This window comes from Bacillus sp. Root920 (assembly GCF_001429445.1).
GTDB classification, from domain to species: Bacteria; Bacillota; Bacilli; order Bacillales; family Bacillaceae; genus Bacillus; species Bacillus safensis.
The window spans coordinates 2,000,007-2,057,677 of sequence record NZ_LMJV01000001.1; the positions used below are offsets into that span (position 1 = coordinate 2,000,007).

The window sequence follows — 57,671 nt, forward strand, 5'->3', positions numbered from 1 at the left end:
CGCTTGTTGCCTTGAACCTAAAAGGTGACGATGAACTCGTCGATGTTCATGTCACAACAGGACAGCAGGAATTGTTTATTGCAACGAAAAATGGTTACGGTTTGTGGTTTGATGAAGAAGAAGTAAGTGTTGTTGGACCGAGAGCGGCCGGCGTCAAAGGAATCAACTTGAAGGAAGGGGACGAGGTAGTCTCTGGCCAGATCATTGATCCGAAAAACGATGTCCTTGTGCTCACGACACAAAGAGGGGCTGTAAAGCGAATGAACCTCTCTGAATTTGATAAAACATCAAGAGCAAAACGCGGAGTTCTTATGCTGAGAGAATTAAAGAAAAACCCGCACCGTATTGTGGCTGTGATCGCTGCAGCGCTGCACGATACACTTGAGATAGATACCGAAAAAGGTACAACGATTCCACTTGATATTTCTACTTTAAGAGCAAATGACCGCTATAGCAATGGATCATTTATTATAGATGAGGAAGAGCAGGGAGAAGTGACTCATGTCCTTCTGACACCTGAACCCGGACCAGATGACAATAAATAAGCAAACGAAAACCCCCTGCGACTGGCAGGGGGTTTCTTTTATATACGGGTCATTTAGCTCTCGTGGTTGCCAAACATGCTTGTAATGGCGTGCACTACTTCAATTCCTTGGTAGACGAAAAGAGAAAGTGAAGTGACAGAGAAAAGACCTAGAATGAAAATTCTTAAGAAAAATAACATCGTGTAAAACCTCCCAATTTTTGTTTTGATTTAGATGGTTGGGTTAAACACGAGCTTGTCGGAAATAAGAAGATTGATAGAACACTGCAAGTAAATGCTTCTTTTTCCGGTCAAATCGATCAGTATGAGTGATGCGTGCAAATCCAGCTGTCATACTGCCAATAATCAGCAGTGCTGTAAATGCGGCAAATACTGCGTTCACATGTTTTTGTTTCTTTTCATCGCCCATTGTCTGGACGATTTTCATTTCATGTGATTCTTGATCGGCAACCACCTTAGCATGATGGTATACCTGAACGGAATGAGGCATTGAGAACAAATGAAAACTTGCAAGTGCTATGCATAAAACACCTAATTTTAATAGCATATTTTTTTTCATTTTTCTCACCCCTTCCTGGTTATTTTCATGATCTTACCACGTTTTCAGTTATTTGAAAAGTCTTATTTTTTTACTTTCCCTCTTTAAAAAAGCGATAAACATTACGACATCTATAGGACTGTTTCACTTCATGAAAGGTTTCAATTTTATTTTTTAAATTTAAAAAAAGTGCCATGATCAAGGATCAGACACTTTTAGTCGCTTGTAATGAATGTGGTTTTGCTACAGCTTTAGTAAAGATTCCTGCAATACATATGGCAAATAGAACAAAAATAAAGGCATGAAGCAGTCCAACCTGATTGGCAAGCAGACCTAAAATAGGAGGACCGGAAAGGGAGGCTGTGTAACCAGATAAGGTCACAATACTAACGCGTTTGACAGCGTACCGGCTATCATCGCCAGCTGCAGAAATGGTCAGCGGAAAGCCTAAAGATGCGCCAAGTCCCCATAAAAAGATTGATATCATACATACAACAAGTGAAATCTTCAAAATGACTAAGAATAGGCCGGCAGCTGCTGATAAAATCGCAACTCTTAGCAATAATACTCTGCCAAAGCGATCGATCAAACGTCCGCTGATCAGTCTGCCGCTAATCATGCCGCACAAAAACAAAGCATAGATGACTGTACTCATGGAATGTGAAACTTGGTAGCCATCCACCATTGCAAGTGGAATCCAATCATTGGCGGAGCCTTCGACAAACGCAAGACATAAGGCGATCATCGCAAGAGATATTGTTCGTTTGTTCAGCCATGCCGTTTGAGTAGGCTCAACTGTATCGGACTGTTTCTCATGCTGATCCTTTCCTGTCCCGTGCGGAATAAACCGAGTACAAATCAATATGCTGAGGAACAGCAGAAGGGCAATAGCGAGAAGGTGTATCAATACAGAAACCCCTAAATGGATAAAAAGAATACCAGCACCTGCTCCAATTAAAGTCCCAATGCTAAAGGAAGCATGCAATATAGGCAGAATGGTTTTCTTGATGCTGTACTCAATCTCTGTTCCTTCTAAGTTCATCGCTACATTGCACATGCCAGAGCCTGCGCCAAAAAGAAAAAGACCAGAAGTGACGACAAAGATAGAAGAGAGTGTTGAACCAATGGCAAGAGTAGTGAATCCAAGGAACATCAAAAAAGCACTGATCACAATCGCCACTCGTCCGCCTTTTTTGCGGACGAATACATTTGAAAGAACAAGCCCAACAATTGAACCAACGGATAAACCGAGTAAAATAAGTCCCATTGTTCCTGTGTTTGCATGTAATAGATCTCTCACTTCCGGTGTCCGTGAAAACCATGTAGAAATGGAGATCCCAGACATCGTAAAGATCACAATAATTGCTTTATACCACTTTAATTCCATCTAATCCCTCACATTTAAAGATATATATGTTATTGAACAAATCTACTCGATTATAAATGAGACTTGCTGATTCGTAAATAACTTGCTGGAGGAACAAGGTCAATTCTAGTCAAAAGAAATCATTCCTTTCCAATTCTTATGATGAGAAGGTAAAATAAACATAAAGGGGACGGTAGGATGTAATCATATCGCATCGGTATAAATAGAAGGGAGGAGGAGATCAACATGAAAAGTGAAAAGGAAAAAATGATCCAAGGAGAACATTATGTATCTAGTGACCAAACACTGATCGCAGATCGTGAAAGAGCTAGACAATTGACATACGCATATCAGCAAACCAATCAGCAAGAAAAAAGAACATCCATTTTAAAGGAATTATTAGGCGCTTGCGGAAATGATGTCGTTTTTGAAGGAAGACTGCAGTGCGATTACGGATACAATATCGAGATTGGTGAGCATTTTTTTGCAAATTTTGATGCAGTGTTATTAGACGTGTGCAAAATTACCATTGGACATCACTGTTTATTAGGTCCGAATGTACATATTTATACGGCTGGACACCCGCTTGACCCGATAGAACGTGCAAAAGGCATTGAATTCGGCAAACCAGTCACCATTGGAAACCATGTATGGATTGGCGGCGGTATCTCGCGAATAACGTTGGATTTTGATTTTTTCTATTTTGTCTCAATAAGATGAGTATACTTAATTTTGAGACAAGAGAAATTCATTGGTTGTTTAACTTCCTAGAATATATATTATGTAAACTAAGAAATGAGAATACATATTTGAGTGTCGATATTTAATTTCACAACCTCTACCACCTTCTCAATAAATTAGATCAGTCGTAAAGGTTGTGCCTTTCCTTATTGGCTGCTACAGTAAATTAAATACGTTGGGATATTTCGTTTAAAAATACTTTCCTCTTTTCATCTGTTGTTAAGTTAACTCTCGAAAAATGAATCCATTTGGTGTCTTCGTTTTTAATTCCCAAGTCAGCAAGAGTTCTGTTAATAAAAACGCTTTGAATCGCATTCCCACCTTCAGATTCTATATAATCCTTATCTGTTGTAGATGTTGAGATCACGGTTGTTTTTTTAATATTTGTCAATAAACCTTTTAAAGCCCCAGTGTTTTTATCTTCCAAGAATGCGAAACCTCTTAACATGACTTTATCAATAAATCCTTTTAAAATTGCAGGTAAATCCCACCACCAGACAGGAAATATAAATATTAATTCAGTTGACTGACTTAATTTCTTTTGATAATCCTTAACTAATTGATCAGGCGTTTCTCCTTTATGAAAATACTTCAATTCCTCAGCTGAAAAAACGGGATTAAACCCATCTTTATATAAATCGATCACTTGAAATGGTTCTCTCTTTGTTTCTAGATTTTCTGTAATGGAAGTCAAAATGGCATGATTATAGCTTCCATCCCAAGGATGTGCATAGACAATTGTTTTCATGATTCATTCACCCTTTTTTGTTATTTTCATCATATTTTGATGTACATTCATTTTATTGTATGCTATAACGTACTACAAGTACGGTAATTAAAGTGCGATACTAACCTAAAGGAGAGTGTAAAATGACCAAAGAATCCTTTACAGCTCATGTTGATCTAAAAGAAACTGGATTTGGGTACACTTTATCATTAATTGGTGGGAAATATAAGATGACGGTACTGTATGCTTTATATGCAAACAATGCGCCTATTCGCTATAATCAGTTGAAACGAATGCTTGGGGCAATCTCTTTTAAAACATTAACCAATACACTAAAAGAGCTTGAAGCAGATCAGTTAATTAATCGTAAAGAATATCCTCAAGTGCCTCCAAAAGTAGAATATAGTTTATCGGAAAAGGGATTATCATTGATCCCTGTATTAGATGCGATTTGCTATTGGGGAGAAGAACAAATGAAAAAATAGTTAGACGTTGAGTGAAATTGTACTTTTAGGCAAAAGGGATTGTACATTCAGTCAAGAAAAAGAGCATCTCTCTTGAGATACTCTTAGAACATTGATAAATCTCATGGAATATTAAGTTGTCTTTCTCTTATTTTTTGTTTGAGTTATGCTGCAAATAAACAACATGAGTTTGTAAAAATTCTTCTAAACCATGTTTACCATCTGCTCCGCCAATTCCAGATTTCTTACGACCTGCGTGGAATCCCTGAATGGCTTCAAAGTTTTCACGGTTAATGTACGTTTCTCCAAATAGTAACTCATTTGCAGCACGCATCGCTGTATCTAAATTCTGTGTAAAGATAGATGATGTTAATCCATATTGGCAATCATTCGCAAGCTCAATTGCTTCATCTAAATCTTTAAACGTCATAATTGGGAGAACCGGTCCAAATACTTCTTCCTGTACAATTTCTGAATCTTGTTTTACATTCACGAGGACCGTTGGTTCATAGTAATATCCAGGTGTCACATCTGCACGTTTTCCACCAGTTAACACTTGGGCCCCTTCTTCAATAGCTCGGTTTACCATCGCTTCAATTGATTCTATTGCTTGCTTATTTGTAAGTGGTCCCATATCTAAACCTTCATCTTCGAGAGGATTGCCATATTTCACATTTTTCATTGATGTGACAATTTTTTTGATAAATGGATCGGCGATACTTTCATGAACATACACGCGTTCAGCACAGTTACATACTTGTCCCGTATTAATGATACGTGAGTCGACAATTGCTTTCACGGCTAAATCTATGTCTGCATCTTCTGCTACAATAGCTGGTGCTTTACCGCCAAGCTCTAGACTGACTTTTGTTACATTTTGAGCTGCAGCTTTCATGACACTTACACCTGCATCCACGCTCCCTGTTAAACTGACTAAACCAATCTTTTCATTTGAAGCAAGTTCGTCTCCCACTGTACCCCCGCGCCCTGTTACAAGATTGAATACCCCTTTTGGAATACCCACTTTATCTACTAATTTTGCAAATTCTATTGCATTATTTGGCGTATCACTACTAGGTTTAATGACAATGGTATTCCCTGTTACCAATGCAGGCGCAGCCTTTCTCGCTACAAGGAAGAATGGGAAATTCCATGGTAAAAAGCCAGCGACAACCCCGATTGGCTCTTTAAAGATCATTATATTTTCATTTGGTCTGTCACTTTGAAGAATTTCCCCTTCGTACGTCCTTGCTGAACCTGCCATATAATCAATGTAGTCAGCAGTAAAATCAACTTCTGTAGTAGAGAGAGCAAGTACTTTTCCTTGTTCTTCTGAGATGACGCGTGCAAGAAAATCTCTATTTTTTCGAATTTCTTCAGCTAAACGTGTTAAATACTTTGCACGCTCAGCAGCCGGTTTCTTTTTCCATTCTTTTTGTGCAGCTTCTGCACACTCAATCGCTTCTTGAACCTCTTCTTTAGAACAACTTGGCACTTCTGAAATCACTTTTTCAGTTGCCGGATTTAACACCTGTATCACTTCGCCCGAGCTAGCATTTACAAATTCTCCATTAATGTACATTTGAAATTGTTTAACATTGGTTTGTGAGTTCATTACTGAAACCTCCTAATATTGGATTGTAGGAAAGACTATTTTTATAGATTTAAAACTCCTTGTCTTGGCACAACACCAAATGCATCTGCCAAGTCTTGAAGCTGTTGATCTGTAATGGTTTGTTTCACGCTTCCTTGTGCACATACAACTGTGTATACTTCCGCAGCTTTTTCAGCTGTTTCAATTAACCCAAATGTCTCATCCATTGTAGTTCCAGCACCAAAAATTCCGTGGTGTGGCCAAATAACTGAACGAACATCTTTCATTTTTGCAGCTGTAGCTTCTCCAATTGAATCAGTTCCTGGAACCATCCATGGAATAATACCAATTCCTTCTGGGAATACAACAATGCATTCGGTACACATCTGCCATAAAGTTTTTGTAAATGCTACTTCATCCAAGCTGTGTGTGAATGTCATACCTATAAGGTTTGTTGCATGACAGTGCATGATCACACGATGGTTTGGATCTGCTTTTAATCTTTCAATATGGCTCATTAAATGTGATGGAAGCTCACTTGTTGGAACGCCTCCCTCTTCTAACCCCCATAAAATATCAAGCGATTTGCCATCTTCAGTTATACGAATAATACCAAGGTTAGCGGCTGGATCATCTATTACATTTTTAAAATATTTCCCCGAACCCGTCACAATAAAATATTTCCCTGCTAACTCAGTGCCATCAAAAATCATCGGCACCGTTCGTTTTACATCATGAACGTCAAGGTACTCTGCTACTTCGTCCTCTTTTAATAAATAACTAATATTCCCGCCATTTCGTTCATCCCAACCTAAGCGATATAGGTTTGCTGTCGTTTTGGTCATTTCTTGAAGGAAAGGTGCTTTTAGTATATTTTTCTTTGTCAAAAGGTCTTTCATCTCCATCTTCTCCCTTGTTTTCATTGATATATATCTTTCTAAATAAAAATTATTCTTTTGATAAACTCATGCAAAAGCGTTTACATCCTCATATTACTTTGAGAAACACATTAAGTCAACACAAACAAACATTTTATCTTTGTTTATGTTTGTTTTGATTGTGATATAAGTGGTTATTTTATGATTGATACAATGCTATTTCATTCGCGTTAAATACTAAACCTTGCTGCTGTTTAAGATCATTTTTTTGAAGTTATAAGTATGTTATGATGAAAACAAACAAAAATAAAAACAAAACAACAACCTTATAGGCAATTTTATGCTGTTTTTCTTTTATTCATTAAAAGCGAAAGGAAGTTACACATGTTATTAGCTGAAAGACATCAAAAAATAGTAGATTTAGTTAATTTACGATCCAGCATTCGTGTTTCAGAATTAAGCGAAATTTTTTCTGTGACAGATGAAACGATTCGCCGTGATCTTGAAAAATTAGAGAAAGAAAATAAGTTGCGGCGAAGCCACGGCGGAGCAGTTAGTATTGAGGAAAAAGAATCAGAAGTTGATTTTTCAGAGCGAGAAATTACGAATGTATTAGAAAAGAAAGTGATTGCACGTGAAGCTGTGAAGCAAGTTGAAGAAGGCGACCGTATTATCCTTGACGCAAGTACCACTGCATGGTACATGTCAAAAATCCTTCCGAATATTCCTTTGACTGTTATCACCAACTCCATTAAGGTGGCCATAGAATTAAGTAAGAAAGAAAAAATTCAGGTGATCTCAACAGGAGGTCTCCTCCTTCCTAAATCGTTATCCTACGTAGGACCTCTAGCAGAGCGCTCACTGGAAAATTATCATGTGAATAAAGTGTTCTTATCTTGTAAGGGTATCGACTTAAATAGCGGTTTAAGTGATTCAAATGAGTGGCAGGCTCTCTTAAAAAGAAAAATGATTGAACGGTCACATGAAACCATTTTAATGGTCGACTCTAGTAAGTTTGGATACCGTGAATTTTCTCATATCTCTTCATTAAGTGATATTAGCCGCATTATTGTTGACGATAAACTAAGCAATGATGCACATGCCATTTTACGTGATAAAAATATTAATGTTACTTCTGTAGCCTTGATGAGTGAATCTGCTTCATAGTCAATCCAAATAGAAGATTAAGGTCTCTCCTTTTCTGTGTATATACGTGTTCAAGACAAACCTATCTAGGTTTGTCTTTTTCTATATCCACAATTTTACCTTGCCTTATTTATGATGAACCCCTCTCGTAATCAACATTAACAAAAACCAATAATAAAAAAATGTTGTTTTATTTTTGTTTTTATAATAATATGACCATATAAACAAAGAAAAATAAAGATTTTGCAGAAATCAGGGGAAAAAATCAATTTATTGTGAAGATTAAATTGCTTTTTGCAAACGCTTTCTTTATTTTTTTCATTTATTCTACAGTACAAGGAGCGAGAGAGATGATAAGAAAAGCCAGTATTATGTTTGTACACAAGGATCAATTTGATGAATACAAACGTCGACATGATGAAATATGGCCGGAAATGGTTGAGGCATTAAAACAGCATGGTGCTCATAACTATTCTATTTTCTTAGAAAAAGAAAGTGGTCAATTGTTTGCTTATTTGGAAATCGAAAATGAAGATAGATGGAACCAGATGGCTAAAAGTGATATTTGTAAAAAATGGTGGGATTACATGGCGCCTATCATGGAGACAAATTCAGATAACAGTCCACGCTCTGTAGATTTAAATGAATTGTTTTACTTAGCATAATTTTTTAGGAAAACAAAGACAGCGAAAATACAGGCATTCAAACGGATGTATCATCGTTTGAAGGTACTTGAGAGGAGATTTAAATATGGCTGGTAATGCAAAAGGCGGATTAAAGTCTACTATTACTGTAGCAATGTCAAATTATTTGGAGGCAGCATCCATCGTAGCTGCTGCTGGCGGCCTGACACTCTGGATGGAATATTTAAACTTAAATGATTTTAAACTGGGATTATTAGGAGCGCTGAGTGCTAATGGATTTGCTTCAGCTGCAGGAGCCCTCATAGGAGGCGTTCTGGTTGATAAATATGGCCGAAAGTTAATTTATAAATACGATTTATTGGTCTATATGTTTGGTGTCTTATTAACGATGTTGTCTTTTAACTTCCCCATGTTGTTAGCTGGATACATTATTACTGGAGTAGCCGTAGGAGCTGCCATTCCAGCTGCTTGGACGTATATAGCAGAAGAAGCGCCTGAAAATGAACGTGCATCTCGTGTAGGATGGGGACAGTTAGCGTGGTCGGTTGGTCCAGCTATTTCGTTACTCCTCTCTGTCGCCTTGGCCCCATTAGGTCTTTTAGGAAGCCGAATTATTTTTGGTCAATTATTTGTAATCGCTTTAATTACTTGGATTATGCAACAACAAATTAGTGAATCAAAAATATGGGAAGAAGAAAAACAAAAAGAAGTGAATCAAAAAGCAAATGGTGAAAAATTAAAAAGTCCAGTCAAAGAATTATTCACAATCAAAGCAAACCGTCATGCCATTATTTTATTACTAGGGATCTATTGCTTCTGGAACTTAGTAGCTGGTGTAATGGGATACTTCATGCCGTATATTTATCAGACCGTTGGAGGGCTTTCATCATCACAAGCAAATTTATTACAAGCGTTTTTATGGATTTTGACCGTTTTAGGAACGTACTTTGTCTTTATTAAACTAGGTGATAAAGTGAACAGACGTGTATTGTATGGCATAGGAGCGGCAATGGGGATTGCTGCTTGGGCTACTCTTACGTACGGCGGAATGGGCATGACTGAACTGCTTATATTTGTAATATTATGGGGAACTGCAGCTGGTTTTGGTGCTCAAGCTTTTTATGGTCTTTGGTCAAGTGAGTTATTTCATACAAAATACCGTGCAAAGGCACAAGGATTCCTTTTTTGTACAGCGCGTGTAGCCGTTGGCCTTATATCACTTGTGATTCCAACGATGATTTCTACATTAGGATTTAAAATATCAGGTTCTATTATGATTGGGTTTCTTGTAATTGCTGCAATTATTGGATTAGTCATGGCGCCAGAAACAAGAGGAAAATCATTAAAAGAAATTGAAAAGGAACGATACAGCGCTTAAAAAAATAGCCAAGCTTTCTTTGAGAAGCTTGGCTATTTTTCTGCCTCCCCCCTGCTCTCCTTACTACAATAAAAAATAGAGATTCCAAATGGAAGCTCTATTTTTTATATCAACCAACCTTACACAATAAAATAAAAAGCTTTTAAAGGTCCATGCACACCCACGACCAAATTCATTTCGATATCTGCAGAATTACTTGGTCCCGAAATAAAGTGAATACAAGAAGCAACAGCCTCTCCCTTTTCCACACGTTGGTTTAGGTCAGAAACAGCCTGTGTAATACGTGCCACAATCGTTTCACGCGGGATAATCGTGACATAGACAGTCGGCAAAAAGTGAAGTGCCCGCCCTTGTCCCTCATGAGTTTTTACAACAATTGTTCCTGACTCAGCAAGTGCATAGTCACTGAATGTAATACCAAAATTGGCTTTTTCGGCGAGGGAATGATTCGCTTCACGTCCTTTTTTTGAATCCCATACATGTACCTCTATATTTTCTTCCGGCCATTCTTTTTCAAGTAAATCTGTTAAGCCATATTCTTTGAAACGTGAATCTTGGGCTGTCATTACAGGGCCCCCGCCATGTTCAGCAACAATTTTCTTTAAAGCTTCAGCTAAGTGATCTTTTGTTGTTTCAAAAACAGTAGTATGAATTTTGCTGCAGTGCTCTGTGAACGTAGCGATTAACTCCTTTTCTGTATAACCTTTCATTACATCCCAATTTACGTTATTCTTCCACTCTGGACGTACAACACCACTTATTCGTCTTTCCCGTCCCAGCTGTTTAGCCACATGATTTAAAAAAACTTCCTGATTTTGAGCTGTTCCTCTCATTACTTTTCACCACCTTTTTTATGATTGTCAAACCAGTCTCGAAAACGTTCTTTACTTGGAGCTGGGAATTCTCGAATTTCAGTCCAATTTTTTAATGGGCCAATTCCTTTGGAGACGCGATTTCCTGATACAATGGGCTTCATAGCTGTAGGTGCCATTTTTGTACCTAGTTTGTATAGAGCAGCAGATGATGCTCCCATTCCAAACATTTTCATCGCAAGTTTCTCACCGAGTGGAGCACGTCCTTCTTTTTCAACAATTACTTGACGATGTTTTAAAAGTAGTTCGTGTAGCGGAATTTTAACTGGACAAGCATCAGTACATGCTGCACAAAGAGTTGATGCATATGGCAGTTCTTTATAATCGTCATATCCACCTAATAGTGGACTTAATACTGCACCAATTGGCCCCGGATAGATAGAGCCATAAGAATGTCCTCCGACATGACGATATACTGGACATACATTAATACATGCTGCACAACGGATGCATTGTAATACTTGTTGGAACTCAGACCCTAAGATTTCAGAACGGCCGTTATCAACGACAACAAGGTGAAATTCTTCTGGACCATCTGCCTCTTCTTCATATTTAGGCCCTACTGTCGTAATGTAACTCGTTAGCTTTTGCCCTACTGCACATCTGCAAAGCAATCCAACGAGTACATCCAGCTCCTCCATTGTTGGTACAAGACGTTCCATTCCCATTACAGCGATTTGCGTTTTTGGAATAGCAGTGACAAGGTCTGCATTTCCTTCATTGGTCACTAAACAGATTGATCCTGTATTTGCAACGGCAAAGTTGCAACCGGTGACACCGATTTCTGCTTCAAGAAATTTTTCGCGCAGGATTTTACGAACAAATTTTGTCATCTCGTAAGGATCTTCCGACTTTCCATAACCTAGTTTTTCTTGAAATACATCACGAATTTGTTCTTTTTTCATATGAAGAGCCGGCGCTACGATGTGGGAAGGTGGTTCATGATCATCAACTTGCAAAATGTATTCGCCAAGGTCACTTTCTACCACTTCACAACCTATGTCTTCTAATGTTTTATTCATTTCTATTTCTTCGGTTACCATTGATTTGGATTTAACAACTTTTTTGGCTTGTTTTTTTTCTGCAACTTCCTTAATGTACTGAGCGGCGTCTTCTTTTGTTTTCGCAAAAAAGACATGTCCCCCGCGTTTTGTAACATTTTCACTTAATTGCATTAAGTAATAATCTAAATTCTCCAGCGTGTGTTGACGGATTTGCTCCCCTAAATCGCGCCATTCTTCCCAGTTCCCAAGCTCTTCACTAGCTGCCAAACGACGTGTATACAGGCGTTCTTGAGCTGTAGACACAGCTTCACGCATCGTAGAATCTTGGATTCCTTTATCAATACGTTCATTAAATTTTTTATCACTAATTTTCATGCTCATGTCGTGTTCCCTCCCTTGAATTAACGGCTATTTAATACCTCTGCAATATGCAGTACCCGCGCTGATTTTCCTAAACGTTCTATTCGTCCTCCAATATTCATTAAACATCCACAATCTGCACTAATTAAATAGTCCGCACCTGTCTGTTCAACACTTTCTACTTTTTCGTCTACCATTTGTTCAGATATTGGCATCATTTTCACAGAAAAAGTTCCACCAAATCCACAGCAATTTTGGGCGTTGGGAAGGTGCTCAACTTCTAATTCTTTTACATTAGAAAGCAGCGTAAAAGGTGCTTCCTTCACACCTAGCAAACGTGTCATATGACAAGATGTATGATAGGTCGCTTTCCCTTTTAAACGTGCCCCTACATCTGTAACCTTTAAAACCTCTACGATAAATTGAGTTAGTTCATACGTTTTCTCAGCAAGACGCCTTGCTCGCTCCTCCCATTGAACATCTCCTTTGAATATATGTGGATATTCGTGGAACATCGCTGCACAAGAACCAGAGGGAGTTACTATATACTCTGCATCTTCAAAGGTTTGAATCATATTTTTCGCTGCTTGCTTGGCTTCGGCAGCATAGCCACTATTATAGGCGGGCTGGCCACAACATACTTGTGATGTAGGAAATGATACTTCACAACCAAGGCGTTCAAGTATCTCAACTGTTGCCTTACCGACATTCGGCTGGAAAGTATCAATTAAACATGTAATAAATAAGCTCACTTTCAATTTTAAAACCTCCTCTTAACGAATTATTTAGATTTACCTGGTCGGCTGATGACTGAAAAGTAAAAGCAGGCCCCTTCTCTCATAAATGTTTTATTGCGTGTTCTCCATATGAGATGAATATGATTCCCTTCAATTAACCCTATAGCACGTATAGAGTAGAAAAAACATTGAGTTGTAACCTATTTATCTAAAAAGGAATCCTTGTAATATAAACAGGGGAATTGATCTATTAGACCCTCCCCCTGACTGTATCTCTTTGTAAATTTACTAGTTAGCTCTTTTCATGATTTTTTTAGGCTAAAACAGAGTTTCTTTTTGTTAATACATCTTGCTCATATTGTTTCACTTCTTCCAGCCATGTTTCTTTTACAGGCACGCCCATTTTTTCACAATAGTAATCCCAGATTGCACCGAAAGGATACGTTTTGAATTCCTCTATTAATGCTAATCTTTCTGTAAAGTTTCCATCTTCCTGTAACTTTTTTAAATGTTCATTTGGTACTAACATTGCATATAGTAACGATTTAATCATGTTTCTTGTTCCAATTGTCCATGCTGCAACACGGTTAATACTTGCATCAAAGAAATCAAGGCCAATCATCACTTTATCCAATGCTTGATTTCGAACAATTTCGAGACCAATTTCACGTAACTCATCATCCAGCGTCACAACATGATCACTGTCCCAGCGAACAGGACGAGAAACATGAAGGGCAAGCTTGTCACTGTAAAGCAGCATAGATGAAATTTTGTTTGATACCATTTCAGTCGGATGGAAATGTCCTGTATCTAATAAACATAGTTTATTATTCTTTAATGCGTATCCAAGATAAAATTCATGCGATCCAACCACATAAGATTCAGAACCAATACCGAATAACTTACTTTCAATGGCATCAAGATTATAGTTTTCATTGATCTCTTCTTCAAAAATCTTATCTAACGAATCTTTTAACCGTTGACGAGGCGTTAGTCGATCACTTGGAATATCTTTATAACCATCTGGAATCCAAATATTTGTTAAGGATGCTGTTCCTAATTCTTTACCAAAATACTCACCAATTTTGCGGCTGGCGATACAATGATTGATCCAAAAATTTCTGATATGTTCATCAGGATGAGACAACGTTAGCCCATCTGCTGCTTTTTCATGTGAGAATAATGTTGGATTGAAATCTAAGCCTACACCTTGATCTTTAGCCCATTTCACCCAGTTTTCAAAGTGTCTTGGCTCTAATTGATCCCTTTCAACGACTTCTCCATTTGTTTCCGCATAAATGGCATGTAAGTTCACACGATGTTTTCCAGGAATTAAAGACAACGCTTTCTCTAAATCTGCTCTTAGTTGTTGAGGTGTGGTTGCTTTACCAGGATAATTTCCCGTTACATCAATTCCACCTGACAATTCTCCTTTATTTACTTCAAATCCAGCAATGTCATCTCCCTGCCAGCAATGAATGGAAATCGGTACATTTTTTAATTGTTCCAATACTTCATCAACATTGATTCCCCATTTTTCATATTCTTTTTTCGCAATCTCATAATTTTCTCTTATTGTCATGTGATATTCTTCCTTTCTTTTTTACGGTGCCGTTACTGTTAAAGGTGTGTATTTTTTAACCTTAAAAGAGTTCTTAATGATTGTTCTTGCTTCTTTTATATCTTCAATTTCGCCAACTGCCATTAACTGCGTTACAATATTTCCAATGGCGGTTGCTTCAACTGGACCAGCGTATACTTCTTTTTTTGTTGCGTCAGCAATTAGTTGATTTAACATTTCATTTTGGCAACCCCCTCCGATCACATTAATTTGATTGAATGTTCTTTCAAAAATTTCTTCAATTTGATTAATGGCTTGCTGGTAGCTGCATACTAAACTGTCAAACACACATTTTGCTACTTCTCCAGGTCTAGATGGAATTGGCTGGTTTGTTTCTTGACAATAACTTTGAATCTCTTGAATCATATTTTCTGGCTTTAAAAACCGTGGATCATCTACATTAACGATGGATTTAAATGTTTGAGCCTGATTAGCTAAGACGACCAACTCTGCAAAAGAAAATTGATTTTTATAATTTCTTTTCACTTCTTGTATCATCCAAAGCCCCATAATATTCTTTAAAAATCTATAGCGATAATCAATGCCGCCCTCATTGGTGAAATTGTAATCTAAAGCTTTTGTAATACATATTGGAAAATGATTTTCTACACCAACTAAAGACCACGTTCCTGAACTAATATAGATTGTTTCTTCCTGCTCAGGAACCGAAATGACAGCTGAACCAGTATCGTGAGTGGCTGGGAGAATAACCTTCATATTAAAGCCGAATTCCTCTATTAAATCTTCAGTCAATGTACCCAACACTGTTTTGGGGGGATGAATATCTTGGAACATTTCTTTGTTCATGCCTAGTTGATCTAATATTTCATGATCCCATTTCTTTGTGAAAGCATTAACCAGCTGAGTTGAAGTGGCATTTGTGTATTCGTTTGCCTTTTTTCCTGTTAATAAATAATGAAAATAGTCAGGAACCATTAGAAAAGATTTTGCATTTTCTAAAATCTCCGGATGATTTTGTTTGATTGAATAAAGTTGATAAATCGTATTAAATTTTTGAAATTGAATTCCTGTCTCTAGATACAGACGTTCCTTCATGAATGTTTTAAAAACCTCATCCATCATCCCGTCTGTTCTCGAATCGCGATAGGCAACAAAATCTGTTAAAGGTTTGTTCCATTCATCTAGTAAAACAAAGTCTACAGCCCATGTATCAACACCGATACTTTCTGGAGATAATCCCATTTCACTACATTGATGAATTCCCTTTTTTATTTCTTCAAATAATCGATCAAGCTCCCAGCAAAACTGGCCATTTTTTTGGACCATTTTATTCTCGAAACGGTGGATTTCTTTTAGATTTAAACGTTCATCTTCAAGATGACCCGCTATTAATCTTCCACTAGAAGCACCAATATCAACTGCTAAACAACATTTCTTCATTTTAATCACCCTTTGCATGAAAGCGTTTGCTTATGTCTTTATATTAAGCCAGCTAAAAGGAGAAAATAATGTCTAAAATGATTTATTTATTGTCCTTATTTGCAATTGTTTAAAATAAAAAAGAACATTTAGCAGCATCTTATTTTTTTGCTAAGTGTTCTCTGAATTGCTTTGGTGTCTGATGATATTTGTTTTTAAAAATCCGATAGAAATAACTTACATTATCATATCCAACTTGATCTATAACAGAGGCAATTGGCATATCTGTACTTTCCAGTAACTCTTTCGCTTTATTTAAACGTTTTTCTTGAAGTAATTCTTTAAATGTAAAGCTGGTAGCTTTTTTAATCTCTTTACTTAAAGCATAAGCGGGCTGGCTTAATTTTGTGGCTAATTCATTCAGTGATGCACGCTGGAAATGTTCATCAATATACTTTAATGATTCAACAATTAAATAATGTTGTACAGGATTGTCTTCTGTATGTTCGGCCTTATCAGCGTGTTTAATTAACTCCACCATTAAAAGACCCATATACAATTTAATGGTGGATTCAGACATAAAAGCAGGAGACATAATTTCAATCATAATTTTTTTTATTAATTCTTGAATGCTTTCTACTTCTGAAACTTTAAAGTAAAGGAATTGTCCATTTTGAGTACTGTTATATAAACTGTTAATTAAGAAATTACTAATTCTATTTTCAGTCGTTAAAAACGAAAAGATAAAATCAAAAAAATGAGGTAAAATGATAAAATTAATAATAATGTCTTCTTCTGCACAAGCTTGAGTTTCATGCTCAATATGCTGGTTTAAAAATAACAGCTCCCCTTGTTGCAAATTTATTCTTTGATTCCCTACTTTTTGGTTATACTCTCCATTGTAAACATAATTAATCTCAATGTAGTCGTGTTTATGTTTAGGAAAATCCACAAAGCGTGTATGTTTTCGAACCGTAATCATACTCTCTTGATTGAGAAATTTTTGACTTTCTATAATAAAATTAGACTGATTGGTATAAATGTCTTTATTTATCTCTCTTCTGTTTTGTAGAATCAGTTCCTCTTCATCTGTTATCTTTAATAATTGATTCAGAAGATCATGTTGCATAGGTTTCTCCTTTGTTTATAATCTTACTTTATTGTTTATTAGACTTCTTCAACCAAAGCCCACATACCTTCTTTCTTTTATAGAGTCTAACTCCATGCTTTTAAAAAAAAGACTATCTAAAGTAGTCTCTTTATTATTTCCCAAGCTCATAGGTTTGTACAAAAGTGCTTTCTGCAAGAATGGCTTTCACTCCTGTTTGTTCAATTATCTAAAAATGAATAATTCCTAATTCTATTGATGTTTTAATGGCTTCAGCTCTTGATGTCACATTTAGTTTTTGATAAATGTTTGTTAAATGTGCTTTTACAGTTCTCTCGGAAATTCCCATATCAAATGCAATTTCCTTACTCCGAAACCCTCTAGCTACTGCTTGCAAAACGAGCATTTCTTTTTCGGTAAGCAAGTGGTTGTCTGTTTTCCATTTTTCTTGAGGTTCTTTGTGTACGGTTGATTCAAATACCTTTGAGGCCACATTTGATTGAAGTAAAATGTCTCCTCTGATGGCCGCTTCAATTGTATTAAATAAGTTTTCTCTGCTGGCATCCTTTAAGAGGTAGCCTTTTGCACCAAGCTGTAACCCTTGGATCATTAATTTTTCTTCATTATAAGTAGTCAAAATGAGTACGGGAACTTTTATTTGAAGAGTCTGCATTTCTCTAAGCATATCAAGCCCGCTCATCATTGGCATGTTGAGGTCAAGTAATACAAGGTCTGGGGATTTTTCTTTTATGACATCTATCCCCTTTCCTCCATCTTCTGCTTCTCCAACAACTTCAAATCTTTCGTCTGTTTCAAGAATTAATTTTAATCCTTCTCTCACAACATAATGATCATCAACAATCACAATTCGATAAGACACTGTATTTACTCCTTTTTCAAAGGTATGTTCACTATTACTTGTGTACCTTCATTTTTTTTACTTTTCAAATGGATCTCTCCACCAAGCAGCCGAACACGTTCTGACATACCAATGATGCCGTAATGTCCAAAAGTGGATTCTCGTTTTTTCTCATCAAATCCCACTCCATTGTCTGCTATTTTCAAATGGATGTGATCACCTTGTTGTACCATCACTAACTCGACATGGCTTGCTTTGGCATGTTTTGAAACATTCGTTAAGCATTCTTTTATCATGTAAACAGTATGTTCAATAAAAAAAGGTGACATATTCTGAGGTACAGATATCTTTGTACGAATTGGGATATTCGTTGCTGTCGTAAATCGATTTACTTCATTTTTCACTGTTTCAGTTAAATCGTATTGATCATGACGATCCTTCCGAAGATCATCAATCACCATTCGTGCCTCACCTAATGTTTTTCGCGCTTGGCTCATTGAGCCCTTGATAATGCTTTGAGCACGCTCGGTATTTTGATTCTCTAAATGTGCTTGAACAGCTTCCAATTGCATAATAATGCCTGCAAGCCCTTGTGCAAGGGTATCATGTAAATCTCTCGCCATTCTTTGACGTTCATTAGCAAGGGTTAACTCCTCCACCTGCTGATGTGCGAGTTCGAGTTCCTTTAGAAACGTTTGAGTTCGAATTCTAGCCTTTACTTGTCTAAAAAATAAGATAGAGTATGCAACGACCACAATAAGGATAAGAAATAAAATCGGAATGTAGACAGTCAGATCATCTGTATCATTAACCAAAATAAGAGCTAGAAAAAAAAGCACATAAAAACAAAGTCCTGTCAAAATAATCTTTAATGTATGATAGTATACACCGATGCTTTGAGCAATTAATAACGGTAAAAGACCAATTAAAATAACAGGAGAGGCAGCTTGCATAGCTAAAACACAAAGTAGAATAACGATTCCTTGTATGAAGAAATAAATCCAAGGCTTCTTCTTGAACCAATAAAATGACCACCAGTGCAAAATGAGATGGATCGCGATAAGGCCAGAAAAAAACAAACTTGAAAGCGATAAAGATGCTGTTAAAAACTGAAAAATCATCGCTGCAACATACACAAGAACGCCCCATAATAACGTGGGAATTCGGGAATAGATCATTTCATTAAATGGGTCTATCCGTTTCTTAAGCATAAACTCTCACCTTCCAAACCCCATCATAACACGAAAAATACCGCCCGCCTTTTAAAGAGGCAATGGCGGTATTAGGATTTTAACATTTTAAAAAGAAAACATTATATAATCTTCTTTTCTTTTTGGGCAATTGACTCTCCTTCAATATCAATAACCGGAAGCAATCGTGCCAGCCATTTTGGTAAGTACCAATTTGCCCGCCCTAATAGCATCATACAAGCAGGGATAAAGGTCATTCTAATGACAAATGCATCGAATAAAACCCCAAATGCCAATGTTAATCCCATTGTTTTAATAATCAAGTCTTGAGCAAAAATAAAGCTTGCGAAAACGAAAATCATAATTAAGCCTGCTGCAGTTACAACCCTGCCACTATGCTGTAATCCAGAAATAACAGATTTCTTTGCATCCTGAGATAGAAGAAATTCTTCCCTCATTCTACTAACTAAAAATACTTCATAATCCATTGCAAGACCAAATAATATTCCTGTCACTAGTACAGGCATAAAGTTTAACAACGGTCCTGCTGCAGGTATTCCAAACAATGGGGCAAGGTGTCCATCCTGTAAAACAAAGACAGCAAAACCTAATGTAGCAGTTAATGTCATTAAAAACCCTAGTACAGCCTTTAATGGAACAAGGAATGATCTAAATACAAGAATCATTAACACAAAAGCAAATCCAATAATGACTCCTGCAAATTTTGGCAATGCTTCACTGAGTCTATCTGAAATATCTATATTCACGGCAGTAGAACCAGTCACAAGAAACTTTGTGTCAGTCACACTCGATTCATTTCGAATGTCTTTCACTAATTGCTTCGTTTCTTTATCCTCCGGACCACTTCTAGGTAAGATTGTTAACATTGCGTACTCACCCGATGGATCAGGGATCGCCGGCGTGATTTGTTTGATACCATCCATTTTTTCTAACAATTTTGATGATTCCTCGATGGACTTGGACTTCATCGTTTTATCTGCTTGAGAGGCATCTATGATGATGGCAAGTGGTCCATTAAACCCCTTGCCAAATCCTTCTGCTAAAAGATCGTACCCTTTACGTTCAGTTGTTTCTTTGCCTTTCATACCGTTATCCGGAAGACCAAGCTCCATATGAAGTGCTGGCCAGCTTACCAATCCTGTCAATAAAATGACACCTATCATTATTTTACCCGGATGCTTTTGAATAAATCTTGCCCAGCCCATTGTTTTTTTCTCTTTTTTTGGCTGTAATTTAGAAAATAACTTATTTTGCCTGGAAGGACTCACCTTATCTCCAAGAAGCCCTAGTATAGCTGGAACAATCGTGAGAGAAACAAGCATAACAGATAGTACCATAAAGGCTCCCACAAGACCCATGATACCTAGAAACGGTATGTCAACTAATACAAGTCCACATAATGCAACAATAACAGTGACGCCCGCAAATAATACAGCACTTCCTGCGGTACCCACAGCTCTAGCAGCAGCCTCATTTAAATTGTAGCCCTCTGCTAACAGCTGTCGATATCTTGAAATGATAAACAGTGCATAATCAATTCCTACTGCAAGACCAATCATCACCGCTAATGTGAGACTAAATGCAGACATTTCAACAAAGTTTGAGGTGATTAAAATGACCATCACACCTATTACTAACCCAATCACAGCCGTCAATATTGGTAATCCTGCGACCAAAAGTGAAGCAAATGTAAAGGCTAAAATCAAGAAGGCGAAGATAATCCCTATGATTTCAGAAATCCCACCTACTTCAATTTCAGAGAATGTCACGGAGCCGCTTAATTCCGTTTGGATGCCCGCATCTTTTGAAATCTTTATGCTATTTAATACTTTCTCTTTTGAGGATTCCTTTACCTTATCCGCTTTCATTCGATACGTAATATCCGCATATCCTATTTTCTTATTTTTACTTATCGTAAAGGTCTGATATAAATCGGTCACCTGCTTAACTGCTTTATCCTTTTTAATTTCTTTTATCGTTTCATTAATTTTATGTTTCACTTTCTTTGCTTCTAAAGTTTTATCTTTAGGTGCTTTAAATATTAGACGAATCGTTCCCCCATCATCACCTGCTGGGAACTTCTTTTCCAAGAGATCCATCGCTTTTTCAGATTTTGTTCCTGGAATCGACATATCTCCATTAAATGAAACGCCTGTCCCTATTGTTGCTCCAACTACAGCTACTAAGATAAGTAACCAACCGATTAACATTCGTTTAGGCTTAGTAAAAGCAAAGTTTCCTAAGTTATATAAAAATTTAGCCATTCACTTACTCCTTTTTCATCGAATTCATGATATTCACCTCTTTATTCTACGTAATGAAATAGTTGATTGAAATTGTACTTTTGGGCAAAAGGGATTGTACATTTAGGCATGAAAAAGAGCATCTCTTTTGAGATACCCTTCTATTTATAGAGAGCGTTCATATTATCTATATCATCATCTGGCCAATTCCGGATCAGTTGTATTAGTCATATCTGGTTATTTTGATTTAATTCCTGCACCGCAAAGAGGTATGACGATGGTTTCTTTTGCTTCCTTTTTATATTTCATGTAGCCAGCAAAATTGACTGCAGATGTCACTTCCACATAAAATCCTTTCTCACTTAGTTTAGAGCGAGCATTCAATATCTCATCCTCTTCAATATCTATAAATGTACCATTGGTATCTTGTACAGCTTCTAGAATTTGTTTGGAGCGCGCCGGGGCAGCAATGGCTATCCCTTCTGCCAAAGTTCCTGTATTCGTAACAGGCGATGCTGAATCTTTCGCATTTTGATAAGCTTTCACGAGAGGAGCACAGTTTTTCGCTTGGATGGCAATGATTTTCGGTATTTTATGAATTAAACCATTTTCAAATAACTCTTTAAAACCGTAATACGCACCTAGGAGGAGAGTACCATTTCCAACCGGAATGATTAAAGCATCAGGTGCTCCGTTTACTTGTTCATATATTTCATAGGCGTATGTTTTTGTTCCTTCAAAAAAATAAGGATTATACACATGGCTTGCATAAAAAACGTTTTCGGCGTCTACTGCTTTTTGCGCCGCGGCTGCAATATCCTCTCGTGTACCGTGAATTTCTTTAACCGTTGCTCCATGGGCTTTTATTTGAGCGATCTTTTTAGGTGAAGTTTCATCGCTTAGATAGATGTCACATGCAATCTCGCAACGAGCTGCATAAGCGGCAATCGCCGTTCCTGCATTCCCGCTGCTATCCGCAATGACTTTTGATACCCCTAATTCCTTTGCCTTTGTCATTAAAACAGCAGCTCCTCGATCTTTAAAGGATAGTGTAGGCATCATATAATCAACTTTTACATAAGTGTTTGGCTCATGAGGATCTAAAACGATTAACGGAGTTTGACCTTCACCCATTGTCACAGATTCCCAAGTCTTTGACCCTTTTGAAAATGGCATGGTTTCAACATAACGCCATAATGAGTTTGGGTAGTGATTCCAAGCCGCAATATCTATTTGAGGGGTATCTTTCACCAGGTTTAATACGCCGTTACAATCACATTTCCATAAAGTTGGTGTCATCTCATACTTTTTACCGCAATGGTTACAAATCAATTGATTCATCAATCATCAGCCCCTTCAGATAATTTTTTATATAAAATATACTTTTTTATATATCGTGGGCAAAAAAATATTCTAAATATAAGAAATAGCATCAATTTCAATTTTGAAACCAAAATGTAATTCATTCGTTGGTACAACAGTACGTGCTGGTTGATGTTCACCGAAAAATTCAGTGTAAACCGCATCTACTTTGTCCCATAGTTCAATATCAGAAATGTATAAAGTCATACGCAAAATCTTTTCTTTTTTACTTCCGGCTGCTTCTACAATCATCTCCACATTCTTAAGTGCTTGTAATGTCTCTTCTTCAATGGGGCCGAATTCTTTTTCTCTCGTTTCGGGATTGATGGCAAATTGTCCTGAAACATAGACCGTGTTTTGATGAATGGTTGCAAATGCATAGTGTCCGTTGGATTTTAGATTTCCTACCTCAAGGATGCTTTTCATTTCGTTTCCCCTTCATTCGATTTATGTTTGATTTCATCCAAATAGCTATAGACGGTGACTTTAGAAATACCTAACATAGATGCGACTTTCTCAACTGAACCTTTCATTAAAAAGATTCCCTTTTCATCCATGAACCTTATTAATTCAATTTTTTCATGACGTTTCATAACTGGGTGGACACTGTTTTGAATGATCTGTTGAATCAATTGATCTACGATTCCTTCCACATTTTCAAGATCATCATTTGATGTTGTTTCATTCTCTTGAACTTCAACTTTTGTAGAAAGAAAAGTATCCATAAATTGCTGCATTTGATTCAATGCTTCAACATCAAAATTGATACAGAATGCCCCGATCACCTTTTTCTTCGAATCACGAATTAATGAAGTCGAAGAACGAATGGTACGGTTGTCTTCTGTTTTAAATGTATACCCAGCAAGATAATCTTCTTTAAAATCTTCTGATTGTAAAACAGTCTTTACCAAATGATCAAATGATTGACCGATTTTTCTTCCCGTCACATGATGATTGACTGTAAACATGACAGATGTTTGTGGGTTCGTTAAATCATGAATAACGACTTCACAATTTGGTCCAAACATTTTTGCCGTAGATTTTGCTAAAGGAATATAGCTCTCTAATAAATTCTTTATATTTTCCATGCCTAAGCACCTCATTTGTTTATTCCACTAGATTATATAATTTTTTATATACAAAAACAATATATAGATTTTTTTATATATGTTGAAAAAGTTAAGAAAATATAAAAAAAGCAGCCATTGACTGCTTTTTGCTTGTGCTCCTTTCTAATTGATTTCTTGCTGGATTCCATACAAAATGACTTCAATTCCCCACCTGAACCGTTCCATTGATACGGTATCACCTGCAAACATTTCTTCTTTTAGGCTATGGATGAAAGGAAACCGCGTTTTGTCTGCATCATGAAATGTTTTTTTTGTATCTGAAATCTGCGAAGAGCCGTGTTTCTTCCAAGAGACCTTTTCGTATGCTACGGAAGATACGTATAACAGTAACAAGTCTACTCCCCATGCAGCGGATGTAGATTTGATTCCGCCTTTATGCAGTGCAGCGAGAAGATGTTCGGTCAACTGTAAAAAGTTCGTTCCTTGCGGGATGGTGGAAAGAGAAATTTCAGCAAGACCAGGCTTTTCGTATAGCAGCAGGAAATAAGTATGCAATATGTCAGATAACTGTTCTTTCCATGTGCCATTCACTGAATCTGGATAAACCATTTGGCCGAGACCATAATCTAATACGTAAGCACTGAGTTCTTGAAAATTGTTCACGTAAACATACAAGGATGCAGGTCCCGTATCGAGTGCTTTAGCCACTTTACGCATACTCATGCCCTCTAACCCTTGCTCCTTTAGAAGCTCATAGGCGGTTTTCACAATGAGTTCACGGCTTAAGGGCTCTTTTGCCGGCCGAGACCGACGACTGATAATACGACGATTTGAATTGTTCATAATCTCTTTATAACATGTCAAAGTCAAATAGTAAATTGAGCATCAATCAACGTTTTCTTGAAAAGAATTCATCATTTCAGCAAGCTTGACTGCAGCATCTTTTGAAAAACACAGTTTTAAACTTTTTTCTGATTCATGAGCTTTCTCCGATGAATATTCGTACATCATATCTTCGTATTCTTCAATAGCCTGTTCAATATGATGAGGATTTCGGACAATCGCAAGTGCAAGCTCCATTGCATCAAACATCGCCATGTTTACACCCTCCCCTGCAAATGGTGACATGACATGAGCGGCATCACCGATAAGAGTTACTCCTTTATGGCGGTTCCATTTAAAACCGACAGGAAGCGTATAAATCCGTCTTGGAATGATGGCATCTTCTGCATAACGAATATAATTTTTCAGCTGATCGTCCCAATCACTAAATAACTGTAATAATTGTTCTTTTGCTTCTTTCGCTTGATGGAACGGAATACCACAAGTCTCAATCCAGTTACGTTCTGCCATAAGGCTTGCATACACTTTGATTCGTCCATCCCCGTTTAACTGACCAATCAGTCCTTTGTGGTCTGCTAAAGCAAACATCTTCCCGCGTTTATTAAATGCAGCTAAATCAGGGTGGTTCACCTCTACGTTGAGGATATTCAATTCCAGCATCGTGAGTCCGGCGTATTCAATATCAATATCTGTTAACAGAGGACGCACACGAGAAAAAGCACCATCTGCCCCAATTAAAAGATCAACTGTCTCAACAACTCCGTTTTCAAAATGAAGCTCCGTCATGCCGTTTTCTAATGAAACGCAATTTTCTAGTTTATATCCATATTTGATGTTTTCAACATTCATTTGATCTAACAGCAGTTCACACAAAACACCACGATCAATTTCTGGGCGGGTGCCTTTTTGATCTGATTCCGTTTCTTCATCTAAATAAATTCTTCCTGATTTATCAAGTAAGCGGAAATCTTCTCCTTCATAGCGGGCGTTCCTTTGAAATTCCTCATAAACCCCTGCTTCTTTTAAAGCTTTTTGACCTGTTTCTTCATGAATATCCAGTGAGCCCCCTCTTTCAAGACTCTTGTCATGCATCTCTCGTTCATAGATGGTTGTTTGTATACCGTAATTTTGCAGTATTAAGGCGAGTGTTAGCCCCCCAGGCCCTCCTCCAATAATAGCGATCTGCTTTTGTTTCTTAGATAATGCCGTCATCTTATGCATCTCCTCTTCTTTATGGAAATCGTTTAAAGCCACATCACATTTATATTATAACGAACACCGTTCGTAAAGAACAGTGTTCGTTTAAAAAATTTATTTCACAATTGTGTGTTTTACAATCGCCCGCCACCATATGATACACTCCAACTAGGAATGTGAAAGGATGTCGAATCATCACAATGATTCTTGAATCAGTCGTTTCCATTGTTCTAATTCTGAGTGTAAGAGGTGTTCCTATGAATAAATTATTGGCAATGTTGATATTAGGATTGAGTTTTAGTGGTGCGGCTCTCATTCTTTCTGTCCCTTTGTTATTCAAGTCCAAACCAGAACAATTTGAGCTAGTGTTTGCTGCTGGATCAGCGGGCGCTTTCGCAGTATTCGCTGTCTCATGCCTAGTTCTTCGAAAACAATTCAATCGCAAAAAAACCTAAACACAATCCGCCATTAGAACAATGGAGATTTGTTTAGGTTTTGTGACTTACCTTGATATGAACTTAAAGAATGTGGTACAAGCTGACCCCGATACTGAGAGCGAATAACACAAGTGCAGGGAGTGCTTTTTTAAAGGGATCTTTGGCTAATACGATCAGAGTAAAGGCAGCTGCAAGCATCGTGCCTCCTAACAGTAAGCCTGATAATATTGCTATTGTTGGCATCCATATGCCGATCAGCATTCCAGCAGCGCCTATGAGCTCAAAGGCTCCGGTTAAAACATTAAAAAAAGCAGGTAAACCAAATCGTTTGAACTCTTCTGACATTTTCCCTGATATAATTTTCGATCCTGTTACAAAAAAGAAAGCGGCCAATATCATTTGCAGAATAAGTATGAAAATCGTGATCACATCTTTCTAAGTTATTTGACTGAAACACTCAGTCCAAATGGACAAATTTTCAGCTGGTGAAAATTATATGTCATAGCATATATCAGATATAAATCGTTTGTTACAGATTAGACATTTCAAGATTCATAGTGTGAATGAAATAATTTGTTCAAAAGTAATTTTAATTGTTGAATCTCTTCATCGCTTAATTGCTTTGTTACCGTTTGATGTGCATCCATGACAACAGGAAGAATGGCCTTTTTGACCTCGTCCCCTTTTTCTGTTAAAAGCAGGTGATGTGAGCGCCGGTCTTGTTCATTATAGATTTTTTTGACAAGCCCTTTTCGTTCCATTGACTGGATCATTCTGACGACAGTCGTTTGATTTTTATCAATTCCTTCTGCCAATTCTTTTTGAGTAGTCCCCTTTTCACTGCTCAGAATACTGATAATACTCCATTGTTCAGGAGTGACCCCGTAAGGCTTTAACCTGTTCGTAAAATAATTTGTCATTTTGAGATCAGTACGATGAACGAGATAACCTATTAAATCTTGTAAATCCATGTAAACACCCTCTATGAAATTTTATATGCTATAGCATTTATATTAGTGAAGCCTTTGAAAATTGTCAAATCAACTATCTGCTTGTTTAAAATCAATTCCTGACAAAATATATGGCACTGCTGATTTGATAAACTCCTCTGATGATATGTGCGAACTATTTTTTCTCCACTCAACAGAAGCTCCGTGAATTCCCCAGCTTAAAAAAACAGCTGTGACCTTCAGAATTTGCTTTTCGACATTTGTATATTGATTGATTAACAATTGATAAAAAATAATTTCAAGCTGTTCCCTAACAATAGGAGCAAGTTCCGTTTCATATTCTACTTGGCAGCGGTTATGCAGAGATTGTTGAAAATTCGTTAGTGCTTTAAAAATATTGATAATCGTATCTTCATCTAGTTTACGATGATTGAAATGAATACTTTCTAAATTAATCAATAATACTTCTGATAGCGTTTTATCCAGTAAATCGTATTTATCCTCAAAATGATAATAAAACGTCGCTCGGTTGATCATGGCTTCTGCCGTGATATCTTTGATCGTAATATCCTTAAATTCCTTTTTCGATGAAAGTTTCATAAAAGACTCCATGATTAACTTACGCGTTCTTAGAACCCGAGGATCTGTCTTTGACTGCATCATCTTATCCCTCCTCCTTTTTCAACACATCTATCAATCTGTTGGATAAACAACAAATTGAAGAAATTATTGGTGTTGGTCTTACTCGTTGTGTTTTAAGATCTAATTGTAATGCAAATGATTGATTCAAACAACTTCTAGGAAATAGCGTTTCCTTGCAAAAATTGAGGAGGTAAATGAAATTGAAAAACAATGAAATGTTTTGTGATATAGAAACAGGTGTATGTGGTGTAGGTGAAGATGAGGATATCCAGGTCATTGATTTTCAGCAGCCTAAAAAAACAATAACGCTCTATTATGTAACAGATCCGATTTGTTCGCATTGCTGGGCAATTGAACCTGTCCTGCGTCGTTTTAAAGACCAATATGGACATTATTTTCATTTCCAAACTGTGTTGGGTGGACTGCTAGAGAAATGGCATGACGGTCCAATTGATCCGGCAAACGGAATTTATAAACCTGCCGATGTTGCTGGTCACTGGAGAGAGGTTGGAGAACATTCCCGCATGCCAATTGATGGGTCTTTAATGATTGACAATCCTGTTCAATCCTCCTACCCGCCCTCTCGCGTGTTCAAAGTAATTCAAAAACATCATGATGATGCACTAGCTTATACTTTTTTACGCCGTGCAAGAGAAGCGCTATTTGCCTTCAATCAAAATATATCCGATATCACCGTGTTGATTGACATCGTCAACAACCTTGGACTTAACGGAGATGTGATTGTACATGAAGCCGAACTCCCAAGCGGCCAAGAATTATTAAATCAAGATTTTGCTCTTGTTCGAGATCTTGGTGCTAGAGGTTTCCCAACGATCATCTTCGTCAACGAAGAAAATAAAGGAGTCAAAGTGACGGGTAGCCGGACATTTGAAGTCTATCTTGAAGGATTAAAGCAAGCTCTAAGCGCAGAAGAACTTCAACCGAAAAAGCGTCCAGCTGTTTCTACCCTGCTCGAAAAAGAAAAGCTTTTATTTTCTAAAGAAATTGAAGTGATGTACGATGTTGACCAATCAGATGTAAGGCTTTTTATGGAGAAGGAACTTCAGCAACAGCAGTATCAAATGAAAGAAGTGCTTGGGGAAGTCTATTTTACAACTTCAAAATAAGGAGAATGACGATGGCACACTTATTACAGGTGGATTTTAAAATGAAGGGCCCTTTCGGTGATGAAATGGCAAAAGAGTTTTCTGATTTAGCGAAAAGTATGAAGGAGGAAGACGGATTCATATGGAAAATATGGACAGAGAATCCGGAGAAAAATGAGGCTGGCGGAATCTACTTATTCGAAACAAAAGAAGCAGCTGAAAACTACCTTGATATGCATTCTAAAAGAATTACTAGCTTTGGAATAACAGACATCAATGCTAAAATCTTTGGGATTAATGCTCAGCTTTCTCATATCACAAAAGGTCCATTAAAAACTCATTAAGGTAGACACAACAAAAAAAGAGCGGCTGATGGCTGCTCTTTTTTTGTTGTGATTTCATCGATTCATCCACTTTACATTTTCTTTTTTCTCTTCATTGACTATGAGCTGGAATACATCAGGTCTTGAATAATGTCCTACGACATCGAAGTCAAATTGACTAGAAGAAATATCACGCAAATCAAGATCTGCCAGCAGTATCTCTTCCTGACCATAGACAGGTTCTTTTATATATTCGCCTAACGGACCGACGATGGCACTTCCCCCTCGGCACATTTCATCAGGAGAAGATGCTAATTCAGCATAGCAGGCTAAATCTTTAGGATACATCTCTTTATTCACATATTGATTACAAGATAGAACGAAGCATCGGCCTTCTGCGGCAATATGGCGAATCGTAGATTGCCATAGCTCCCTGGAATCTGCCGTAGGGGCTATATAGATTTGGACGCCTTTTGCATACATCGCTGCTCTAGCTAATGGCATATAGTTTTCCCAGCAAATTAAAGCGCCTATTTTACCATACGGTGTATCGAAAACCGGCAGTGTGCTGCCATCCCCCTCTCCCCATATGAGTCGTTCGGAACCAGTCGGCTTTAGTTTGCGGTGCTTTCCAAGTAAGGCTCCATCTGGTCCGAAAAACAATACGGAACAATATAAAGTCCCGCGACTTGATTCGTCATCTCTTTCAATGACACCGATGACGAGGTAGACACCAGCTTTCCGGGCTGCTTCTCCTAATCTGTCAGTCGTTTGACTAGGAACTGGAACTGAATTTTCTAAGTAACGAAGCCAGTCCTTTCTTCCTTCTGGAGAACGGCTTCCTACTGTGGCGCCAAAAGCTAGTCCTCTAGGATAGGCAGGTATAAAAGCTTCAGGAAATACAACAATATTGGCTCCTTTTTCTCCGGCCTCAAGTGTTAACGAAATGGCTTTTTCAGTACATGCTTCTCTATCCATAATGACAGAAGCAGCTTGCACAACAGCAACTCTACATGTTGACATCTTACCCCCTCCTTATTCTCAGTGTAAAAATAAACGTTTATAATGTACAATATATCATCATCATAATAAGTATGCCTTATTGGAATAATGGGAGGGTAAAATGAACATACGGGACTTTGAAATATTTAAAACGATTGCGGATTGTGGAAGTTTTTCAAGAGCAAGTGAAAAGCTTTTTATCGCCCAGCCTTCCCTCTCTAAAACCATTCAGAAATTAGAGAAAAAACTGGGTGTCATCCTTTTCGATCGGTCAAATCGAATTTTCAAGTTAACGGATGAAGGACAGCTTGTATATGAAAAAGCGATTACGGTGCTTCAGCAAATGAATGAGCTGCAAATGGAGCTGGGTGATACCGAGACGCATATTAGCGGCCATTTAAAGATTGGTCTGCCGCAAATAATTGGTACCTTTTTCTTTTCCAAAGTGGCAAAAGCTTTTACTAAAAAGCATCCAGATGTGACGCTCGAAATAATTGAAGAGGGCGGCTTACATGTAGAAAAACTCGTTGAGAAAGGCGAAGTAGATGCGGCCTTTGTTGTCATACCTGCGCAAAGTATTGAATTAGAAGAACAACTCATTTTTGAAGCGCCATTTGTAGCTTGTTTACCAAAAAATCACGCTTTAAAAGATGAGCAACAGCTCTCACTCAAACAGCTTAAAGAGGAAAACTGGATATTGTTTGATTCTTCATTTGCGTTGAGTCAAGTGATTTTAGAAAGCTGCCGTAAGGAACATTTTGTTCCCCATATCGCTTACAGCACAACACAATGGGATTTGCTGATGACATTAGTTCGTGATGAGCTAGGAGTGGCGATCCTTCCAAGTCCTTTAACGGATATGTACAGAGATGACATTTGTGTCAAACCCATTAGCAGTCAATATATTCCCTGGAAAATTGGAATTGTCGTGAAGAAAGGTCGATATAAGACACGTGCTTTGAAGGCTTTTTTAAAAATCGTCACGGATATATACCATGGAGAAACAAAAAAAGCCTAATTCTCTAGGCTTTTTTTCATTTTAGATCACTTTCTGCTCGTTTTCTTAATTAAGTCCACGCCATCGTATGATAGACTTTCCACATGTACAGGCTTTTGCAGAATGTAATGATCAAAAAAGGTCCTCGTATAGTCTGTGACAAGATTCTGCATCTCCATCGCATCGCGTTCGCCTCTCAGTTCTTCGTTCACACCGGTAAACACGATGTCGCAATAATCTAAATGCGCAGCATGCTCAACAGAGAAATAATAGGTTTCCATGCTATTGTTTGCGCCAATGATCGCATTCATATGATAGTTAGGCTCGGAAAACAGCAGCAAAAAGGGTTTTTTCAGGTCGCTGTCAAGAAGACCGAATGCACCGCTATCGAGGCCAATTCCGCAGGTGAATCGGTCGTCACCCCGGCAAACAATCGCTGTCGTTGGCCCTCCGTAAGAATGTCCGATTATGCCCATGCCGGCGGCAAGCAGCAATTTGCCATTAAAGATGGAATTGAGTTCCCCGGATTCTAGTTTGTAAAGATAATCGGCTGCATACCTAACATCCTCTGCCTGTAATTCACTATATTTCGTTAACGGATGAAGTATTGGCAATGTAAGGACGTTACGGCATGTCTCAATGGCAGTTTCATCGTCAGGCCGCATCGTCATCTGACCAGCCAGCGCCATCATGTCTGGATCTTCAGAAAACGCCATAATGACATCTGAAAAATCCTTTGATACATTAAACAGACGCCCATCTTTACGCTTATACATCGTGCTGTTTTGATGACCGATACTGACGACAACGTACCCCATGCTTGCAAGGTCTGTACAGATCACAGTCCCCCATTCTTGAGAGCCGCCCCCGCCGCAAACATAAAATAACACTGGATAGCGTTCTTCTTTCCCGGAAAGAGCCAGGTCGTCGTAACAATGAGTTTGGATATCGATAGAGAAAAAATCCTTTTCCTTCATATACTCAGTGAAAAGCGGCTGGTCATGCAGCATTTCGTATACTTCAGGAAACATGTACGTTGATGGGGTCTTCCCTTCATTGTTATCAGACGGATAGTATACAAATGCGGTCAGTTCTCTTTTTGAGTGATCAGATGCCGTGTACTCAAAATCCATCTATGTGCGGCCGGCAGTATAGCCGCCGATTGGTTCTGGGAATGCGTCATACCTTTTCATTCTTTTGTTCCCCCTTATGATTTAAAGTGAGTGTGAAAGACACATTGCAAGATAAGCGCTTTCAAAATGATGACCGCTCTCTTTATGTTTCGAGCTTTATGATATAATAACTTGTCAATGCCAGCCGTTTAGTGAAACAGAAATGAACTTTTGGAAGGTATTCATCCTGGTAAAAGATTAAAAGATAGGTGATCACAATGAGAAGGCTTGAGTCTGGTATGTCAGTAGACAATGAAATATTTTCTGATATTGTCAGGTATGAACACGAAACGATAAGCGGAACGACGATCAACAACTCGAATGTTCATTCACCTATATTTTGGAGCTGTCAGCTGCGTCATCTTGTATTTAATACGTGTGATCTGACGAATGCGAGATTTTTTGCAGGTAGTACGATTGAGCATTGTACGTTTGTTCGTTCCGATTTGCGTTCTGTTGGAATTGCTAAAGGCGAGGCTGTTTTTACGAATTGTGAATTTTCCTCCTGTGATATGAGAGGAATGACATTGGAAAATGCTGCGTTTATCAACTGTACATTTTATAAATGCAGGTTTCATGACCGCATTTTACAAGCAGCGAATATCGTAAATTGTACCTTTACTGGTAAGTTGGTGGATATAACGTTTGAGGGAAATGGTAAACAAAAGCTGATTGCCAATTTTGAAAACTGCACCCTTGACGGTGTTTGCTTTACAGGCTGTGACCTGTCGCAATGTATTCCGCCAGCTTCTAAAAACCATCTATACGTTGAAAAGGTCTCCGCGCGTGTCAAATATGCATTGACGAAGATAAATGATGACCCTCATCTTTCTGACGAGGATCGGAAAGTACTGGTACGCAGCCTGCGCAAGCTTGAGCATATGGAACAATATATTTTTAATACGGCGCATATGGAGAAAATATATGGGGCTGTTTTTGTGAAGCAATTTTTCAGTTATTTAGAATACAACAAAGAGGACGCTTGATGCTGCTAAGTCTAGGCTGTATATCAACTTCTAGTATATTTGAGTGGAATCAGTTCCCCGATTTTCACTTTGACTAGTTCGCCATCTATTTCTAAGATGACAAAACATTCTGGTCCGAAATCTGAAATGAGCTCTCTACAGATGCCGCAAGGGCTTACGACCCTCAATCTTCTATCCTCTTCATCTGAATATGGATGTCGAACGGCAACAACTGTATCAAAATCTTTATATCCATTCGATAAAGCACTGCCAATTGCAATGGCTTCTGCACAAACCGTTACCCGTCCGATATAGGCTTCTATATGGACAGCCGAGATCATTTCTCCTGTTTTCATGCGGATAGCGGCTCCTACATGATGTTTATCATCTTCATAAAGGCTCGTAATCTTCTTTTTTGCTTCGTCTATTAACTCTATATCTTTTGGAGTAAGATCAAATGTGTGCATTGTGTCCCCCTTCACCCTTCTATGCCGTTTTGAATATGTTGATCTATTATACCAAACATCAGATAATGAGCGGTTCTTGAAGATGAATTGAGTGGAAACAAAAAAAGCTTATGTTTGCGAACATCAGCTTTTTTATGATGCTCTTTTATAGCGAGCATACATATATCGAATGATTTTTGTGATGACAGAGGTACACATGCATAAAAAGGTCATCGTCACTACCCAATACATATTTGAAATATCAAACCCAGTATAGGCAAATATGAAAATAGTGGAGACTGCAAATGTGATGATGAGAACGATGTAAACGCGCTTAAAGATGCAGTAGCCAACAATCCCCCATATCAAAGATAACAAAGGCAGTGTAAATAAGATCAGCGCCATGGGGTGAAGAAAGAAAACACTCATCATGTCACTCTCCTTTATGAACTGATGATGAACCGAATATGTATCATATTAATAGGAAATTCATATGTTGTAAACAAAAATTGGAATTTAAGGAATATTTAATCTGAGGTGAATTGACATTCTGAATGTATCTCATGTTGAATGGAAAAAGACTGCTTTCAGTAAGCAGTCCATTTTGCTAAGCTTTCAAATATTCAAGCTGGAGCATATTGATATGTGAAAAGAGAATCTAACTATTTATCACCTGAATGATTTTTTCCTGAGCGTCTTGTGCCTCAGGGATTGGCATGACGACAAATACATGCAGCATTTCTGGATAAACAAAGGTTTTCATGTCAATTCCTTGTTCTGTTAGCTTTTCATCAAGCTTTATTGCATCTGGATATAAAATGTCGTGTGTTCCAATAAAATGAGTGATCTTCGCAAGACCGTTAAAGTCACCGTGAATTGGACTGATTAATGGGTCAGTTATCCCTTTATCTGCTGCCCAAATTTTTGTAATGACATCTATTCCTTCAGGGGCTAAAATGGGATCTTTAAGGGCATATTCAGATATAAGAGGATTGCTTAAACTCATATCAACACATGCAGATAATAAAATGATATCCTTTGGCTGCGGCAGACCTTCCATCTTTAAGAGGTGCGCAAGGCCAAGAGAGATATTTCCGCCCGCTGAATCTCCCATAATCGTTAATTGATTGGTACTCTCAACCGTTTTCAGTATTTCTTTATATAGATTTAAGATTTTCGGATAGGTATCTTGGTAGCTGTAATGAGGTAATTTAGGATAAATAGGTGCTATCACTTTGGCGTTAAGGGACCTAGCCATTTTATCCATGTACCACCAATGGAAATTGAGAGGCTGGTTTACCCAGGCACCACCATGTATATATAAAATCACCTTTTGTTTTTGCGACTTTTGGTCATTCAATGTGAAAACCTGCATTCCTTCGAAAGCCTGCTCCTTTATCTCACTTTTTAATTTCACATCGTCTCCGATTACATAAGGCTTTATATTTTCTATTTGAGACAGAAAGTTTTTGGTTTTTTCGACACTAGCAAAACTCTCTTTATTACTTTGGGACGTGAATAATTTTTCAAATTGAATACTTTCTTCAGAACGTTCTCCATTAAAAATGTCGATACTCATTTTGTTTTCTCTCCTTTAAGCAGATATGTTTATTCGTCATCCTGATTCATCACACGAAATGATTTGAGATACACTTGTACTTCTTTCTCAGGAGTCTTTAATAAGTTAGATAGAAGGTCTTGAATGAGACGAAGACTGTTAATTTTCTTTTCAATTTCTTCATGTTTTTGATGTACAATTCTTTTTAAAGTATCAAGTTCTATGTCTTGACTCAGCATTTCCAATATTTCTTTTATTTCCTTTAGGGAATAACCCAATGATTTGGCATCTTTGATCAATTGAATTTTCACAATGTAATCTTCTGTGTATCGTCTATAACCGTTCGAACGGCGTCTTGGGACAGGTAAAATGTTGTGTTCTTCATAGTAACGAATTGCGGCAGGACTTATTCCTGTTTGTTTGGCAAGTTCTCCTCTAGTCATCAACTCCGTCGTTACTCCTTTTTCGTGATTTTGTCTTTCTATATTTACATTATAAAGGTTGAACTATACTTCAAGGTCAAGATATGTTTTCGTGAAAAAAAACACCATCACATGCAGCCGGTTAAAGGCTCTGAGATGGTGTTTTAAATCATTCAATTTGTTTTTATAGGTTTTCTCCATTTGATGCGATTACATTTTTGTACCAGAAGAATGAGTTTTTTAAGGTTGCTGTAAGGTTCGGATTAATACAGGTTAAGGTTGAGGTAGTACAATGTGTTTGTAGTAGTTAATAAATCATAGAGGTGAAACGTTTTGAGAGAAAATAAAGTCTTGTCATCATTATGTTACTTCAGTATCTTTTTCGCACCATTTTTGTTCCCAATTATCGTCTATTTCTTAGGTCAGGACGAAGTGAAATATCATGCGAAAAAATCATTATGGACGCATGTCATACCTTATTTGATTTTTGGTATTGGCATCCTTGGTTCAGGTTTACTTGGTATGAAAGATATCAGCCATGCGGGGCCTTTCTTAATTGCGACATATGCAGTGACATTCCTTGTTGCCATCTACTTCTTCATTTGGAACATTGTCAAAGGCATCAAAGTGTTTTCAGAATAAATAATAGGTGAAAAAAACGGTTATGTTGTTGATCAGAACCGTTTTTTTTGTATGTTTTCATGCTGGTAGTTGGATATCAATTGTTGTTCCTTTCCCTACGCTGCTGCGGATTGTGATATCCCCGCCGTGCTTGACGATAATATCCTTTGCAATCGCCATCCCAAGACCAGAGCCTGCATGCGAAACTCCTGTATTCGTCCCTCTGTAATAGCGGTCAAACACTTTTTCCAGCTCTGCCTCTTCTATTCCTTTGCCGTTGTCTTTAATCGTGATATGGGTTTTTTCTTTTTGTTCAAGCTGTACAATGATCGTCACATCAGGATCGTTGTGAACGAGGGCATTTAAAATAAGATTGGTAACTGCTCTTCGAATGAGGATTTTATCAATATTCAGCATAAGCTTGTCTTCATTTGTTTGAAGCTCAATCGTCTGATCCGCATATCTTGAATCGTTTAAAATATCAATTAACGTTTCCCGCAGCAGTGACACAATGTTGACCAGCTCTTTATTTAGCATGACGCCGTTATTTTTCAGCCTTGTCGTTAAATTCAGATCCTCCATGACATCTTTGATGTAAAGTGATTTATTCTCAATGATGTCCGCGTAATGTCTGATGTCTTGCTTTGAAAGAGGATACTTTGGATCTTTGATGATTTCTGCATAGCCTTGAATAGAAGCTAGCGGCGTTTTAATATCATGAGAAATATGGGTGATCCATTCTTCCCGCATTTGCTCTAATTTGTCTTTTTCTTTTTTGCTTGAAGCGAGCTGCTCTGATAAGTGATTGACATTATAAAAGACATCTTTATAAATTCCTTTAGCGGGCAGATTTGTCGTGTAATCTCCGTTTGCCAGCTGCTGGATGCCATGAATGGCACGACCGAGCGGTTTTGTGAGCTGCCGGCTGAAAAAGTAACCAATGAGTAACGCAATGATGGCATCGATTGATAATAAAATCATCGTCCCGATATTGAATTTTGTCACTAAGTCTTTCGTGTCGAACGAGAATTGGTATTTTCCAATAGAAGGGTCTTTAAATCCGATAAAGTAGCTATATTCTTTGCCTTTTACTTTTTTTCCGCCAGCAAAAATGGTCGAAAATAATTGCTTATCCTTATATTTATGTAAGTTCACGATTTCTATTGGTGTATATTTGTTCTTTAATCCTTTAGGTGCCTGCGCATGATACACGTCTTGTCCATTTTCGTCTAAAATTTGAATCCATGCATTCTGTTGTTTTAAGGCTTGCTGCCCTTCTTTGTTTACGGTCATTCCTTGATCAGAAAAAGAGACGTATTGTTCAAATGATCTTGTGAAGGTTTCGGGCGTATTTTCCTCGTTATACTGGCTGTTTGCCTGAAGTACGAGCCAAATCATAAATACGAATAAGTTGATAAAGACCGTGATTATGGTCACGATAATGACAGAGACCATATATCTGCCTGTTAATCGCCATTTCATCCTTACGCATCCTTTACAACAAATTTATAGCCAAGCCCTTTGACTGTGATGAGAAACTCTGGTGTTGAAGGGGAATTCTCTATTTTTTCCCGGAGTCTTCGTATATGAACCATTACCGTATTGTCAGAACCGAAAAAGTCTTCTCCCCAAACAGTTTGATAAAGCGTTTCTTTACTGATGACACGGTTCGGGTGCTGCAGGAAATAAGTCATAAGCAAAAGCTCTTTCGGTGTGAGCTCAATGACCGCGCCATTTTTAGTCAGTTCTGCTTGCTGCTCGTTTAACTCAAACGGCCCTTTTTTGATCACGGCATCGGCTTGAGTTGCCTGCCAGTATGAGACCCGTCTCAGCTGCGCTTTCACCCTGTAGGCGACTTCCTTTGGGCTGAACGGTTTTGTAATGTAGTCGTCCCCGCCGATGGCAAGTCCTACAATTTTGTCTGATTCCTCTCCCTTTGCTGATAAAAAAATAATCGGAACATGGGAGGTCTCTCTGATTTGTTTGCAAATATCATAGCCTTCACCGTCTGGCAGCATAATATCAAGTATGACAAGATCGGGTTGTTCTTGATGGAATTTTGCCAAACCATCACGGGCAGTTGAAGCTGTTATGACGCGATCAATGCCTTCTCTTGTTAATACTGTGTTGATTAATTCTAAAATTTCTTTTTCGTCATCGATGATTAATACTTTGCTTTGTAGCTTTGGCATACATTGATCACTCTCCTGAAGTCATTGTCATTATTATACCCAATGTGCGTACATAGTGATAAAATCAACTTCCTATTTGCATAAAAAAAGCCAATTTTCTCATTTCAAAAGAAAATTGGCTTTTCGTGATTCAATTCATTCTAGCGTTTGACTACAAATGTGGTCACACTTTGAGCTGGGAGATGGGCCCAAAATTGATTACCTGATATATTTAAGTCTGTACCAGGTTGAAGGTTGCTGTTGCTGCTTGTAATCCATCTTGACGCTTGCGAAGCAGTTCCATTTTGCATCACAAAGTGTTGATTGACTCCTGTATTGTTTTTGTTAATCGCGACAATGACAACCTGATTGTTTCCTTTATAGGCAGATACGAAAACATTTGGTTCAGGACTTTTCGTTGCATCAATTCTGATGTATCCTGGGCGTACAAATTTGGAGAAATGCGCCATGTTGTAACCGCGTTTACTGATCATTCCGTCTTCCTTCATAGGACCGTAGGATCTGCGGATGTACCACCAAACATATGCCTGAAAGTCCCCTTCTACCATCGAATGGTGAATATGCTCTGAAACCCCTAATGCCTCAGGCCAGCGGTCGGCTGAATTGTTATCGCTATTCGGGTAGTAGACCTCTGTCATCCAAAGCTCCTTTCCCCCTCCTTTTTGTTTGAACAGAGGATATGGAAGCTGGCTGATTTGGGTTCCGTACAAATGGGCTCCGAGAATGTCCATATTTCCAAGCGCCTGCGGATCGTTTAAGATAGGATCTGATATATTTTTAAGGTATTGAAAGGATTCTGGCGCAATCACGCGGGCATTAATGGAGCCGGCATTTTCTCTCATGAAACGCAGGATTTCTTGAGGAGTCCACCATGTCCATTCATGTGCATAATCGGGCTCGTTTTGTACTGATATCGCATAGAGGTTGACGCCATTATTTTTCATATACGTTACAAAATCGTTCAGATGCTGAGCATATGCGGCGTATTGATTGTATCTCAGCCGCTTTGCAGTTGTACCATTACGGTTGAAGGTCTCCACCATTTGGCTTGGAGGATTCCAAGGTGAAGCGATTACTAAAGCTCCATGATCTATGGCTCTTTTGGCAGTGGCGACCTCTCTGTGCCAATTATTTCTGTTCTCATCTACATAAATTCTTAGAATGGAAAATCCTAACTGATTCTGCCCATTTCCAAAGGCAGTTTCTCTTTGAGGTGCGGTCAAATCACCAATCCAAGCCGGGTGGTTCATTCCGCCAAATCCGCGAATCACTTGTCTTTCTGCATTGATATTAATATTGGCATCTGCTGCTGAAACTTCAGTCACGAAAGGTCCGATGAACATGACAGACAGCATGGTGAAGCAGACCAATAAAGTGCAGATTGGTTTTTTGATCATTGACATCAAATTTTTCCACTCTCCTATCATTTTGTCATCCTTTGTTATTGAGTAAACCGCCAGGAATCAAATTGAAATAGGTTTGCACCCGTTCCTTTAAAGACAAAAAATACGTTGTGTACGCCAGCTGCTCCGTTTACAGTTGTTTCTACTTCTCGCCAGTTGTTCGTTCCGCCTGTGGAAGGGACATTTAGTGTTCCGACGAGTCTGCCGTCAGGGCTTCCGAGGCGTACTTCTATTTTCCCGCCTGCATTTGATGCTACATTCGCTTTAAATGTTCTTGCGCCGTTTGATCCGAAATCGACGTTACTGGCAGCCACCCAATCTCCGTTTTGAATGTTTGTGACATGCTGGTTATTGACCGGTCCGCCTGGGGCTGAGGAGGCCTCTGTTAAGATGCGTCCATTCCAAGCAAATGTTTCAGCTTCTACCCGCTGATATGGATTCAGATTGGATAGCTGTTTGACGCCTTCATAATTGGCTGCAACCTCTCGAAGGGAGCCGTCAGCATTATGCACAAGCTTATTAATGTGCGGAGATCTGTAGCCTTTTCCTGCTCCATATAAGGCAGAGCTGACCGTTTGGGTATGATACACGACATACCACTCGTTTTTAAAATTGAACACAGCATGATGGTTGTTACCGCCTCCCCCGAAAAATGCACCCGGATTTTTCAGGAAGTGCCCTTTATACGTAAAGTTACCCATAGGACTTGAGCTCGTCATATAACCGATCTCACCAGGTGGTTTATCTGCTGGGTGGGAGCCGCCAAAGTTGATGCAATAGGAATAGTAATAGGTTCCGTTATACTTATGCATCCCAGAGTCTTCAAACATAAAAGGAGCATCAATGGTCGAGGCGCTGCCCACAACACTTGTCATATCAGGCCCTAGTTTTAGCACTCTTGCTGTTTTAGGATTGGCCCATTGTCCCTGCGTTGGATTAGAACCGCCTGGAACGCCTCCACCGGCATATAAATAACCAGTGCCGTCATCATCTACAAAAACGGCTGGATCAAACAGCCATACAACACCGGACATTCCAGGTGTATTTGGTGTGACGAGCGCTTTTCCGATAGGATCTGTCCATGGACCGATTGGGGAGTCTGCTGTCAGAACACCAATCCCTCCGCCGCTGTTCGCGAAATAAAGGAAAAATTTATCCTTCCCATTGATCTTTTTCACCGCCGCTGATGGAGCCCATGAAGCACCTGCCCATTTAGCAATCCCTCTGCCGCCATTTGCCCCATTTGCTCCGGCTACTGGAATCGCGCCATGATCTGTCCAGTTCACCATATCTGCTGAAGAGATGACGAAAACCCTATTCAAATTGGCAAAAGAATTATCCTTAATCGTTCCGTTGCTGTGATATTCATAGTCATCACTCGACATATAAATGTACACTCTTCCGTTATAGGTGAGCGCAAACGGATCAGCGCCCAAGTGGTGGTCTATGAGCGGGTTTGCATTTCCTACACGTTTAGCAATTGTTGTGCTTGCCGCACTCGCATCATATACGGGTAAAAAGCTCAGTACCAAAGCAAAAATCAATAAACCAACGCCGCACTTCATCCTCGTCCTCATCGTTTCATTTCCTCCTGTTTTCATCTTCCTAATATTGGGGTTTAGGCCCAATTTCAAAATATGTTGATAGGTACTGATGAAGAATGAATAGAAAGAATGATTTCTAGTGCAAATCCTTGATGGAATCAAGATGAAAACCCTTACTTTTTGACTAGGAGACAACAAAAAATGCAGTCTCCCATGCTGGGGCTGCATTTTTTCTTCATGATTCATTGCATGTAGCTTACATATAACGAGCGGTGACCATTTTCTTTCTTGTGTAAAATTCTACTCCGTCAGTACCATTGGCATGCAAGTCTCCGTAGAAAGAATCCTTCCAGCCGGAAAACGGGAAGAATGCCATTGGTGCGGGTACACCGATGTTTACGCCGAGCATGCCCGCTTCGATGTTTTCGCGAAATTCTCTTATGCTTGATGCACTGTCCGTATACAGGCAGGCACCGTTCGCAAATTTTGATTGATTGGACAGGTCGATTGCTTCTGCTAATGAAGAAACACGGACAATTGATAAGACTGGGGCGAAAATCTCGTCCTCCCAAATTTTCATTTGATTTGTGACATGATCAAAGATTGTCGGTCCGACGAAATACCCTTCTCCATTTGTTTGATCATCTTGCCGGCCATCACGAATGAGGCTTGCTCCTTCTTCAATCCCTGACTGGATGTATTGAAGCGTTCGTTCTTTATGTTCCTTTCGAATGACTGGACCAAGAAAGACGTCTTCATTAATCCCGTTTCCAATGACGAGCTCGTTTGATTCATCAACTAATTTTTGAATCAACTCATCCGCCACTTCTTCTTCCACTGCGACAACGGCTGCGGCCATGCAGCGCTCTCCTGCTGATCCGAAGGCAGCCCCGATGATTTGTTTGGTTGCCGCGTCTAAATCCGCATCTTTGAGGACAATAGAGTGATTCTTTGCCCCTGCAAGTGCTTGTACACGTTTGCCATGCTCTGTTCCTTTTTTATAGACATATTCTGCGACTGGCTGAGAGCCGACAAACGATATGGCTTTGACCTTTTGATGTTCAAGCAGGCCGTTGACGACATCGTGCGCTCCATTGACAATGTTGAGAACACCTTTTGGAAGACCTGCTTCTTCAAACAGCTCTGCTAACCGTGCTGCAAGAATAGGTGTTCGTTCTGAAGGTTTTAAAACAAACGTATTTCCGCAGGCAATGGCAAGCGGGAACATCCAGCATGGAACCATCATTGGAAAGTTAAATGGCGTAATGCCGCCGATGACGCCAATTGGATAACGGTACATGCCAGACTCTAGCCCGGTTGCAATATCAGGCAATTGTTTTCCCATCATTAAAGTTGGGGCGCCGGCTGCGAATTCGACGCATTCAATGCCTCGCTGTACTTCTCCTTTTGCCTCAGTTACACTTTTTCCGTTTTCAATCGTGACAAGTTCAGCCAGCTCATCCCAGTTCTCAACGAGTAACTGCTGGTATTTAAATAAAATGCGTGCACGTCTGGGAACAGCAGTTTTAGACCAAGTAGTAAACGCTTCCTGTGCTGCTTGTACCGCACGTTCAACATCTGTTTTTGTTGAAAGCGGCACTTCCGCGATGATTTCGCCAGTGGCTGGGTTATACACTGCTTCTGTTTGACTTGTTTCTGCTTCAATCCATTGTCCGCCGATATAATTTTTCAACGTTTGTACATCTGTTTTGGTCATGTTCCCTCTCTCCTCTTTGTTAAAGAATGTCTTGTTAAAGGATGTGTATGTATCGTCATTGTCTCATCTAACGGGCATTCATCTGTATACACTCTTTGTCAAATCAAACGGCAGTTTTGGTTTACGTTGTGATAAACTGGTTTGTTTGTGACATATGACACTAGAATGCCAAAAATTCATGGTGTTTTTTTGGTTAACTGTTGATTAACTTTAGAAAAATCATAATATTAAAATGGCCCTCAGTCAATCCTCTTTTTGCTTCATAACAAAAACCTGATGCGCGGTGCATCAGGTAGAGACTGGTTCATTTCTGTTATTTGGTTGATGCGGCATATTGATTTGGTTCTATATAATTTGGCAGCATCTCTCCATGTGCTTCAATGAGTTCATCACATAATTTAATGGTGTCATCAATTGATAATTCAGCGCTTGTGTGTGGATCCAGTAGAGCTGCTTGATAAATGTGTTCTTTTTTACCGCTGATCGCTGCTTCAATCGTCATCAGCTGTGAGCTGATATTCGTTCGGTTGAGTCCTGCCAATTGTTCAGGTATTTCTCCGACATAGCATGGCATGATGCCGCTTCGATCTGCCACACACGGTACTTCTACACAAGCTTTTTCAGGCAGGTTGTCAATGAGCCCGCCAGTGTTCAGAACATTTCCACCAAATTTAAAGGGAACGTTCGTTTCGATCGCTTCAATGATCCGGGAACCATATTCTTTTGAGCGGGTATGTGTGATCTGTGTGTTTCCCACAAGGTCATGCTTCATTGTATTCCAATTGTTGATTTGTTCCTCGCAGCGTCGCGGATATTCATCGAGCGGAATGTTAAACTGACCGATTAGTTCAGGGTACCGTGATTTGATGAAATATGGATGGTATTCGGCATTGTGCTCTGAGGATTCTGTGACATAGTAGCCGAATTTATCCATCAGTTCAAAACGAACCATATCATGATGCCGCGATTGCTGCTTTTCTTTTGCTCGTCTTTTGATTTCTGGATACAAGTCTTTTCCGTCCCGTTTTACTTCTAATAACCATGCCATATGGTTAATGCCGGCGATTTTTTCTTCAATGCCTTCATGTTCCATTTCAAGAGATTCAAATAGGTCCTTTGTACACACCTGCACACTATGACAGAGACCAACCGTTTGAATCTGTGTATAGCGAAGCATCGCACCTGTCAGTGTGGCCATTGGATTCGTGTAATTTAACAATAAAGCATTTGGACAAACCTCTTCCATATCCTTTGCAAAGTCTAGCATGACAGGAATCGTCCGAAGGGAGCGAAAGATGCCGCCGATCCCTACCGTATCCGCAATCGTTTGTCTTAATCCGTATTTTTTAGGTATTTCAAAATCAATGACAGTACTTGGTCGATAGCCTCCAACTTGGATGGCATTGATGACATATTTTGCATCCTTTAAGGCTTCTTTGCGGTTGTGATAGGACTGGATGGTCACGTTTGCACCGTAATTTGCTTTTAAATGCGACAGCATTGTTTCTGATTCTTTCAGCCGGTTGTGGTCGATATCATATAATGCGAATTCAAACCCTGCAAGGGCGGGAGCAAACAGACAATCTCCTAATATATTTTTAGCAAACACGGTACTCCCTGCACCGATAAATGTAATTTTAGACATAGACGACTCTCCTTTTTACATCCATATTGGGCTAGCCTTTGACAGAGCCTTGTGAAAGCCCTGCGATAAAATATTTTTGCAAAAGTAAAAACATCGTGACCATTGGCAGCATCGCAATGAGTGCAGCTGCCCCAACGAGCTGAAGCTGATGCTGATTTTGACCAAAAAAATGGGATAAGGCGACTGTGAGTGTATGCATCTCTTTATCTTGCAAAAAGAAGATAGCAAATTGATAGTCGTTCCAAATATACACGCAGGCAATGATTAATACAGAAGCGGTAATGGGCTTCAGAAGCGGAAAAACGACTGTGAAAAAAACTCTGAGTGTCCCTGCTCCATCAATACGGGCAGCTTCTTCAAGCTCCTTTGGAATTGTCGACCGGATAAAGCCTGCGTATAAGAAAATTGTCAGCGGCAAAAAAGCAGCCACATTATTTAAAATAGCAATTTGATAGGTATTCATCATCCCGATTTGAACGACCATTTTATAGAGCGGGACAAGGGCTGTAAGCGGTGGAATGACCATAATGGCAATAAATAAAACATAGACTGCTTTATTCAGCTTTGTGTTCCTTCTTGCAAGCGGATAGGCTGCAAGAGATCCAAAGATAATGAGCAATACAGCGGAACTGAACGTAATGATCACTGTATTCAAAAAGGACTGGCCAAGCTGAGCCTCTGTCCATGCTGTGCGGAAGTTTTCAAGATGCAGTGCTTTCGGAAACAGCCATTTTGAACTGAAATCTCCTATCCCCTTTAATGATGTTGTCACCAAAATATAAAATGGAATGAGGTGCAGCAATGTGATCAATAGTGCGAGGACGGAGTACCATCTTTTCTTGCGTTTATAGGCGTTATCCATCACACCTCGGTCTCCTTTCGTTTGAAATAAATCAGCGCTGCGACACTAATGACAAGGATGATGACCGCCATGAACACCCCTTGCGTCGCTGCATAGCCTGCATCCTGACGTTTGAAATACAGATCATACATAAAGGTCGACATGGATTGCGAGGAATCTCCAGGTCCGCCGCCCGTGAGTGCCACAATGACATCAAAGAGCTTGAGCCCGCCAATGACATTCAGCACAACATTAATGGTGATCGACGGCATAAGCAGTGGCAATGTAATCCGCCTGAATTGCTGGAGGCTCGATGCGCCGTCTAATTGCGCCGCTTCATAATAATCCTTAGGAATACTTTGAAGTCCTGCTAGATAAATGATCATTGCAATCCCCACAAATTGATATGTGTTGACAAGCACAATGATCCATGTGTTTAATTCCGCATTGCCGAGCGCATTTATGTGATCGAATCCAAAAAGCGTCACCACATCATTTAAGGCACCGCCTTGGTAAGCAAACACAAAATACCAAATATAGCCCATCGCAATCGGGCTGATCATGACAGGTAAATAGATGACCGTTCTTGTGATGGCTTTCATCTTTAAGCTTTGATTTAATAAAAGAGCATATCCAAGTCCGATGATATTTTGCAAGATGGTGCTCCCAATTCCATAGAGAAGCGTGTTTTTGACAACAAGCCATGTCGCTTGATCCTGAAGCAGTCTTTGATATTGCTCAAGACCAATCCATTGATAAGTTTGTGAGAAACCGTTCCAATTCGTAAAAGAAAGCTGAATGCCGTTCAAAAAAGGATAAATGATAAAGGTACTGACGACGAGAACAGCTGGCATGTACATCCACCAAAGTGAGGAATTCTGTTGTTTTTGCATCTTTTCTTTTGGTAAAGAGGTGAATGCGGCTGGCTGCTTTGCTTTTGTGATGTCATTCATTGGCTTCACTCCTGTTTTCAGCATCCATCAGCTATTGTTTTTTCAAACGCTTATATTCCTCTTCCATTTTCTTTGATAACTGTTCTGGTGTGATCGAGCCTGCTAATAATTCTTGACCGGTTGTTGCCATGACCGCCCACATTCCGCTTGGTAAGTATTTTCGATCGAAATACGGTTCAATCTTTACCTGTTCGTATTGATCGTAAAATGTAGAGTAATAGTTTTTCGCTTTCACTTGTTTTAGAGCTGTTTCAGAGGATGTGCCCTCTGCGATTTTTTTTGCGTTTTCAGGTTTTGCTAAAAAATCGATGAATTGTTTTGCTTCTTTTAGATGCTTAGAGCCTTTCCAAGCAGCAACAGTAAAACGTTCTCCGCCAATCCAGCTTTGTTCATCTGCTTTATGAATGGCTGGAACAGGCATCGTGCCTACTTTGATCGATGAATTCAGCTCTGTTGCTTCAGGTCCTAAGGATCCTCCGACAAAGGTGAAAGCGATTTTGTTTTGCGCCATGAGTTCAGGCGCTTGAGATAGTTTCGCTGTCAGGACATCCTTGTTTAAAAGGTCTTGATCCTTCAGATCTTTCATGAATTGTGCAAGCGGGGTATAGAGAGACCAATCAAATGATCCGTTTTCAAGTTCCTTTCCGTATTGATGCTTTTGATCGGTGATTAATAAAGGCGTCGCCAGCTCATCAAAGACTTGGGCAATATTTGAGTTATCTCCTCCTGGTATCCAGAGCGGCACAACATCTCCTTTACTCTTTTCTTTCACTGTCAGCAAAGCAGATTTTAATTCATCAAGTGTTCTAGGCACTTCTATGCCATATTCCTTTAATAGATTGGCATTAAAGCTAAGCCCGTCTTTTGCTTGATTCAGCGGATAAGCGTACACTTTCCCATCTTGGTCTTTTAAAATCTGGTCGAGTGAAGGATCAAGCTGTTTGACCCAATCCATCTCTTTTAAATCAGCCACATACTCGCTATAGCGCAGTTTGGCCCAGCCATGTGTATCAAACAGGTCTGGCATATCGTTTGCTCCCATTTTGACGCGGATCATATCTTCATAGCTGTTGCCTGGGAAATTAGCATCGATTCGAATCTGCTCATGCTCCTTCTCAAACTCGCGAATGACTTCTTCAAACGCTTTTCTTTCCCCGCTGTTGCTCATTGTTGAAAATAGCGTCAAGGTGACCTTTCCATTTGCTTCAGATGAGCTGTTATTACCGCAAGCAGACAAAATCATGGTCAAGAACATGGCAGCAGTCAGCAGCATGATTTTTTTATTCATGGTTTCCTCCTTTTAATCACTGAAAATTCAGACGATAATTGGTAGAATTCATGCAGTTGCGGAAACAAAGGAAGTCCATTATACTGGAATTCTATTCTTTTCTAAGAGATAAGAGAGCATACCGGCAGGCTGCATTGTTCTTAGCATGATCTGGCCATCATGCTAAGCAGCTTGCTTTCTGCTTTTTTGTCTCTTTTTTGTTTGCTGAAATCTATGGTTCACCCCCTTTCATGGATGAGACATGTACTGCCTCGCTCGATGAGTGTTGTTGGCACGACGACTTTTAGAGGAAGTTTTCTTCCGTTTATTCTCTCAAGCAAAAGTTTCAGACCGACTTCCCCCATTTCTTCTGTATATACTTTGACGGTCGTAAGCGGCGGACTTGAAAATGACGCGGCTTCAATGTCATTAAACCCAACAATGGATACATCTGAAGGTACGTGTAGACCGGCTTCATGCAGAGCGCGCATTGCGCCGATTGCCATAGAGTCACTTCCAATGAAAAAGGCTTGCGGCAGTTTTCCCTTTTTGATCGCTTGCTGCATAAGCGTATAACCTTCTTGCATGGAGTATTCACCAATGTGGATGTCTTCCATATGAAGAGCGCCCGCCTCCTGCATTCTTTTCATAAACGTCGTTTGTCTTTCGTCCTCAATCACAGCATTACCTTCAAAATAATGCTCCCGCTCTTTCCCGCCAATATAGCCTAGATGTGTATAGCCGAGAGATTGCAGATGACGAATGGCGCGATCTGCCGCTCTGACAAAATCCACATGTACACAATCATACAAATCTTCATCCGCATAATGATTGATAAAAACAATGTGTTCCATTCGATTTGTCATTTTTTCAACCGTATCCGGGCTGATTCGTCCAATGACGATCAAGCCGTCAATATCTTTTAGCATCGCCCCTTTATCCATGCTTCTTAGGCGAAAGGTATGGAGAGTGGACAAGCCTTGTTTGGCATATTCTTTTTCAATTCCTTTTCGAATCGATGAAAAAAAGGGATCATTTAATTCTTCGTCAATGGATTGAGCGACAACGACACCGATGACTGGGGATTCAGATGGGCTTTTTTCTTCTGCTTGATCTGCTTTTCTTGCTCTCACTGGGGTATAGTTTAACTTCTTAGCAATGTCGAGGATGTTTTGTCTCGTTGCGTGTGAAACGGCAAGCGTTTGATCGCCATTTAACACACGGGATACAGTGGAAACGGACACTTTTGCATCATGAGCAATATCTTTGAGTGTGGTCATAGGCAAACTCCTCATCGTTATTTGACTAAATATTTACTAAAGATATTTGAAGGATAACACATAAATAAAGCGCTTTCAATTATGAATTTTTGATTTTTATTTTGTTTTTGGGTAAGTTTTGGTGAATAAATTGTGTTTTAGTAAAATTTGCGTCAAAAAGAGGATGGTTTTCATCCTCTCTTTTACTAACGTGATTCGATTGAGGCTGTTTCTTTTGCAAATATTTGCTTCATTCTTTCCCAAGCAGTGTCGAGTTCTTTATGAAGTCCAAATAAACCTGAGGTGCCGATGATGTAAATTTCATTTCCAGCCTCAGCAAGCAGCCGGAACGTGCTCTCATTACAAGAGCCGTCTACTTCAATTGAAAACGAGTATCCTCCGTGTTTTTTGATATCTCTCACCTGTTTAATTTTTTGAAGCATTTCTTTAATAAAAGGCTGCCCGGCAAAGCCTGGATCGATTGTCATGATCGTCACTCTGTCTATTAAATGAATAAAGGAATCTAATGCTGCAACTGGTGTGGCGGGATTTAGAACAAAGCCAACATCACATTTTCTTTGGTGAATATGCCGGATGATTCGAAAGGCATCTTTTTGCACGACTTCTGGGTGTAAACAAATCATCGTTGCGCCTGCATCAATACATGCATCGATTAAAAATTCCTGCGGATGTTCGGCCATTAGATGAACATCAATCGGTAAATTTGTCAGTTTCCGAAGCTGTTCAATGAAAAAGGGTGATAACGTCATATTCTTCACATAATGCCCATCCATCACGTCGACATGGTACCGGTCTGCTCTCGTGTTGAGAAGATGAATTTGTTCACGGAAGTGCGTTAGATCCATGCACATCAATGAAGGTGAAAAAACGGCTGTCATTCTCAGGCGCCTCCTTTTTACAGCTGAAATAAAAACTTGATCAATCCAATCAAGATTCCGATGATACCAAAGTCTGTATCTCCAAACGTTGTCCCTTCAAAGCCAAGGGCTCCTAACACAGGTAATAAACAGGCAGGTAAAAAGGAAAGAAGCAATCCATTTACAAAGGCCCCAGCGACAGCACCTCTTACCCCTCCTGTTGCATTGCCATACACGCCTGCTGTAGCACCGCAAAAAAAGTGCGGGACAAGTCCAGGGACAATGACAGTTAAACCAAACAAAGGTAAAAGAAAAATGGATACGATGCCTCCTGCAAAGCTGCATAAAAAACCGATAATGACCGCATTTGGCGCAAATGGAAAAACGGTTGGCGCATCAAGTGCCGGCTTTGCCCCCTTCACGAATCGATCGGCAATCCCTTTAAACGCAGGCACGATCTCGCCAATGGCCATCCGTACCCCTGCTAAAATAATGTACACACCAGCAGCAAACGTAATCGCTTGAATGAGAATGAAGACAGCGAAGTTCGTGCCACCGCTAATTTGTTCTATATAAGGAATTCCTGCAAACGGTGCAATGGCAAAGAACAGTAAAGCCATCGTAATCGAAATGGCAACAGATGTATCTCTTAGAAAACCGAGTGATTTAGGCACTTGAATGGTTTCCGTTGATTTTTCTGGAGATCCAACCCATTTGCCGATCATTCCCGCAGTAAAATAACCGAAAGTACTGAAGTGTCCGAGCGCGAGATCATTGCTTCCGGTGACTTTCCTCGTAAACGGCTGAAGGATTGCGGGTGCAATGACCATAGCTGCACCTAATATCATTGAGCCAGTGGAGATGAGCAGCCACCCGTGCATGCCGGCTGTCGAGAGAACGACGGCGAGCATCGCCGCCATATACAACGTGTGGTGACCAGTCAAAAAGACATATTTAAAGGGTGTAAATCTTGCAAGTAACAAATTGACCAGCATACCAAAAATCATGATAAGTGCTGTCTGTGTACCGAATTCCTTTTGAGCAATGGCGGCCATAGCATCTGTATTTGGGACAACCCCTTGAATGTGAAAGGCTGCTTCAAACATCTTTCGAAAAACCCCAAGTGAATCAGAGACGACTGTAGCGCCCGCCCCTAATATTAAGAAACCCATGGTTGTTTTCAAGGTGCCTGACACAGTGTCTGCAGCTGATTTTTTCTGCAAAAGTAAACCGGCTAGTGCAAACAAACCGATGAGAATGGCAGGTGTGCCCAATATATCGTTCATGATCAGTTCTATCATGATGTGAATCCCCCTTTTTCATGACTTAAATGTGTTGACGAAGGACGTCTTTAATGGCTTCCTGGTCTAACAAATTGTTTAAGCCAGCCACATTTCTTGTGCCGTCATTCAGCTGGTCAATAATATCAGCTGCTCCGATATAAAGGTCGGCTGGTTCATTTTTACTTGTACTGAGATCGGTATGATCCACTTCAGCTTTAAGACCTAATTCTTCTAAAGCTTTTTTGACATTCATTTCTACAATAAAGCTGCTTCCTAACCCGTTTCCACATACAACAAGAATTTTTTTCATTTTCTTACTCCCCCTTTATACTTGTGAAAATTGATCAATTAGTTTTTGAACCGATGCTAAATCTTCTGCTTCAATCAATTGTTTCGTGCGTTTCTCTTCACTTAACAGCATGGTCAGCTGTTTGAGTGCTTTCAAGTGGCTCATGCTGTCAATGGCAGCTAACACAATGACAAGCCGCACCTGCTTTTTTCCATCCTTTGAAAACGAAATGGGCTGTTTGAAGGACATGAGCGTCATGCTCAATTTGTTCACGCCATCCTCGGGCCTTGCATGTGGGATGGCCACTTGTGGTGCAATGACAATATAAGGACCATTTTGATGAACAGACTGTATCATGGCTTCTACATAACATGGTTTAATAGCATTTTGATCAAGTAAAGGCTGCGCCGCTTTTGTAATCGCCTCTTGCCATGTGTCTGCTGTTTGGTGGAGCTTGATGGTTTGTTCTGTTAATAAATCATTTAACACTGGGTTCCACCCTTTCTGATAGGATACATATGTGGGATGTAGCAGCTCCCGAATGTCATGAAGCAGTGCTTGTTTATTTTGTACGATGGTATGCTGCTGAATGATGTTGAATAAAGCGTTTACATGCTTCTCGTCAATCTTCGTTTCTGAGCCTTTTCCGTATTGAAGTAATGTTTTTTTCTCATAGGCAGTTAAAATAGGATGAACGAGATGAACTGGTTTTCCTTTAAACGAAATAGGTGTTGTGGACACAACGAAATTTGCATCAACTGCTGCTAATTCTTCATATGCACGCTTTGATAACAGTCCGCGTACTTCAATGTAGCCGATTAATTCGAGAAGCTGAGTTTTCAGCATGTTACTTGTGCCGATTCCTTCTCCGCAGACAATGTATACAGAACGCCTGGCAATGGATGAAATTCCTTCTCTTCTCATCCAGCTGCCAAAATGCATGGCGAGATATGCAATTTCATGGTCACTCAACTTTGAACAGGCCGCCTTTTCTAAATGACATGCAACTTTCTGAGTGATTTCAAACACTTCTGGCTGTGCTTTTTTTATAGAATCCGTCAGTTCGTTGATCATACTAATGTGATAGATGAGCCTGTAATAGGCTGGAATTAAATGCATTGTTAAGTTTTGCTCCAATGCTTTTGGTTCTTGAAAGGAAATACAAGCATATCGCTGAAAGTCAAATATCATTTGTCTGGCGATGGTGCGAATGAGATGTTCTTCTGGTTTTTTAATTGATGGAAGTTTTTGTTTTTTTGCACTGAGCCATAAGGTGCTAAGAAAATAGATCTCATCATCATGAACAATGAGACTGGCCTCTTTTTGAATCTGTGCCATGAAACGAATAGCCGCCAAGCATTCCTCTGTTTCCTGCAATGTTCGCTTTTCTTCGTTTGAAATGTGTACAGCATGCCCCAGCTTCATCCGCTTAAAGTAAAAAAAGAGATCCAAAGAGAGCTGATCCAGCATCTCATCTGCAAATTCAAGCTTAAGTTCTTGTTCTGACTGCTGGAGGAGATGGTGTACCCGTTTGGATGAAATAGGTCCCTTTAACCAAAACGACGGAAACGTTTTTTCGTTTTTTATCATGGTGCGAATGAAATGTATATAAGGTTTGAGTGCCAATCGAATGGCCCTTTCGTCTCCTGAAATGACATAGCCGCTTGCTGCCTGATAGCGGAGTGTGATCTCCTGCTTTGAGAGCGCTTCTTTTAGCTGTTTCATATCCTCGAGTAATGTATTTCGGCTCACCTTTGTCATCTTCATAAAATCATCTATTCTTAGGCAATGCTCGCTGCATGCAATGGTTAAAAGCAAGATAGCCCTTCGTTCCTTTACACATGGTTCATAATCGTGACCAACAAGAATGGTATCAGCTTTTTGAATAATGATTTCTTTTTCATGAGGATTTAAATAATAGCCACGTTGGCCTTTTCGCTGCACACCACTAAGCTGATGAGTTTCAAGCCAGCTGTTCATTCGCTTGATTTCAGCGTAAACGGTTCGAGTCGAAACGTTCATTCGATTCTGCAAATCTTCTATTGATAGATAAGATGTCGTATGAAGCAGCATAGATAGTAACGTCGTGCCCCTTTTGGTTAAGTACAGTTGGAATTCCTCCTTTCTTTCCCTTTGCTTATAAGTCTAATCAACTCACATGCATCAAAGAAGTCCAAATGTCTTCAGCACGTGCTGTGCAGCGATTGTGTGCTCTTTTCATAAAAAAAACACACCATTTGAGTGTGCTTTGAGGCTTGTATACTATTTGAGAACCAATAAACGCAAAAAACCTAGAATGGTATAGAGCCAGTCAAGGTTTTTTCATTTCTTATCATCTTTTATTTTTCTTATATGTGACGCTCAAAATTATTTTTTGTTTAAACTAAATCCGAAATCCAAATCGTTTTCAAATGAAATACAAATACACCAATCACCTTCTAAGGATATAAAGTAGTGGTGCTGTGGGATATCTAAAAAATAGACTAGTAACTCTTTTAAATGTTTTAATTCAAACTGGTACCCAAACTCTATAAGGTTATCCCCTATGTAAATTACTTGTAAGTTATTTGCTAAATATTTTTCTTTTAATTCAGTTATAAATAGAAGAGCATCAGGAAGTAACGATTCATTATTTGAGCTCTTACTATAATGTTTATTGGTTTATAACCAATCTATTTTTGAACCAGCAAAATCAAATTTTTGTTCTATTAAGTCTAAATAAATTTTTGGATTTGTATGTACTTTGACATATTTAAGAAGGTCTTTTAATTCCAAATCCTTTATTAGATCTTCATCATAAGAATTCAATAAAATTACCCCTTTTGTGTTTTTTAATGTCTTTATTGTCAAGATCTATAGGAATCGCTGTTTTGTCATTTTGTTGCAATCATTTCAGTGTACAATGCCATTGAAGCTTGCTGATCCGTCTCTGACAAAGCATATTTATCTTTCTTCAACAGCTGAGATCTAAAGAAGATGGAAATAAGATTGGTGGTTCATTGAGATTTTGTTCGAAAACTTGGAGCAAGAATTTTTTGATACGACTCACCTTCATGTATCTAGTATGAGGTCTAACCAGCATTGATTATGGACAATATAGGAGTAGTCTCTCTTGTAAACTTTCCAAGATTTCTACAGGCATTTCCCTGACCTTGATATCATCGCCTAGGAAAAGTAGCCAATTTGTTATTTCTTCTGAATGATTAACATCGATAAAAGTCTTTAAAATGGCTGTAGTTTGGTAAGGATTCGTATAAGAAATTGACATTTTGAAAGGATGGTATTTTTTGAACTGTGCAATTGCCTTTGGACCAAGTTCAAGGTCAAGGTTGATTACTTCCTCCTGCTTACTTAGTTTTTCTAAAATCTTTTTCCTGCTTAATCTATTTTTTGTAGAGCAAGGTTCAACATCTGTGAGGTTGTCGACAGGCAAAATCCGTTTCTTCTCTTCCTTTAAATCAAAGCCTTCAATCAGCCAAAGGCTTTTTTCACGATAAAGGTTCAAGAGGTAAATAGGATAGGACTTCATCACTTTCTCCTCTCTCATGGTAATCAGTAAATATCGATCCAAAATAAGCAGTTGGATTAATTTTTCTAACATGGGATGAGGGAGATCTGTCAAATCAAGCAGATCAGGATTATTCGGATTAGTCCCTTCAAATAGCAAGAGGCGATTTAACAGAACAAGGTCATCTTGCTGGGTTTCTGAGATGAGTCCTAGTAATTTTTCAGCTAAAGACTGGCGACTCTTTAAATAAGGGAGTTGTTGGTTTCTTGTGGCCATAAAGGCAATAAAAAGAGCTTTAATTTCATTATCGGTAAAACGAACAGTTGGCAGGACGGAATTGTTCATCACAAAATATCCCCCGTCCCTTCCGACTTCAGCGACAAGCGGCATCCCCATAGCTTCAATTTCTCTGATGTCTCTAATTGCTGTCGAACGAGAGATATGAAATTCTCTCATGATTTCAGAAATTGTAAAGTTGGCGCGGTTGTTAATATACCGCATGATGGTATTAATCCGTTCAACTTTTTTCATCTGATCCCCCTAAATAGTATCATTTTTTGACATGATTTAAGCCTATTATATATTTATCAAGTGAAAAGAAAAAACATTTGATCAATTTTTCAAAAGGAAGTGTTGAATATGGCAGATTATATATTAGAACAAAAAGACAGCTTTCACGTGTTAGGTATTGGAACTGAACTTAAGAGTCATTACACAGACTATGCGGGCATCACGAAGGAAAAAGCAGACTTTTGGCAAGCAGTCACAAAAGAAGGAAAGCTTGACACCTTAAAAGCCATTGCCTCAAATGACTATATTTTTATCGTAAACGAAGCGGTAAATAACAAGCTGATGCATTATGTCGGGGTCATGACAGAGGAATCGTTACCAGAAGCGGACAGAGTGATTCAATTTCCTAAAGGGGAATATCTAATCGTGAAAGGGGAAGCTAAAACCGCTGATGAATTGCATCAAACGCTTACTGGTATTGCATTTGGTCAAGTCTTGCCTGAAGCGAAGAATTTCGCTTATGTTGGTGGACCAAATGCAGTGGTAGAGATGGGGCAGCGAAACGACTTATTACTTGGTGAGATGTGGATTCCTGTTGTACGAAAATAAGAAGGATATGGAGGGATAGAAATGGCCTATATCGTTGATTTTAAAAATGTGTCTACGATTGGTTTAGAGTCTTCACCTGTAGCAGAAGCACTTGCTGGCTTACGAGCTAATGAGGCTCGTTACTTTATGAACAAATATAAGCATGAATTTACAGTATTGCCTGCTAGCGAAAGTCAGGATACCCTTGATTATGTGAACCGAGTGTTAAAAGAAGAACGTGAACTAGAGTTTGCAGCCAAACCTTTAGAAACGGCAAGTTTTCAAGTAGAAAATATCAAATGGACCTACGTCTTTTATGAGGATGGTCTTGCAATTAACGTCCTGTATACATTGGATGACCCGAAAAAACGTGCTGTTGGTTTTAAGCTTTCTGAAGGTATGGAAGTACCAAAGGAATTAGAAGGGAAATTTAAATTTGCTAGGCAGAAGTCTAAACTTGCTGGAACGATTCGTGGGTCATTTTTTAAAATTAAAGGGGAATATTGAACTCGAATTTGTGAATCTGATGAAACAAATAAATTAAAATTATTTCCCCCTTCTAAACAGAGCAGCATTCTCTATGCATTATTAGAGGATGTTTTTCTGTTTATTGTACCCACTTCCTTGATGGTACTATCATCATGGTCTTGATTCTCAAACTAGTCATTTTCTTATTAACTCATTCAAATATCAGGGTAGTTTAATATTAATTAAAGTAAAAAACCTTGAAAGGCATTTAGCCAATCAAGGTATGCGTTTTATTTTTAATCAACTAGTAACTCCAAGTAATATTTATCATTTTCTTCTATTTTTCTTAAAAATTCTTCAAGAGAAGTCGCAATTTGAATATCATAATAGTAAACCGGACTGCTATTCTTTTCATTCAATTCAATTGACATTAAAGCTGATTCACTACCTTCAAAAAATATTAGTTTGTTATTTTCAAATTCATCATAGATTTCTATATCAGGATAAAACTCAAAATCATTAACTCTTAATCGAAAATCTCTGACGGAATAAGGATCCATAATACGATTGTTATTAAACTCTGAACCTTTAATAAACCCGTAGCCAACCTCCATATAAAAATTAACTAACTCTTTAGGAAATTTTAAATCAAGTTCCTTCTCAACCTCTTTTATTTCATTTTCGGTTACTGGATAAAAACTATTTTCTTGATTTGCCTTCAAAGATTCGTATCCCATTATTTTTTACCTCCTTTAAATAGTTCGTTTGCTGGTGAACCTTTCCCATGAATACCAGCTT

Annotated in this window: 61 protein-coding genes (2 of these 61 cut by a window edge); 14 read left to right on the forward strand and 47 right to left on the reverse strand. The window is 38.9% G+C overall.

Annotated elements, in window-relative coordinates; genetic code table 11:
• A protein-coding gene (parC, locus tag ASE42_RS09800; protein WP_056766602.1) for a DNA topoisomerase IV subunit A crosses the window boundary here: on the forward strand, window positions 1-545 show its 3' end. 1,894 nt of this gene lie to the left of the window's left edge; only the last 545 of its 2,439 coding nucleotides appear in the window; its start codon lies beyond the left edge, outside the window; the stop codon is at window positions 543-545.
• 53 nt (window positions 546-598) lie between these two features.
• Here the strand turns inward: parC and ASE42_RS19355 are convergent, their stop codons facing one another.
• The 3 genes from ASE42_RS19355 to ASE42_RS09810 all read right to left on the reverse strand — a co-directional run bounded on the left by ASE42_RS19355 (window position 599) and on the right by ASE42_RS09810 (window position 2,469).
• Window positions 599-724 (reverse strand): hypothetical protein, encoded by a 126-nt coding sequence (locus ASE42_RS19355; protein ID WP_254966705.1) that lies wholly within the window; start codon window positions 722-724, stop codon window positions 599-601.
• 43 nt (window positions 725-767) lie between these two features.
• Window positions 768-1,103, reverse strand: a complete 336-nt coding sequence (locus ASE42_RS09805) for a hypothetical protein (protein WP_024425150.1) — start codon at window positions 1,101-1,103, stop codon at window positions 768-770.
• Between the two features lie 184 nt (window positions 1,104-1,287).
• On the reverse strand, window positions 1,288-2,469 hold the full coding sequence (locus ASE42_RS09810) for an MFS transporter (protein ID WP_056766605.1): 1,182 nt from the start codon (window positions 2,467-2,469) through the stop codon (window positions 1,288-1,290).
• A gap of 225 nt (window positions 2,470-2,694) precedes the next feature.
• On the opposite strand from ASE42_RS09810, the gene ASE42_RS09815 reads away from it, so the two are divergent.
• Window positions 2,695-3,168 carry a sugar O-acetyltransferase gene (locus ASE42_RS09815; protein WP_082580700.1) on the forward strand — a complete coding sequence of 158 codons (474 nt, stop codon included), beginning with the start codon at window positions 2,695-2,697 and terminating at the stop codon, window positions 3,166-3,168.
• A 187-nt stretch (window positions 3,169-3,355) separates the two neighbouring features.
• On the opposite strand, the gene ASE42_RS09820 is transcribed toward ASE42_RS09815, so the two are convergent.
• A complete protein-coding gene (locus ASE42_RS09820) occupies window positions 3,356-3,937 on the reverse strand; it encodes an NAD(P)H-dependent oxidoreductase (RefSeq protein WP_056766607.1) in 582 nt (193 codons plus the stop codon).
• Window positions 3,938-4,059: 122 nt separating this feature from the next.
• Between ASE42_RS09820 and ASE42_RS09825 the strand changes: the two genes are divergently transcribed.
• On the forward strand, window positions 4,060-4,401 hold the full coding sequence (locus tag ASE42_RS09825; protein WP_056766608.1) for a winged helix-turn-helix transcriptional regulator: 342 nt from the start codon (window positions 4,060-4,062) through the stop codon (window positions 4,399-4,401).
• Window positions 4,402-4,528: 127 nt separating this feature from the next.
• Here ASE42_RS09825 and aldA read toward each other — a convergent pair whose 3' ends face one another.
• Window positions 4,529-5,995, reverse strand: a complete 1,467-nt coding sequence (gene aldA, locus ASE42_RS09830; protein WP_056766610.1) for an aldehyde dehydrogenase — start codon at window positions 5,993-5,995, stop codon at window positions 4,529-4,531.
• A 41-nt stretch (window positions 5,996-6,036) separates the two neighbouring features.
• A complete protein-coding gene (gene rhaD / locus ASE42_RS09835; RefSeq protein WP_056766611.1) occupies window positions 6,037-6,873 on the reverse strand; it encodes a rhamnulose-1-phosphate aldolase in 837 nt (278 codons plus the stop codon).
• Between the two features lie 363 nt (window positions 6,874-7,236).
• On the opposite strand from rhaD, the gene ASE42_RS09840 reads away from it, so the two are divergent.
• From ASE42_RS09840 to ASE42_RS09850, 3 genes are all read left to right on the forward strand, one after another.
• Entirely contained in the window at window positions 7,237-8,019 is a 783-nt protein-coding gene (locus ASE42_RS09840; RefSeq protein ID WP_056766613.1) for a DeoR/GlpR family DNA-binding transcription regulator, read from the forward strand.
• Window positions 8,020-8,348: 329 nt separating this feature from the next.
• Window positions 8,349-8,663: an L-rhamnose mutarotase gene (rhaM, locus tag ASE42_RS09845; RefSeq protein ID WP_056766886.1), complete on the forward strand. Its 315-nt coding sequence runs from the start codon at window positions 8,349-8,351 to the stop codon at window positions 8,661-8,663.
• Between the two features lie 85 nt (window positions 8,664-8,748).
• A complete protein-coding gene (locus ASE42_RS09850) occupies window positions 8,749-10,020 on the forward strand; it encodes an MFS transporter (protein ID WP_056766615.1) in 1,272 nt (423 codons plus the stop codon).
• Window positions 10,021-10,139: 119 nt separating this feature from the next.
• Here the strand turns inward: ASE42_RS09850 and ASE42_RS09855 are convergent, their stop codons facing one another.
• From ASE42_RS09855 to ASE42_RS09920, 14 genes are all read right to left on the reverse strand, one after another.
• Entirely contained in the window at window positions 10,140-10,853 is a 714-nt protein-coding gene (locus ASE42_RS09855; RefSeq protein ID WP_056766617.1) for a LutC/YkgG family protein, read from the reverse strand.
• Window positions 10,853-12,277, reverse strand: a complete 1,425-nt coding sequence (locus tag ASE42_RS09860; protein ID WP_056766619.1) for a LutB/LldF family L-lactate oxidation iron-sulfur protein — start codon at window positions 12,275-12,277, stop codon at window positions 10,853-10,855. Before ASE42_RS09860 ends, ASE42_RS09855 begins: the two co-directional genes overlap by 1 nt.
• A gap of 20 nt (window positions 12,278-12,297) precedes the next feature.
• Window positions 12,298-13,014 carry a (Fe-S)-binding protein gene (locus ASE42_RS09865; RefSeq protein WP_056766621.1) on the reverse strand — a complete coding sequence of 239 codons (717 nt, stop codon included), beginning with the start codon at window positions 13,012-13,014 and terminating at the stop codon, window positions 12,298-12,300.
• A gap of 292 nt (window positions 13,015-13,306) precedes the next feature.
• Window positions 13,307-14,575 (reverse strand): L-rhamnose isomerase, encoded by a 1,269-nt coding sequence (gene rhaA, locus ASE42_RS09870; RefSeq protein WP_056766623.1) that lies wholly within the window; start codon window positions 14,573-14,575, stop codon window positions 13,307-13,309.
• A gap of 21 nt (window positions 14,576-14,596) precedes the next feature.
• Window positions 14,597-16,015: a rhamnulokinase gene (rhaB, locus tag ASE42_RS09875; RefSeq protein ID WP_056766625.1), complete on the reverse strand. Its 1,419-nt coding sequence runs from the start codon at window positions 16,013-16,015 to the stop codon at window positions 14,597-14,599.
• A gap of 139 nt (window positions 16,016-16,154) precedes the next feature.
• Window positions 16,155-17,123 (reverse strand): AraC family transcriptional regulator, encoded by a 969-nt coding sequence (locus tag ASE42_RS09880; RefSeq protein ID WP_056766627.1) that lies wholly within the window; start codon window positions 17,121-17,123, stop codon window positions 16,155-16,157.
• A gap of 208 nt (window positions 17,124-17,331) precedes the next feature.
• Window positions 17,332-17,982, reverse strand: a complete 651-nt coding sequence (locus tag ASE42_RS09885; protein ID WP_056766629.1) for a response regulator transcription factor — start codon at window positions 17,980-17,982, stop codon at window positions 17,332-17,334.
• Window positions 17,983-17,987: 5 nt separating this feature from the next.
• Complete coding sequence (locus tag ASE42_RS09890; RefSeq protein ID WP_056766631.1) at window positions 17,988-19,172, reverse strand: sensor histidine kinase; 1,185 nt, start codon at window positions 19,170-19,172, stop codon at window positions 17,988-17,990.
• 101 nt (window positions 19,173-19,273) lie between these two features.
• Window positions 19,274-21,436, reverse strand: a complete 2,163-nt coding sequence (locus ASE42_RS09895; protein ID WP_056766634.1) for an MMPL family transporter — start codon at window positions 21,434-21,436, stop codon at window positions 19,274-19,276.
• 216 nt (window positions 21,437-21,652) lie between these two features.
• Window positions 21,653-22,756: a threonine synthase gene (locus tag ASE42_RS09900; RefSeq protein ID WP_056766636.1), complete on the reverse strand. Its 1,104-nt coding sequence runs from the start codon at window positions 22,754-22,756 to the stop codon at window positions 21,653-21,655.
• Window positions 22,757-22,828: 72 nt separating this feature from the next.
• Entirely contained in the window at window positions 22,829-23,203 is a 375-nt protein-coding gene (locus ASE42_RS09905) for a RidA family protein (protein WP_024427108.1), read from the reverse strand.
• The gene (locus ASE42_RS09910; protein ID WP_056766639.1) at window positions 23,200-23,865 is read right to left on the reverse strand and encodes a transcriptional regulator; all 666 of its coding nucleotides are present in this window, start codon (window positions 23,863-23,865) and stop codon (window positions 23,200-23,202) included. Before ASE42_RS09910 ends, ASE42_RS09905 begins: the two co-directional genes overlap by 4 nt.
• A 144-nt stretch (window positions 23,866-24,009) precedes the next feature.
• Window positions 24,010-24,690 (reverse strand): TetR/AcrR family transcriptional regulator, encoded by a 681-nt coding sequence (locus ASE42_RS09915; RefSeq protein WP_056766641.1) that lies wholly within the window; start codon window positions 24,688-24,690, stop codon window positions 24,010-24,012.
• A 42-nt stretch (window positions 24,691-24,732) separates the two neighbouring features.
• Entirely contained in the window at window positions 24,733-25,902 is a 1,170-nt protein-coding gene (locus tag ASE42_RS09920) for an FAD-dependent oxidoreductase (RefSeq protein ID WP_056766643.1), read from the reverse strand.
• 242 nt (window positions 25,903-26,144) lie between these two features.
• Here ASE42_RS09920 and ASE42_RS09925 point away from each other — a divergent pair, with 242 nt between their 5' ends.
• Window positions 26,145-26,342, forward strand: coding sequence for a hypothetical protein (locus tag ASE42_RS09925; RefSeq protein WP_056766646.1), 198 nt, complete (start codon window positions 26,145-26,147; stop codon window positions 26,340-26,342).
• A 63-nt stretch (window positions 26,343-26,405) separates the two neighbouring features.
• On the opposite strand, the gene ASE42_RS09930 is transcribed toward ASE42_RS09925, so the two are convergent.
• From ASE42_RS09930 to ASE42_RS09940, 3 genes are all read right to left on the reverse strand, one after another.
• Window positions 26,406-26,753 (reverse strand): DoxX family protein, encoded by a 348-nt coding sequence (locus ASE42_RS09930; protein ID WP_268750500.1) that lies wholly within the window; start codon window positions 26,751-26,753, stop codon window positions 26,406-26,408.
• 116 nt (window positions 26,754-26,869) lie between these two features.
• Window positions 26,870-27,295 (reverse strand): MarR family winged helix-turn-helix transcriptional regulator, encoded by a 426-nt coding sequence (locus tag ASE42_RS09935; protein WP_056766648.1) that lies wholly within the window; start codon window positions 27,293-27,295, stop codon window positions 26,870-26,872.
• A 69-nt stretch (window positions 27,296-27,364) separates the two neighbouring features.
• Window positions 27,365-27,937: a TetR/AcrR family transcriptional regulator gene (locus ASE42_RS09940; protein WP_056766650.1), complete on the reverse strand. Its 573-nt coding sequence runs from the start codon at window positions 27,935-27,937 to the stop codon at window positions 27,365-27,367.
• A 179-nt stretch (window positions 27,938-28,116) separates the two neighbouring features.
• Here ASE42_RS09940 and ASE42_RS09945 point away from each other — a divergent pair, with 179 nt between their 5' ends.
• Both ASE42_RS09945 and ASE42_RS09950 read left to right on the forward strand, forming a co-directional pair.
• Window positions 28,117-29,043, forward strand: a complete 927-nt coding sequence (locus ASE42_RS09945) for a DsbA family protein (protein WP_056766653.1) — start codon at window positions 28,117-28,119, stop codon at window positions 29,041-29,043.
• A gap of 11 nt (window positions 29,044-29,054) precedes the next feature.
• Complete coding sequence (locus tag ASE42_RS09950) at window positions 29,055-29,366, forward strand: monooxygenase (RefSeq protein WP_056766656.1); 312 nt, start codon at window positions 29,055-29,057, stop codon at window positions 29,364-29,366.
• A 54-nt stretch (window positions 29,367-29,420) separates the two neighbouring features.
• On the opposite strand, the gene ASE42_RS09955 is transcribed toward ASE42_RS09950, so the two are convergent.
• Window positions 29,421-30,368: a carbon-nitrogen hydrolase family protein gene (locus ASE42_RS09955; RefSeq protein ID WP_056766657.1), complete on the reverse strand. Its 948-nt coding sequence runs from the start codon at window positions 30,366-30,368 to the stop codon at window positions 29,421-29,423.
• A gap of 100 nt (window positions 30,369-30,468) precedes the next feature.
• Between ASE42_RS09955 and ASE42_RS09960 the strand changes: the two genes are divergently transcribed.
• On the forward strand, window positions 30,469-31,365 hold the full coding sequence (locus ASE42_RS09960; protein WP_056766659.1) for a LysR family transcriptional regulator: 897 nt from the start codon (window positions 30,469-30,471) through the stop codon (window positions 31,363-31,365).
• Between the two features lie 26 nt (window positions 31,366-31,391).
• Here ASE42_RS09960 and ASE42_RS09965 read toward each other — a convergent pair whose 3' ends face one another.
• Window positions 31,392-32,477: a choline esterase gene (locus ASE42_RS09965; RefSeq protein WP_235566698.1), complete on the reverse strand. Its 1,086-nt coding sequence runs from the start codon at window positions 32,475-32,477 to the stop codon at window positions 31,392-31,394.
• A gap of 257 nt (window positions 32,478-32,734) precedes the next feature.
• Between ASE42_RS09965 and ASE42_RS09970 the strand changes: the two genes are divergently transcribed.
• The gene (locus ASE42_RS09970; protein WP_056766660.1) at window positions 32,735-33,502 is read left to right on the forward strand and encodes a pentapeptide repeat-containing protein; all 768 of its coding nucleotides are present in this window, start codon (window positions 32,735-32,737) and stop codon (window positions 33,500-33,502) included.
• A 23-nt stretch (window positions 33,503-33,525) separates the two neighbouring features.
• On the opposite strand, the gene ASE42_RS09975 is transcribed toward ASE42_RS09970, so the two are convergent.
• From ASE42_RS09975 to ASE42_RS09990, 4 genes are all read right to left on the reverse strand, one after another.
• Window positions 33,526-33,948, reverse strand: a complete 423-nt coding sequence (locus tag ASE42_RS09975; RefSeq protein WP_056766662.1) for a cytidine deaminase — start codon at window positions 33,946-33,948, stop codon at window positions 33,526-33,528.
• Between the two features lie 132 nt (window positions 33,949-34,080).
• Complete coding sequence (locus ASE42_RS09980) at window positions 34,081-34,356, reverse strand: DUF2651 family protein (protein ID WP_056766664.1); 276 nt, start codon at window positions 34,354-34,356, stop codon at window positions 34,081-34,083.
• 229 nt (window positions 34,357-34,585) lie between these two features.
• Window positions 34,586-35,506: an alpha/beta hydrolase fold domain-containing protein gene (locus tag ASE42_RS09985; protein ID WP_056766666.1), complete on the reverse strand. Its 921-nt coding sequence runs from the start codon at window positions 35,504-35,506 to the stop codon at window positions 34,586-34,588.
• A 29-nt stretch (window positions 35,507-35,535) separates the two neighbouring features.
• Complete coding sequence (locus ASE42_RS09990) at window positions 35,536-35,928, reverse strand: MerR family transcriptional regulator (protein WP_056766892.1); 393 nt, start codon at window positions 35,926-35,928, stop codon at window positions 35,536-35,538.
• 312 nt (window positions 35,929-36,240) lie between these two features.
• On the opposite strand from ASE42_RS09990, the gene ASE42_RS09995 reads away from it, so the two are divergent.
• Window positions 36,241-36,549 (forward strand): DUF4870 domain-containing protein, encoded by a 309-nt coding sequence (locus ASE42_RS09995; protein WP_025093214.1) that lies wholly within the window; start codon window positions 36,241-36,243, stop codon window positions 36,547-36,549.
• Between the two features lie 57 nt (window positions 36,550-36,606).
• Here the strand turns inward: ASE42_RS09995 and ASE42_RS10000 are convergent, their stop codons facing one another.
• From ASE42_RS10000 to ASE42_RS10075, 16 genes are all read right to left on the reverse strand, one after another.
• Entirely contained in the window at window positions 36,607-38,010 is a 1,404-nt protein-coding gene (locus ASE42_RS10000; protein WP_056766668.1) for a sensor histidine kinase, read from the reverse strand.
• 2 nt (window positions 38,011-38,012) lie between these two features.
• Entirely contained in the window at window positions 38,013-38,720 is a 708-nt protein-coding gene (locus ASE42_RS10005) for a response regulator transcription factor (RefSeq protein ID WP_056766670.1), read from the reverse strand.
• Between the two features lie 140 nt (window positions 38,721-38,860).
• Window positions 38,861-40,126, reverse strand: a complete 1,266-nt coding sequence (locus ASE42_RS10010) for a glucuronoxylanase (protein ID WP_056766672.1) — start codon at window positions 40,124-40,126, stop codon at window positions 38,861-38,863.
• A 35-nt stretch (window positions 40,127-40,161) separates the two neighbouring features.
• Entirely contained in the window at window positions 40,162-41,700 is a 1,539-nt protein-coding gene (locus ASE42_RS10015; RefSeq protein WP_056766675.1) for a glycoside hydrolase family 43 protein, read from the reverse strand.
• 223 nt (window positions 41,701-41,923) lie between these two features.
• Window positions 41,924-43,384: a CoA-acylating methylmalonate-semialdehyde dehydrogenase gene (locus ASE42_RS10020; protein ID WP_056766678.1), complete on the reverse strand. Its 1,461-nt coding sequence runs from the start codon at window positions 43,382-43,384 to the stop codon at window positions 41,924-41,926.
• Between the two features lie 313 nt (window positions 43,385-43,697).
• Window positions 43,698-45,029: an alpha-glucosidase/alpha-galactosidase gene (locus tag ASE42_RS10025; RefSeq protein ID WP_056766679.1), complete on the reverse strand. Its 1,332-nt coding sequence runs from the start codon at window positions 45,027-45,029 to the stop codon at window positions 43,698-43,700.
• 31 nt (window positions 45,030-45,060) lie between these two features.
• Window positions 45,061-45,891, reverse strand: a complete 831-nt coding sequence (locus ASE42_RS10030) for a carbohydrate ABC transporter permease (RefSeq protein WP_024425187.1) — start codon at window positions 45,889-45,891, stop codon at window positions 45,061-45,063.
• On the reverse strand, window positions 45,891-46,823 hold the full coding sequence (locus ASE42_RS10035) for a carbohydrate ABC transporter permease (RefSeq protein ID WP_056766894.1): 933 nt from the start codon (window positions 46,821-46,823) through the stop codon (window positions 45,891-45,893). The genes ASE42_RS10030 and ASE42_RS10035 overlap by 1 nt, the downstream gene beginning before the upstream one ends.
• 31 nt (window positions 46,824-46,854) lie before the next feature.
• Window positions 46,855-48,111, reverse strand: coding sequence for an ABC transporter substrate-binding protein (locus tag ASE42_RS10040; protein ID WP_056766681.1), 1,257 nt, complete (start codon window positions 48,109-48,111; stop codon window positions 46,855-46,857).
• Between the two features lie 218 nt (window positions 48,112-48,329).
• Window positions 48,330-49,370 (reverse strand): LacI family DNA-binding transcriptional regulator, encoded by a 1,041-nt coding sequence (locus tag ASE42_RS10045; protein WP_025093198.1) that lies wholly within the window; start codon window positions 49,368-49,370, stop codon window positions 48,330-48,332.
• A 185-nt stretch (window positions 49,371-49,555) separates the two neighbouring features.
• Entirely contained in the window at window positions 49,556-50,248 is a 693-nt protein-coding gene (gene alsE / locus ASE42_RS10050) for a D-allulose 6-phosphate 3-epimerase (RefSeq protein ID WP_024425190.1), read from the reverse strand.
• A gap of 17 nt (window positions 50,249-50,265) precedes the next feature.
• On the reverse strand, window positions 50,266-51,528 hold the full coding sequence (locus ASE42_RS10055) for a PTS ascorbate transporter subunit IIC (RefSeq protein ID WP_024425191.1): 1,263 nt from the start codon (window positions 51,526-51,528) through the stop codon (window positions 50,266-50,268).
• Between the two features lie 25 nt (window positions 51,529-51,553).
• Window positions 51,554-51,820 (reverse strand): PTS sugar transporter subunit IIB, encoded by a 267-nt coding sequence (locus ASE42_RS10060; RefSeq protein ID WP_056766683.1) that lies wholly within the window; start codon window positions 51,818-51,820, stop codon window positions 51,554-51,556.
• 15 nt (window positions 51,821-51,835) lie between these two features.
• The gene (locus ASE42_RS10065) at window positions 51,836-53,908 is read right to left on the reverse strand and encodes a BglG family transcription antiterminator (protein ID WP_156403020.1); all 2,073 of its coding nucleotides are present in this window, start codon (window positions 53,906-53,908) and stop codon (window positions 51,836-51,838) included.
• Window positions 53,909-54,460: 552 nt separating this feature from the next.
• Entirely contained in the window at window positions 54,461-54,607 is a 147-nt protein-coding gene (locus ASE42_RS19210) for a hypothetical protein (RefSeq protein WP_235566700.1), read from the reverse strand.
• Between the two features lie 277 nt (window positions 54,608-54,884).
• Window positions 54,885-55,838, reverse strand: coding sequence for a helix-turn-helix transcriptional regulator (locus ASE42_RS10075; RefSeq protein WP_056766687.1), 954 nt, complete (start codon window positions 55,836-55,838; stop codon window positions 54,885-54,887).
• A gap of 108 nt (window positions 55,839-55,946) precedes the next feature.
• Between ASE42_RS10075 and ASE42_RS10080 the strand changes: the two genes are divergently transcribed.
• Both ASE42_RS10080 and ASE42_RS10085 read left to right on the forward strand, forming a co-directional pair.
• A complete protein-coding gene (locus ASE42_RS10080; RefSeq protein WP_056766690.1) occupies window positions 55,947-56,426 on the forward strand; it encodes a GyrI-like domain-containing protein in 480 nt (159 codons plus the stop codon).
• Window positions 56,427-56,447: 21 nt separating this feature from the next.
• Window positions 56,448-56,912, forward strand: coding sequence for a hypothetical protein (locus tag ASE42_RS10085; RefSeq protein ID WP_034622069.1), 465 nt, complete (start codon window positions 56,448-56,450; stop codon window positions 56,910-56,912).
• 257 nt (window positions 56,913-57,169) lie between these two features.
• Here ASE42_RS10085 and ASE42_RS10090 read toward each other — a convergent pair whose 3' ends face one another.
• Both ASE42_RS10090 and ASE42_RS18610 read right to left on the reverse strand, forming a co-directional pair.
• Window positions 57,170-57,610, reverse strand: a complete 441-nt coding sequence (locus ASE42_RS10090; RefSeq protein ID WP_056766693.1) for an SMI1/KNR4 family protein — start codon at window positions 57,608-57,610, stop codon at window positions 57,170-57,172.
• Window positions 57,610-57,671, reverse strand: part of the annotated coding region (locus ASE42_RS18610; protein WP_235566701.1) for a pre-toxin TG domain-containing protein (this coding region is incomplete at its 5' end). 1,153 nt of the annotated region lie beyond the right edge of the window; 62 of its 1,215 annotated nt are in view. The genes ASE42_RS18610 and ASE42_RS10090, both read right to left, overlap by 1 nt.

Excerpts from the sequence above, each read along its gene's own strand:
- ASE42_RS19355 (WP_254966705.1), bottom strand. The coding sequence starts at position 724 with ATGTTATTTTTCTTAAGAATTTTCATTCTAGGTCTTTTCTCTGTCACT.
- ASE42_RS09805 (WP_024425150.1), bottom strand. The coding sequence starts at position 1,103 with ATGAAAAAAAATATGCTATTAAAATTAGGTGTTTTATGCATAGCACTT.
- ASE42_RS09810 (WP_056766605.1), bottom strand. The coding sequence starts at position 2,469 with ATGGAATTAAAGTGGTATAAAGCAATTATTGTGATCTTTACGATGTCT.
- ASE42_RS09815 (WP_082580700.1), top strand. The coding sequence starts at position 2,695 with ATGAAAAGTGAAAAGGAAAAAATGATCCAAGGAGAACATTATGTATCT.
- ASE42_RS09820 (WP_056766607.1), bottom strand. The coding sequence starts at position 3,937 with ATGAAAACAATTGTCTATGCACATCCTTGGGATGGAAGCTATAATCAT.
- ASE42_RS09825 (WP_056766608.1), top strand. The coding sequence starts at position 4,060 with ATGACCAAAGAATCCTTTACAGCTCATGTTGATCTAAAAGAAACTGGA.
- aldA (WP_056766610.1), bottom strand. The coding sequence starts at position 5,995 with ATGAACTCACAAACCAATGTTAAACAATTTCAAATGTACATTAATGGA.
- rhaD (WP_056766611.1), bottom strand. The coding sequence starts at position 6,873 with ATGAAAGACCTTTTGACAAAGAAAAATATACTAAAAGCACCTTTCCTT.
- ASE42_RS09840 (WP_056766613.1), top strand. The coding sequence starts at position 7,237 with ATGTTATTAGCTGAAAGACATCAAAAAATAGTAGATTTAGTTAATTTA.
- rhaM (WP_056766886.1), top strand. The coding sequence starts at position 8,349 with ATGATAAGAAAAGCCAGTATTATGTTTGTACACAAGGATCAATTTGAT.
- ASE42_RS09850 (WP_056766615.1), top strand. The coding sequence starts at position 8,749 with ATGGCTGGTAATGCAAAAGGCGGATTAAAGTCTACTATTACTGTAGCA.
- ASE42_RS09855 (WP_056766617.1), bottom strand. The coding sequence starts at position 10,853 with ATGAGAGGAACAGCTCAAAATCAGGAAGTTTTTTTAAATCATGTGGCT.
- ASE42_RS09860 (WP_056766619.1), bottom strand. The coding sequence starts at position 12,277 with ATGAGCATGAAAATTAGTGATAAAAAATTTAATGAACGTATTGATAAA.
- rhaA (WP_056766623.1), bottom strand. The coding sequence starts at position 14,575 with ATGACAATAAGAGAAAATTATGAGATTGCGAAAAAAGAATATGAAAAA.
- rhaB (WP_056766625.1), bottom strand. The coding sequence starts at position 16,015 with ATGAAGAAATGTTGTTTAGCAGTTGATATTGGTGCTTCTAGTGGAAGA.
- ASE42_RS09880 (WP_056766627.1), bottom strand. The coding sequence starts at position 17,123 with ATGCAACATGATCTTCTGAATCAATTATTAAAGATAACAGATGAAGAG.
- ASE42_RS09890 (WP_056766631.1), bottom strand. The coding sequence starts at position 19,172 with ATGCTTAAGAAACGGATAGACCCATTTAATGAAATGATCTATTCCCGA.
- ASE42_RS09895 (WP_056766634.1), bottom strand. The coding sequence starts at position 21,436 with ATGGCTAAATTTTTATATAACTTAGGAAACTTTGCTTTTACTAAGCCT.
- ASE42_RS09900 (WP_056766636.1), bottom strand. The coding sequence starts at position 22,756 with ATGAATCAATTGATTTGTAACCATTGCGGTAAAAAGTATGAGATGACA.
- ASE42_RS09905 (WP_024427108.1), bottom strand. The coding sequence starts at position 23,203 with ATGAAAAGCATCCTTGAGGTAGGAAATCTAAAATCCAACGGACACTAT.
- ASE42_RS09910 (WP_056766639.1), bottom strand. The coding sequence starts at position 23,865 with ATGGAAAATATAAAGAATTTATTAGAGAGCTATATTCCTTTAGCAAAA.
- ASE42_RS09915 (WP_056766641.1), bottom strand. The coding sequence starts at position 24,690 with ATGAACAATTCAAATCGTCGTATTATCAGTCGTCGGTCTCGGCCGGCA.
- ASE42_RS09920 (WP_056766643.1), bottom strand. The coding sequence starts at position 25,902 with ATGACGGCATTATCTAAGAAACAAAAGCAGATCGCTATTATTGGAGGA.
- ASE42_RS09925 (WP_056766646.1), top strand. The coding sequence starts at position 26,145 with ATGAATAAATTATTGGCAATGTTGATATTAGGATTGAGTTTTAGTGGT.
- ASE42_RS09935 (WP_056766648.1), bottom strand. The coding sequence starts at position 27,295 with ATGGATTTACAAGATTTAATAGGTTATCTCGTTCATCGTACTGATCTC.
- ASE42_RS09940 (WP_056766650.1), bottom strand. The coding sequence starts at position 27,937 with ATGATGCAGTCAAAGACAGATCCTCGGGTTCTAAGAACGCGTAAGTTA.
- ASE42_RS09950 (WP_056766656.1), top strand. The coding sequence starts at position 29,055 with ATGGCACACTTATTACAGGTGGATTTTAAAATGAAGGGCCCTTTCGGT.
- ASE42_RS09955 (WP_056766657.1), bottom strand. The coding sequence starts at position 30,368 with ATGTCAACATGTAGAGTTGCTGTTGTGCAAGCTGCTTCTGTCATTATG.
- ASE42_RS09960 (WP_056766659.1), top strand. The coding sequence starts at position 30,469 with ATGAACATACGGGACTTTGAAATATTTAAAACGATTGCGGATTGTGGA.
- ASE42_RS09965 (WP_235566698.1), bottom strand. The coding sequence starts at position 32,477 with ATGGATTTTGAGTACACGGCATCTGATCACTCAAAAAGAGAACTGACC.
- ASE42_RS09970 (WP_056766660.1), top strand. The coding sequence starts at position 32,735 with ATGAGAAGGCTTGAGTCTGGTATGTCAGTAGACAATGAAATATTTTCT.
- ASE42_RS09975 (WP_056766662.1), bottom strand. The coding sequence starts at position 33,948 with ATGCACACATTTGATCTTACTCCAAAAGATATAGAGTTAATAGACGAA.
- ASE42_RS09980 (WP_056766664.1), bottom strand. The coding sequence starts at position 34,356 with ATGAGTGTTTTCTTTCTTCACCCCATGGCGCTGATCTTATTTACACTG.
- ASE42_RS09985 (WP_056766666.1), bottom strand. The coding sequence starts at position 35,506 with ATGAGTATCGACATTTTTAATGGAGAACGTTCTGAAGAAAGTATTCAA.
- ASE42_RS09990 (WP_056766892.1), bottom strand. The coding sequence starts at position 35,928 with ATGACTAGAGGAGAACTTGCCAAACAAACAGGAATAAGTCCTGCCGCA.
- ASE42_RS10000 (WP_056766668.1), bottom strand. The coding sequence starts at position 38,010 with ATGAAATGGCGATTAACAGGCAGATATATGGTCTCTGTCATTATCGTG.
- ASE42_RS10005 (WP_056766670.1), bottom strand. The coding sequence starts at position 38,720 with ATGCCAAAGCTACAAAGCAAAGTATTAATCATCGATGACGAAAAAGAA.
- ASE42_RS10015 (WP_056766675.1), bottom strand. The coding sequence starts at position 41,700 with ATGAGGACGAGGATGAAGTGCGGCGTTGGTTTATTGATTTTTGCTTTG.
- ASE42_RS10020 (WP_056766678.1), bottom strand. The coding sequence starts at position 43,384 with ATGACCAAAACAGATGTACAAACGTTGAAAAATTATATCGGCGGACAA.
- ASE42_RS10025 (WP_056766679.1), bottom strand. The coding sequence starts at position 45,029 with ATGTCTAAAATTACATTTATCGGTGCAGGGAGTACCGTGTTTGCTAAA.
- ASE42_RS10030 (WP_024425187.1), bottom strand. The coding sequence starts at position 45,891 with ATGGATAACGCCTATAAACGCAAGAAAAGATGGTACTCCGTCCTCGCA.
- ASE42_RS10035 (WP_056766894.1), bottom strand. The coding sequence starts at position 46,823 with ATGAATGACATCACAAAAGCAAAGCAGCCAGCCGCATTCACCTCTTTA.
- ASE42_RS10040 (WP_056766681.1), bottom strand. The coding sequence starts at position 48,111 with ATGAATAAAAAAATCATGCTGCTGACTGCTGCCATGTTCTTGACCATG.
- ASE42_RS10045 (WP_025093198.1), bottom strand. The coding sequence starts at position 49,370 with ATGACCACACTCAAAGATATTGCTCATGATGCAAAAGTGTCCGTTTCC.
- alsE (WP_024425190.1), bottom strand. The coding sequence starts at position 50,248 with ATGACAGCCGTTTTTTCACCTTCATTGATGTGCATGGATCTAACGCAC.
- ASE42_RS10055 (WP_024425191.1), bottom strand. The coding sequence starts at position 51,528 with ATGATAGAACTGATCATGAACGATATATTGGGCACACCTGCCATTCTC.
- ASE42_RS10060 (WP_056766683.1), bottom strand. The coding sequence starts at position 51,820 with ATGAAAAAAATTCTTGTTGTATGTGGAAACGGGTTAGGAAGCAGCTTT.
- ASE42_RS10075 (WP_056766687.1), bottom strand. The coding sequence starts at position 55,838 with ATGAAAAAAGTTGAACGGATTAATACCATCATGCGGTATATTAACAAC.
- ASE42_RS10080 (WP_056766690.1), top strand. The coding sequence starts at position 55,947 with ATGGCAGATTATATATTAGAACAAAAAGACAGCTTTCACGTGTTAGGT.
- ASE42_RS10085 (WP_034622069.1), top strand. The coding sequence starts at position 56,448 with ATGGCCTATATCGTTGATTTTAAAAATGTGTCTACGATTGGTTTAGAG.
- ASE42_RS10090 (WP_056766693.1), bottom strand. The coding sequence starts at position 57,610 with ATGGGATACGAATCTTTGAAGGCAAATCAAGAAAATAGTTTTTATCCA.